General features: G+C 61.4%; 50 protein-coding genes (2 of these 50 only partly in view). 31 read left to right on the top strand and 19 right to left on the bottom strand.

All coding sequences use genetic code 11. The features are described from left to right. The 8 genes from HS122_10435 to HS122_10400 form a co-directional block, all read left to right on the top strand. Window positions 1–96, top strand: partial view of a glycosyltransferase gene (locus tag HS122_10435; GenBank protein MBE7538819.1) — the 3' end only. 1035 nt of this gene lie to the left of the window's left edge; only the last 96 of its 1131 coding nucleotides appear in the window; its start codon lies off the left edge, out of view; the stop codon is at window positions 94–96. Beyond that, window positions 93–1514 carry an O-antigen ligase family protein gene (locus HS122_10430; protein MBE7538818.1) on the top strand — a complete coding sequence of 474 codons (1422 nt, stop codon included), beginning with the start codon at window positions 93–95 and terminating at the stop codon, window positions 1512–1514. The genes HS122_10435 and HS122_10430 overlap by 4 nt, the downstream gene beginning before the upstream one ends. Next, entirely contained in the window at window positions 1514–2362 is an 849-nt protein-coding gene (locus tag HS122_10425; GenBank protein MBE7538817.1) for a glycosyltransferase family 2 protein, read from the top strand. Before HS122_10430 ends, HS122_10425 begins: the two co-directional genes overlap by 1 nt. Continuing rightward, window positions 2359–3726, top strand: a complete 1368-nt coding sequence (locus tag HS122_10420) for an exopolysaccharide biosynthesis polyprenyl glycosylphosphotransferase (protein MBE7538816.1) — start codon at window positions 2359–2361, stop codon at window positions 3724–3726. Before HS122_10425 ends, HS122_10420 begins: the two co-directional genes overlap by 4 nt. 56 nt (window positions 3727–3782) lie before the next feature. Then, window positions 3783–5177, top strand: a complete 1395-nt coding sequence (locus HS122_10415; protein ID MBE7538815.1) for an NAD(P)/FAD-dependent oxidoreductase — start codon at window positions 3783–3785, stop codon at window positions 5175–5177. Window positions 5178–5299: 122 nt separating this feature from the next. Then, window positions 5300–6064, top strand: a complete 765-nt coding sequence (locus HS122_10410) for an ABC transporter ATP-binding protein (GenBank protein ID MBE7538814.1) — start codon at window positions 5300–5302, stop codon at window positions 6062–6064. Between the two features lie 12 nt (window positions 6065–6076). Continuing rightward, window positions 6077–6868 carry an ABC transporter permease subunit gene (locus HS122_10405; GenBank protein ID MBE7538813.1) on the top strand — a complete coding sequence of 264 codons (792 nt, stop codon included), beginning with the start codon at window positions 6077–6079 and terminating at the stop codon, window positions 6866–6868. A gap of 4 nt (window positions 6869–6872) precedes the next feature. Beyond that, window positions 6873–7880: an ABC transporter substrate-binding protein gene (locus tag HS122_10400; protein ID MBE7538812.1), complete on the top strand. Its 1008-nt coding sequence runs from the start codon at window positions 6873–6875 to the stop codon at window positions 7878–7880. 51 nt (window positions 7881–7931) lie between these two features. Here the strand turns inward: HS122_10400 and HS122_10395 are convergent, their stop codons facing one another. The 4 genes from HS122_10395 to trpD all read right to left on the bottom strand — a co-directional run bounded on the left by HS122_10395 (window position 7932) and on the right by trpD (window position 12163). Continuing rightward, window positions 7932–8966, bottom strand: a complete 1035-nt coding sequence (locus HS122_10395; GenBank protein ID MBE7538811.1) for a beta-propeller fold lactonase family protein — start codon at window positions 8964–8966, stop codon at window positions 7932–7934. Window positions 8967–9068: 102 nt separating this feature from the next. Then, entirely contained in the window at window positions 9069–9734 is a 666-nt protein-coding gene (locus tag HS122_10390) for a phosphoribosylanthranilate isomerase (protein ID MBE7538810.1), read from the bottom strand. Between the two features lie 57 nt (window positions 9735–9791). Beyond that, entirely contained in the window at window positions 9792–11120 is a 1329-nt protein-coding gene (locus HS122_10385; protein MBE7538809.1) for a phosphoglucosamine mutase, read from the bottom strand. After that, window positions 11117–12163, bottom strand: coding sequence for an anthranilate phosphoribosyltransferase (gene trpD / locus HS122_10380; GenBank protein MBE7538808.1), 1047 nt, complete (start codon window positions 12161–12163; stop codon window positions 11117–11119). The genes HS122_10385 and trpD overlap by 4 nt, the downstream gene beginning before the upstream one ends. 177 nt (window positions 12164–12340) lie before the next feature. Between trpD and HS122_10375 the strand changes: the two genes are divergently transcribed. Next, window positions 12341–13288, top strand: coding sequence for an undecaprenyl-diphosphate phosphatase (locus HS122_10375; GenBank protein ID MBE7538807.1), 948 nt, complete (start codon window positions 12341–12343; stop codon window positions 13286–13288). 67 nt (window positions 13289–13355) lie between these two features. Here the strand turns inward: HS122_10375 and HS122_10370 are convergent, their stop codons facing one another. The 6 genes from HS122_10370 to lysS form a co-directional block, all read right to left on the bottom strand. Then, window positions 13356–14435 carry a transporter substrate-binding domain-containing protein gene (locus HS122_10370; protein ID MBE7538806.1) on the bottom strand — a complete coding sequence of 360 codons (1080 nt, stop codon included), beginning with the start codon at window positions 14433–14435 and terminating at the stop codon, window positions 13356–13358. 199 nt (window positions 14436–14634) lie between these two features. After that, window positions 14635–15717, bottom strand: a complete 1083-nt coding sequence (locus HS122_10365) for a lipid-A-disaccharide synthase (protein ID MBE7538805.1) — start codon at window positions 15715–15717, stop codon at window positions 14635–14637. A 128-nt stretch (window positions 15718–15845) separates the two neighbouring features. Then, window positions 15846–16835: a Gfo/Idh/MocA family oxidoreductase gene (locus HS122_10360; protein ID MBE7538804.1), complete on the bottom strand. Its 990-nt coding sequence runs from the start codon at window positions 16833–16835 to the stop codon at window positions 15846–15848. Beyond that, on the bottom strand, window positions 16828–17511 hold the full coding sequence (locus HS122_10355; protein ID MBE7538803.1) for an ABC transporter ATP-binding protein: 684 nt from the start codon (window positions 17509–17511) through the stop codon (window positions 16828–16830). The genes HS122_10360 and HS122_10355 overlap by 8 nt, the downstream gene beginning before the upstream one ends. Further along, entirely contained in the window at window positions 17504–18736 is a 1233-nt protein-coding gene (locus HS122_10350; protein MBE7538802.1) for an ABC transporter permease, read from the bottom strand. Before HS122_10350 ends, HS122_10355 begins: the two co-directional genes overlap by 8 nt. A gap of 83 nt (window positions 18737–18819) precedes the next feature. Further along, a complete protein-coding gene (lysS, locus tag HS122_10345) occupies window positions 18820–20319 on the bottom strand; it encodes a lysine--tRNA ligase (protein MBE7538801.1) in 1500 nt (499 codons plus the stop codon). A 188-nt stretch (window positions 20320–20507) separates the two neighbouring features. Between lysS and HS122_10340 the strand changes: the two genes are divergently transcribed. Further along, the gene (locus tag HS122_10340) at window positions 20508–21314 is read left to right on the top strand and encodes a tryptophan synthase subunit alpha (GenBank protein ID MBE7538800.1); all 807 of its coding nucleotides are present in this window, start codon (window positions 20508–20510) and stop codon (window positions 21312–21314) included. Here HS122_10340 and HS122_10335 read toward each other — a convergent pair whose 3' ends face one another. Next, the gene (locus tag HS122_10335) at window positions 21315–22202 is read right to left on the bottom strand and encodes a diacylglycerol kinase family lipid kinase (GenBank protein MBE7538799.1); all 888 of its coding nucleotides are present in this window, start codon (window positions 22200–22202) and stop codon (window positions 21315–21317) included. Between the two features lie 118 nt (window positions 22203–22320). Here HS122_10335 and HS122_10330 point away from each other — a divergent pair, with 118 nt between their 5' ends. Next, window positions 22321–23076: a DUF3445 domain-containing protein gene (locus HS122_10330; protein ID MBE7538798.1), complete on the top strand. Its 756-nt coding sequence runs from the start codon at window positions 22321–22323 to the stop codon at window positions 23074–23076. 61 nt (window positions 23077–23137) lie between these two features. Here the strand turns inward: HS122_10330 and HS122_10325 are convergent, their stop codons facing one another. Further along, window positions 23138–23494 (bottom strand): type II toxin-antitoxin system PemK/MazF family toxin, encoded by a 357-nt coding sequence (locus HS122_10325; protein ID MBE7538797.1) that lies wholly within the window; start codon window positions 23492–23494, stop codon window positions 23138–23140. Continuing rightward, a complete protein-coding gene (locus HS122_10320; GenBank protein ID MBE7538796.1) occupies window positions 23491–23724 on the bottom strand; it encodes a type II toxin-antitoxin system Phd/YefM family antitoxin in 234 nt (77 codons plus the stop codon). Before HS122_10320 ends, HS122_10325 begins: the two co-directional genes overlap by 4 nt. 629 nt (window positions 23725–24353) lie before the next feature. Here HS122_10320 and HS122_10315 point away from each other — a divergent pair. Continuing rightward, complete coding sequence (locus HS122_10315) at window positions 24354–24611, top strand: type II toxin-antitoxin system Phd/YefM family antitoxin (protein ID MBE7538795.1); 258 nt, start codon at window positions 24354–24356, stop codon at window positions 24609–24611. Continuing rightward, window positions 24599–24907: a type II toxin-antitoxin system RelE/ParE family toxin gene (locus HS122_10310; GenBank protein ID MBE7538794.1), complete on the top strand. Its 309-nt coding sequence runs from the start codon at window positions 24599–24601 to the stop codon at window positions 24905–24907. Before HS122_10315 ends, HS122_10310 begins: the two co-directional genes overlap by 13 nt. Window positions 24908–25060: 153 nt before the next feature. Here the strand turns inward: HS122_10310 and HS122_10305 are convergent, their stop codons facing one another. Next, window positions 25061–25303 (bottom strand): prolyl oligopeptidase family serine peptidase, encoded by a 243-nt coding sequence (locus HS122_10305; GenBank protein MBE7538793.1) that lies wholly within the window; start codon window positions 25301–25303, stop codon window positions 25061–25063. Between the two features lie 125 nt (window positions 25304–25428). Between HS122_10305 and HS122_10300 the strand changes: the two genes are divergently transcribed. Further along, complete coding sequence (locus HS122_10300; GenBank protein MBE7538792.1) at window positions 25429–26097, top strand: hypothetical protein; 669 nt, start codon at window positions 25429–25431, stop codon at window positions 26095–26097. A gap of 93 nt (window positions 26098–26190) precedes the next feature. Here the strand turns inward: HS122_10300 and HS122_10295 are convergent, their stop codons facing one another. From HS122_10295 to HS122_10285, 3 genes are read right to left on the bottom strand one after another with little or no spacing between them, the layout of a single operon-like run. Then, window positions 26191–27012 (bottom strand): TatD family hydrolase, encoded by an 822-nt coding sequence (locus tag HS122_10295; protein ID MBE7538791.1) that lies wholly within the window; start codon window positions 27010–27012, stop codon window positions 26191–26193. A 7-nt stretch (window positions 27013–27019) separates the two neighbouring features. Beyond that, window positions 27020–28531, bottom strand: coding sequence for a carboxypeptidase M32 (locus tag HS122_10290; GenBank protein ID MBE7538790.1), 1512 nt, complete (start codon window positions 28529–28531; stop codon window positions 27020–27022). A gap of 57 nt (window positions 28532–28588) precedes the next feature. Beyond that, window positions 28589–28819, bottom strand: a complete 231-nt coding sequence (locus HS122_10285) for a hypothetical protein (GenBank protein MBE7538789.1) — start codon at window positions 28817–28819, stop codon at window positions 28589–28591. Window positions 28820–28958: 139 nt separating this feature from the next. Here HS122_10285 and nadC point away from each other — a divergent pair, with 139 nt between their 5' ends. The 16 genes from nadC (at window position 28959) to HS122_10205 (ending at window position 54120) form a co-directional block, all read left to right on the top strand. Continuing rightward, the gene (gene nadC / locus HS122_10280; GenBank protein ID MBE7538788.1) at window positions 28959–29915 is read left to right on the top strand and encodes a carboxylating nicotinate-nucleotide diphosphorylase; all 957 of its coding nucleotides are present in this window, start codon (window positions 28959–28961) and stop codon (window positions 29913–29915) included. A 3-nt stretch (window positions 29916–29918) separates the two neighbouring features. Then, complete coding sequence (locus HS122_10275) at window positions 29919–30914, top strand: biotin--[acetyl-CoA-carboxylase] ligase (GenBank protein ID MBE7538787.1); 996 nt, start codon at window positions 29919–29921, stop codon at window positions 30912–30914. Window positions 30915–31026: 112 nt separating this feature from the next. Then, complete coding sequence (locus tag HS122_10270; protein ID MBE7538786.1) at window positions 31027–32049, top strand: ABC transporter ATP-binding protein; 1023 nt, start codon at window positions 31027–31029, stop codon at window positions 32047–32049. A gap of 35 nt (window positions 32050–32084) precedes the next feature. Next, on the top strand, window positions 32085–32843 hold the full coding sequence (locus tag HS122_10265; GenBank protein MBE7538785.1) for an ABC transporter permease subunit: 759 nt from the start codon (window positions 32085–32087) through the stop codon (window positions 32841–32843). Between the two features lie 5 nt (window positions 32844–32848). Next, the gene (locus HS122_10260; protein MBE7538784.1) at window positions 32849–34339 is read left to right on the top strand and encodes a GldG family protein; all 1491 of its coding nucleotides are present in this window, start codon (window positions 32849–32851) and stop codon (window positions 34337–34339) included. A gap of 14 nt (window positions 34340–34353) precedes the next feature. Continuing rightward, on the top strand, window positions 34354–36372 hold the full coding sequence (locus HS122_10255; protein ID MBE7538783.1) for a DUF4340 domain-containing protein: 2019 nt from the start codon (window positions 34354–34356) through the stop codon (window positions 36370–36372). Window positions 36373–36452: 80 nt separating this feature from the next. Next, window positions 36453–39245: an AsmA-like C-terminal region-containing protein gene (locus HS122_10250; GenBank protein MBE7538782.1), complete on the top strand. Its 2793-nt coding sequence runs from the start codon at window positions 36453–36455 to the stop codon at window positions 39243–39245. 237 nt (window positions 39246–39482) lie between these two features. Continuing rightward, on the top strand, window positions 39483–43418 hold the full coding sequence (locus HS122_10245) for a response regulator (protein ID MBE7538781.1): 3936 nt from the start codon (window positions 39483–39485) through the stop codon (window positions 43416–43418). Window positions 43419–43683: 265 nt separating this feature from the next. After that, a complete protein-coding gene (locus tag HS122_10240; protein ID MBE7538780.1) occupies window positions 43684–44802 on the top strand; it encodes a LacI family DNA-binding transcriptional regulator in 1119 nt (372 codons plus the stop codon). 254 nt (window positions 44803–45056) lie between these two features. Next, on the top strand, window positions 45057–47594 hold the full coding sequence (locus HS122_10235; protein ID MBE7538779.1) for a PIG-L family deacetylase: 2538 nt from the start codon (window positions 45057–45059) through the stop codon (window positions 47592–47594). A 165-nt stretch (window positions 47595–47759) separates the two neighbouring features. Continuing rightward, the gene (locus HS122_10230; protein ID MBE7538778.1) at window positions 47760–49475 is read left to right on the top strand and encodes a sodium:solute symporter; all 1716 of its coding nucleotides are present in this window, start codon (window positions 47760–47762) and stop codon (window positions 49473–49475) included. After that, on the top strand, window positions 49472–50248 hold the full coding sequence (locus HS122_10225; GenBank protein ID MBE7538777.1) for a hypothetical protein: 777 nt from the start codon (window positions 49472–49474) through the stop codon (window positions 50246–50248). Before HS122_10230 ends, HS122_10225 begins: the two co-directional genes overlap by 4 nt. Further along, on the top strand, window positions 50229–50957 hold the full coding sequence (locus HS122_10220) for a PIG-L family deacetylase (protein MBE7538776.1): 729 nt from the start codon (window positions 50229–50231) through the stop codon (window positions 50955–50957). The genes HS122_10225 and HS122_10220 overlap by 20 nt, the downstream gene beginning before the upstream one ends. Window positions 50958–50981: 24 nt before the next feature. Next, window positions 50982–52124, top strand: a complete 1143-nt coding sequence (bshA, locus tag HS122_10215; GenBank protein ID MBE7538775.1) for an N-acetyl-alpha-D-glucosaminyl L-malate synthase BshA — start codon at window positions 50982–50984, stop codon at window positions 52122–52124. 67 nt (window positions 52125–52191) lie between these two features. Next, window positions 52192–53310 (top strand): hypothetical protein, encoded by a 1119-nt coding sequence (locus HS122_10210; protein MBE7538774.1) that lies wholly within the window; start codon window positions 52192–52194, stop codon window positions 53308–53310. 21 nt (window positions 53311–53331) lie between these two features. Beyond that, window positions 53332–54120 carry a dienelactone hydrolase family protein gene (locus tag HS122_10205; GenBank protein MBE7538773.1) on the top strand — a complete coding sequence of 263 codons (789 nt, stop codon included), beginning with the start codon at window positions 53332–53334 and terminating at the stop codon, window positions 54118–54120. A gap of 28 nt (window positions 54121–54148) precedes the next feature. Here the strand turns inward: HS122_10205 and HS122_10200 are convergent, their stop codons facing one another. Continuing rightward, window positions 54149–54538, bottom strand: a complete 390-nt coding sequence (locus HS122_10200) for a hypothetical protein (protein ID MBE7538772.1) — start codon at window positions 54536–54538, stop codon at window positions 54149–54151. A gap of 319 nt (window positions 54539–54857) precedes the next feature. Here HS122_10200 and HS122_10195 point away from each other — a divergent pair, with 319 nt between their 5' ends. Further along, window positions 54858–55130, top strand: a complete 273-nt coding sequence (locus HS122_10195) for a hypothetical protein (GenBank protein MBE7538771.1) — start codon at window positions 54858–54860, stop codon at window positions 55128–55130. Here the strand turns inward: HS122_10195 and purL are convergent. After that, window positions 55103–57671: the 3' portion of a phosphoribosylformylglycinamidine synthase gene (gene purL, locus HS122_10190; GenBank protein ID MBE7538770.1), read on the bottom strand. It continues 1385 nt past the right edge of the window; only the last 2569 of its 3954 coding nucleotides appear in the window; its start codon lies off the right edge, out of view — the gene reads right to left on this strand; the stop codon is at window positions 55103–55105. The genes HS122_10195 and purL overlap by 28 nt on opposite strands.

Below are 57671 nucleotides of genomic sequence, written 5' to 3'. Positions count from 1 at the left end.
GCATGGGCGGCCCGCGCATTTTCATGGTCGGTTGGAGGCCGTCTGCTCGAGGCGTTCTATGCGGGCCTCCGGCACGCGCGCGAAACGGCGTCATGACATCCCGGGAGTTCCCGTCACCCCTCACTTCCACGCTCTTTCTGCGATCACGATGGGCGCTCGCCCACGCAGCGCTTGTCATAGTGGCCTCGGCCTGGATGTTCGGAGGGAAAATCTGGTGGTCGAAGCCGATCCTCTGCGTCCTGGTCTCTCCGGCCTTCGCGATCACAATCTGGGAATTCCTCGCGCGCGCACGGCGGAGGCAGCCCGGTCGATTCAGTCCGTTCCAGTGGCTCGTCCCCATGGCCATCCTTGCCGTCCTGATCATGGTCGCATCCCGAACACCCAACCTGTTTCCGCGCACCTTTGATGGCGAAACGCGCTGGTTCGTGCGCCCCATCCCGGCGCTCTGGCCAAGCAGCGCGGACGGCGCCAGATCCCTCCGCGAACTCTGGCTGCTCTCCGGATGCTTCCTCACCGGATTCAACCTGTTTCTCTGCGTCCGCTCCCGGCACGCCCTGCGCCTGCTGCTTCGCGTGCTGGCTGCAAACGCATTCGTCCTGGCAGTCTTCGGCACGCTTCAGAAACTGATGGCGCAGGACATCTTTTTCGGCCTGCAGCATGCCCCCACCGGCGCCTTCTTCGCGACCTTTGTTTACCACAATCATTGGGGCGCATTCTCAATTCTCATGGCTTCCGCATGCCTTGGGCTCGTGTTCCATCACGCATTCCACCGCGAGAGCCGGTACATCCTCGACTCGCCGGCGCTGATGTGGGGAATCGCACTGCTCTTCATCGCGGCAACCATACCCCTGAGCACATCCCGCTCATCCACGGTGCTCATCGCCGTCCTGCTCACAATCGCTCTCGTCCATGGCGTGTTCCAGCTCACACGTCACCGGCACCGTGACGAACGCAGGGCCTGGCCGGTTGTTTCACTCACCCTCATCCTTGCGGGCACCGGCGCACTGGCGGTCTACAAGCTGGGAGAGCCCGCAATCCTGGACCGGCTTCAGACGACACGTCAGCAGCTGGCCGACATCGGCGCCGACATTCCGGGGCCAAAACGCTCCGCTCTCTACCGCGACACCCTGCAGATGGCCATGGACAAGCCGTGGTTCGGCTGGGGGCTCGAGAGCTATGAGCGGATCTTTCCCGCGTACAACTCAACACCGGTCGGGCCAGCCGACGGCCTTCCGATCTACTACCAGGAGGCCCACTCCGACTGGCTGCAGTCGCTCGCCGAAATCGGCATCGTGGGCACCCTGCTGCTGGCGGCATCCGCGGTCTGGCCGCTCTGGGTGCTGAGACGTCACATCGCCGGTCATCCGGTTGCCATGTACCTTCTTTTGGGGAGCGCGCTGGTTTCACTCTATGCGGCCCTCGAGTTTCCCTTCGCGAATCCCGCCGTCGTGGCTTCATGGTGGGTTCTCTTTTTCGCAGGACTGCGGTATGCCGCCCTGTCGGAGGCCCGCTGATGTTCTCTGTCATCGTTCTCACGCTCAATGCGGAGAAGACCCTGCCCGCCTGCCTGGCGTCGATTCGCGGGTGCGATGACATGTTGGTGCTGGATTCGGGCTCCATGGACGCCACGGCCGCGATCGCCCGGCAGGCCGGGGCCCGCTTTCTCACGCACGCTTTTGAATCCTTCGCCCAGCAGCGCACCTTTGCCGACAAGCACGGCGGCTGCCGGCACCCGTGGGCGTTTCATCTGGATGCCGATGAGGAGTTCACGCCGGAACTCTTTCAGGAATGCCTGGCCTGGGGAGATCCGGGGCGATGCGACGGGGCGTGGGCGGCGCCGCGCATGATTTATCGCGAAAAGTGGCTGCGTCACAGCACCGACTATCCCACACTTCAGGCGCGCTTCGTTCACCGCGGGAGGTTTCGCTGGATTCAGTCGGGCCACGGTCAACGCGAGGCTCCCGACATGCGGATGACACGTCTTCACTCCGACTATCTGCATCACTTCATGGCCTGCGGCGAGGCAGCCTGGCTCGACAAGCACCGCATCTATGCGCGGCTTGAGGCGGAGCAGCACTTGTCAACCAGGCCGCCGATCCATTGGAGGGGATTTCTCTCGGGAGATTCCACCCTTCGTCGGCGCTCATTGAAATCCCTTAGCTACCATCTTCCCTGCAGGCCGGCGCTTCGTTTTCTCCACCAGTTTGTGATTCGCGGCGGCCTGCTCGACGGAGCGCCCGGGCTGCACTACTGCCGGCTCCTGGCCAGATATGAGGCGTTCGCGCGCGACGCTCTCCGGGAACTGTCCGCGAGCGGGCTCAAGTCCCCTTCAATCGGGTCGCTGAAACAATCGAACCGATGAACTCCTCCCGCCGGCACGCCATTCTGCTGTTCCTGCTCGACGCGGTCTCGCTCGTGCTGGCGTTCAACGCGCTCGCCTGGCTGCGCGGCATCCAGCCGGTGGGCCACTGGCTGCTGCTTCCCCTCGCGGGGCCGCTGGCTTTTCTGGCCATCGCCCTATACCTGGTCGACGGATACGAGGAGCGCACGGACATGCTCAGCCTCGATTACACGAGCCAGCACACGATCGCCGTCGCCGCGTCGACAGTTGCAACCCTTCTTGTCACGTTTGCCGTCATTGCCGCGAGCTATCCGCTGCAGGGCAGCCGTCTCGTCATCCTCTCGGGATTCGCCGTGATGCTTCCGCTCTCGCTGGGCTATCGTCGTTTCTTCCACCTGCGCTGGCTGCGGCGCCACCGGCTGCGCCACCTGCTCTACATTGGCACGCAGGCCAGTTGTGAGGCGTTCCGCAACGAGTGCTCCCACCACGCATTCGATCGCAGGATCATCTTTGCGGTGCCGGACGGTTCCGGGGGGGCGCAGTTGCTTCCCGACAGCCTTCACGTGCGACCCATCGGCGAGTGCCTGGAGGCCATTCGCAGGGGTGGCATCACCGTCGAAGCGATCGTCGTTCCCGACGCGTCCTTCGATCTGCCCGCCGTCGTTTCGGACACGCTGGTCGAACTCTACTTCAGCGGCGTTCCCACCTACACCCTCGAGCTCTTTCACCAGATCTACTGGCGAAAAATTCCTCTCATCCAGCTCGATCAAACCTGGCTTTTCCGGGAAGGCTTCCAGATGGCGCGCGAACCGGTCTTTGTCCGCCTGAAGCGTCTGTGCGACATCATCATCGCGCTTGCGGGACTCGTTGTTTTCGCTCCGGTCATCCTGCTCTGCGCGCTGCTTGTGCGCTTGAGCGACGGAAGCCCGGCCTTTTTCCATCAGCAGCGCGTGGGTTTGAACCGAAAGCGCTTTTCGCTGGTCAAGCTGCGCACCATGCGGAACCCGCACATCGGCACCCTCCCCCTGAGTGACGAGGAGCGCATCACTCCGCTCGGGCGGCTGCTCCGCGCAACCCGGCTCGATGAACTTCCCCAGCTCTGGAACGTGCTTCGGGGTGAAATGAGCCTCATCGGGCCGCGTGCGGAGTGGGAGAATCTTGTCGATGACTATGAGCGCCGGATTCCGTGCTATCACTTCCGCCACCTGGTCAAACCGGGCATCACCGGCTGGGCCCAGGTCAATCATCCGTACGGTGCGACACTCGAGAACACCATGCGCAAGCTCGAATACGATCTCTACTACATCCGCCATTTTTCCTTCGTCCTCGACGCATCCATCCTGCTGAAGACGGTTCACATCATGCTGTTCGGCAAAGGGCGTTGAAGCACCCGCCTGCGCACAGGCATTGCGCTTCCCGGGAGCCAGCGTAACATTCTGCCATGCGCAATCATTTCGACTTTCTTGTCATCGGCGGAGGCTCCGCCGGCTTCAACGCGGCTCGTGCGGCCGCTGACATGGGCAGGCGCGTGGCCATAGCCGACTCTGGAGCCGAACTCGGGGGACTCTGCATCCTGCGCGGATGCATGCCGTCGAAAACGCTCCTCTACTCGACCGACATTCTCCATCTCGCGAGGAATTCCAAAGTGCTCGGCTTGAAGGTTCCGTCGGCCACGGTCGACATGAAGGCGCTTCACGCACGCAAGCGACGCATCATCGGCGAATTTGCCGACTACCGCGTCAAGGCGTTGAAGTCGGGCCGTTACACGCTCTTCCGGAAAGCCGCCCGTTTCCTGGATGCGAATACGGTCGAACTCGCTGGAGGGAGGAGGATCACCGCCGATCGTTTCATGATCGCCACAGGCTCGAGGATCCTCGTGCCCGATGTTCCGGGTCTGAAGGAAGCGACCACATGGACAAGTGACGACGTGCTCGATCTGGATTTTGTTCCTGGGAGCGTGATTGTTCTCGGCGGCGGGATCGTGGCGTGCGAACTCGCCCAGTTTCTTCGCCGGATCGGTTCGCGCGTGGTCCAGATTCAACGCAGTCCCCATGTGCTGAGAGCCCATTCATCCGAAGCGAGCGAGGTGGTGCAGCAGGCCTTTCGCGATGAGGGCATTGAGCTCTTCACCGGCACCAGGCTCCTGCGCGTCAGCGAAAGCGACGGCCGTGTGAGTGTCACCTTCACGCATGAAGGAAGGTCCGTCACGCGGCGCGCGCAGCATCTCTTCAATGCACTGGGGCGCGGACCGCTCACGGATGGCCTCAACCTCGCTGCCGCCGGAGTGACACTCGGCGATGGGGGGAGAATCCAGGTGAATCGATGGCAGCAGACAAGCCGGCCGCACATCTATGCCGGCGGCGACGTCACGGGACCGCACGACATCGTTCATCTGGCCGTGGCACAGGGCGAACTCGCCGCGCGCCACGCATTCGGCGCGAAGGGCCTCAAACCCATCGACCCGCGTCTCCTGCTCAATGTTGTTTTCACCGATCCCGCGATCGCCACGCTGGGGCATTCTGACGCCGCGCTGATCGAGCAGGGACGGCCATTTGTCAGCGCAAGCTACCCGTTCGACGATCACGGCAAGTCGATCCTCATGGAGGCTAAGCGCGGATATGTCAAAATCACCGCCGAGCCGCGGACGGGCCGCATCCTTGGCGTTGAGGTGGTTGGACGTGATGCGGGTGAATTGATCCACTGTTTCACCGGTCCGGTCGCAATGAATGCAAGCGTCTTCGATCTGCTCAAGGCACCCTGGTATCATCCCACTTTGGCGGAAATCTTCACCTACCCGCTCGAAGAGATTGCCGACAAAATCCTGCAAAAGCGATGACGCTTGTCTCATGGCACCCCGGCCGGGTCGCATGTCCGGGGTGTGCCGCGCCCGGGAGAAAATGCCGCAGGCGGGGACGCAGTTGATTTTGCCGGAGCAACCCGCCTAGCTAACCCTTCCGCATGGGAGCATTGGTTGAGTTCAGCAATGTGGTCAAACGATACGGCGAAGGTCCATTGGTCCTCGACCGGATTTCGCTCCGCGCCGGGCAGGGTGAATTCGTCTCGATCATCGGCCCCAGTGGGTGCGGAAAAACGACCCTTCTCCGACTCATCGCCGGACTGAGCCCTGTTTCCAGCGGCACGCTGTCAATCGAGTGCGATGCCAGAACGAATGCCTCCAGCAGGATCGCCTACGTGTTCCAGGATCCAACCCTGCTCCCGTGGCTCACCGTCAGGAAGAATGTTGAGATGCCGCTCCGCCTTCAGGGCATGCCGGTCGATCAACGGCGGGCGACGGTCGAGAGATCGATCGCCATGGTCGGATTGTCCGCGCGCGCCGACTTTTACCCACGGCAATTGTCAGGCGGGCAGCGCATGCGCGTGTCCATTGCGCGCGCTCTTTCGCTCTTTCCGAGGATTCTGCTGCTCGACGAGCCGTTCGGTGCGCTCGATGAAATGACACGCGAACACCTCAACGAGGAACTGCTCGCGATCCGTCAGCAGGAGGCATGGACCGCATTCTTTGTCACGCACTCCGTCTCGGAGGCGGTTTTCCTGTCCAACCGTGTTCTTGTCATGGGTCCGGGCCCGGGTCGCATCGTTCGCGAAGTCGCCGTTGACCTCCCGTATCCGCGCACCGAGACAACGCGCGAGTCCGCGGCCTACCAAAGATTGGTCGGCGAGGTATCTGGCGTTCTTCGGACGTCGCATCTGAGGTTTCCTTGATTCAAGGCGCCAATGAAACGAAGGAACCTGACGTTCATGCTGCCCGTCGCTGCCGGCGCCCTTTTCCTCGCTGCCTGGTACGGCGTGCGCGCCATGCTGACCGGGGATCAGGAGTTTCTGCTCCCGTCGCCTGATCAGATCCTTTCAGCTTTCGTCGAGCATCGCGGCGCCCTTCTGAATGCCGCGATGAACACCCTGCAGGGCGCCGTCATTGGATTCATCGGTGCCATTCTGGTCAGTCTGGCCCTCTCCATCGTGCTCTCCTTGTCACCTCTGGTGCGGGCCAGCCTCTATCCCTACCTGATGCTGCTTCAGATGACACCGGTGATCGTGCTCGCGCCCATCATCCTGCAATGGGCGAAGCCGGGCCTTCCCAGCGTGTCGGTCATTACATTCCTGATCTGTTTCTTCCCGCTGGTCGTCAACACCACTCAGGGCCTGATATCCGTCGACCGCAATCTCGTCGATCTCTTCCATTTGTACGGCGCCGGCAGGCGCCAGGAAATGCTCCTCCTTCGTCTTCCCGCAGCATTGCCGTACTTTTTCACCGGACTGCGCATCGCGGCCACACTCGGTCCGATTGGCGCAATCATGGGGGATTTCACGGCCGGCAGTTCCGCGGGCGACGGTGGCGGGCTCGGCTTCCTGGCGATCGTATTCAGTTCGCAGCTCAAGATGTCCGCCCTCTTCGCCACGGCGCTGACCGGCTGCCTGCTCGGCTTCATCTTTGTCGCCACAGCCGTCCTGCTCGCCTGGCTGGCCATGCACCGCTGGCACGACTCCTACAGCCGGCGTGATTCGTAGTCGAATGACCTTCAACAGAACACTCATCCTCACATCCGTTTTCGTCCTCGCGCTTCTCGCGGGATGCCGCAGGCCGGAGCGCCCGCATGGTTCCACGCACTCGCCGGAATCACCGGTGAAAATCCGCTTTCAGACGGATTGGTACCCCCAGGCGGAGCACGGCGGCTTCTATCAGGCGCTGGCCAAGGGCTACTATCGGGACGCGGGGCTCGATGTGGACATCATCAGCGGCGGGCCTGGTGTGACGGTTGCGCAGAGAATGATCGCCGGCACCGCGGACGTGGGCATGAGTCGCAGCGACGATGTCGCCCTTTTCATCGAGGATGGAAAGCCCTTCGTGATGATCGGTGTCACCTTTCAACACGATCCCCAGGCGATCCTCATGCATGAGAAAAATCCCGCCTCCAAATTCGAGGATCTCAATGGGAAAACCATCATGGCGGTTCCCGGTTCGGCATGGATCGCCTTCCTCAAGGCGCGCTACCGGATCGATTTTTCCATCATCCCCTCGAACTTCGGCATTGCGCGATTCATGGCCGACCCGGATTTCATCCAGCAGTGCTTCATCACGAATGAGCCGTACTATGCGAGCAGGCATGGCGCCGCATCCCGGACTCTGCTGATCTCGGATTCGGGCTTCGATCCCTACCGGGTGTACATGACCACGCGGCGCTTCGCCCGGGAAAATGCGGCTGCGCTCAGGGTCTTCGTTGCGGCTTCCAATCGCGGCTGGACTGACTTCATCAGCGGCGACCCCACTCCGGCGTTCGATCTCATCACATCACGCAACACGCAAATGCCGCGCGACTTTCTTGTCTTTGGCCGGGATTCGCTCCGGGAACATCACCTTGTCGCCGGCCATTCCGAGCGCGGCGAGGCGGTCGGTCAGCTCAGCCGCAGGCGCATGCGGGAGCAAATCGACCTGCTCGTCGACCTGAAGATTCTTCCAAAGCCAGTGCCCATTGAAGGACTGGCGGACGCGTCGATCCTGGGAGATTCGCTGGTGGACTGACCGGATGCATTCGCGATGGCTGCGTGCGGCCAGCGCCGACCGGAAGCACAGTCACGGGACAGGCGTGACCGCCCAGGCCAGACCGTCCGCACCGGCGCCGACGGGTATCAACTTTTCAACGACACGCCGCGCCACATCGACGACCGCTATCTGGGCGCTGGAGTCGCACGACACGAACGCCCGCGCATCCCCGGGTTCAAGCAGGACGCTCTGAGGCGCCTTGGGAACGTCGACCGTCGCAACGACACGCCGGTTCGCCCAGTCGATGAAGCCAAGCTGTTTCAGCGACGGGAGGGCAACCAGAAGCCACCGGCCATCGCGGGTGAACGCCGTGCCGTACCCCAGGCCTGGCAGCGGGATCGATGCGCTGACGGCGCTGGTCTTTGCGTCAATGACAACGAGCCTGAGCTTGGTCTGGTCCGCCGTCACGACCCACCGGTCATCCGGTGAAACAGTCACCCGCTGAACACGGGCTGCTGCCTGAATCGTCGTGACAAGCGAGCGCTTCTCAAGATCGAGGACCGAAATCGTTCCGGACCCCACGTTCGCCGTGTAGCCACGCCTCCCGTCATGCGAGATCGCCAGCATGTGCGATTCGGGATGGCCCGTGGGGATGGATCCGATGATTTCAAGCGACTTCGGATCGATGAGGGTGACGGAGTTTTCAATCTCGGTGGTCACATAGAGCAGCCCCGTCTTCGGATGAATCTGCGCGCAATGCGGACGAACACCGCGCCCAAAGTCGATCGTCGCCGCGATCTCGTTTCGAGTCAGGTCCATCACGCGGATCAACTGACCGTCCGTCCCCGGCTTGCCCACGCCGGAATTGCCAAAGATCGGAACATAAGCGAATCGCCCGTCCGGTGAAGCTATCACTTCATGCCCGGTCACGGCGTCCTCCGCAATTGCGGCGATCTGTCCGCCCTTCGCAACATCAACCACCGAAAGACTCCGAGTGCCCTTGTTTGCGACAAGCAGTGTTCCGCTTGTGGAAGTCGCCCTGGCGGCGCCCTGCCCGGCCGCTGTCGCAACCATGCACAAGACAAGCAGCAGACGACGCCAATGGCCAGGTGGGGATCGCAACATGCGTGCAGCGTCAGTTCGGCAGCCTGCCATTGTCAATCTCCACCCCGCTCACGCCGCCGCCCTGCCAGTTTCGCAGCATCAGTCTCGGACCACCCGCCGAACCTACCTTGTTTTGGAACGGCGCGCGCTCCGGATGGCCAGCGCCGCACGGTCGATCTTTGCGTGATCCTTGATTCCGGGGGAGACCTCCACCCCGCTGTTCATGTCGACCACCCGTGCGCCAGACGCCTCGAGCGCGGCGGCCACATTCCCCGGACCGATGCCTCCGGCGAGGATCCACGTCTTCTGACCGTGGCGCATCTGATGCCGTCGAAACTTCGCCCAGTCTCCCGCCCTTCCAGATCCTCCAAACTGGCTCTCGTCATAGGAATCGAGGAGAAACGTGTCGGCAAGCGGCAGCCAGGCGTCCGCAACATCAATCGCCGGAGGGAGTTTGGGAGCCAGCCACAACCTTTCCGGTCCGACCCGCCCGCTCCAGGCTTCAAGGCGATCAAGGGGATGATCGGCGCGAAAGTGGATTTGAACGCGATCGAATCCCTCCGCCATGGCCGAGGCCAGATCCGCATCCGCCGGCTCAACCATCACCGCCACTGTTCGCCGGCCGTCCGGCAACCGCCCCCTCATTGCGGCAAACTGGGGCAGCGACACGCAGCGCGGTGACTTGGGATAGAGAATGAATCCGAGATAGTCCGCGCCCGCATGATCGGCATGGCAGGCGTCCACGAGCGAGGTGAGACCGCAAATCTTGAGTTGTATGCCCTCGATCATGTTTCGTGACAGCGTACACGGCGGCCATGCGCGCGCAACCGAGCGCACGCAGATCGGCTAAATGACTTTCAGGTCATGACGCGCCGCCGCTTCGAGCCGGTCCAGCCCCTTTGTTACCACGGAGTCATCCGACGCCTCGACCAGAAGGCGGAGCTTGGGTTCGGTGCCCGAATAGCGCACCAGCACCCGGCCGCTTTCTCCAAGCTCGGACTCCAGTTGTGCCGCTGCGGAGGAAAGCGTGGGACATGTTTCCAAGGGCCGCTTTTCCGCAACAACAAGATTGCGCGTGCCCTGCGGAAACTTCTTGAGAACCCTGCGAAGCTCCGAGAGCGGCCGCCCCGTGTCACGCATCACCGCGAGCACACGCATGGCGGCGACAAGGCCGTCGCCTGATGGGGAGACATCGGCGCACACGACATGGCCGCTGGACTCACCCCCAAGCAGCGCACCGTCCGCCAGCATGCGCTCCACGACATAGCGATCGCCCACGCTTGTCCGGGCCACTTTGCCGCCAGCTGCACGGATCGCGGCATCAACGCCCATGTTGCTCTGCACGGTGATCACCATTTCGCAGTTCGGCAGGGCTCCCTTCGACAGCGCGTGCGTCGCCAGAATCGTGAGCAGTTCGTCGCCGTCGAGCACATCGCCCGTTTCGTCGCAGACCACGCAACGGTCCCCATCGCCGTCATGCGCGATGCCAAGCCAGGCGCCACACGACTTCACAGCCTGGACAAGCGCGCCCGGATGCTCGCTGCCAACGCCGGCGTTGATGTTCGAGCCATCGGGAGCATTGCCGATCCCAACGACTTCCGCTCCCAGAGCGCGCAGTACTACGGGACTCGTCGAAACCGTGGAGCCGTTCGCAGTATCAAGCACGATCCTCCATCCTGCGAGCGAACCAGCCGGCAGCATCGCTGTCACCGCGGTGATGTAGTCCGCGACTCCATCGCTCGACGGCAGAAGTCCGTTGTCCGAAACCGCCCGGCCCTCCGGCGGGAGGTGCTCCTCAATCAACGCCTCATCGGCATCGGACAGCTTGATTCCCCTGCGACCGAAAAACTTGATGCCATTGTCGCCGGCGGGATTGTGCGACGCCGTGATCATCACACCCAGAACCCCGTCATGATCGCGCACGCGTCTCGCCACCCCCGGGGTCGGCAGCACTCCCAATGAGATCACGTCGAGTCCGGATGCCCGCAGGCCGCGCGCCACGGCCTCCACGAGCGAGGCACCGGAGGCCCGGGTGTCGCGACCGACATACGCGGTTCCCACGCCACCCGCCCAACGGCCAGCCGCAATGCCGAGCCTCGTGGCGAACGCCTCATTGATGACCGGCCCCCCATAGGGTCCACGCACTCCGTCCGTGCCAAAATAGATGCGCTTCATGAAGACTGATAAAATTCACGGGTCGCGGAGATCTTCCGCCTCACATCTCCACCCAGCAGCAGGTCACGCGCAATGGCCGTGCCGTCACGAATCGACGGCACCCGGCCGACAATCCACAGCGCGGTGGCGGCGTTGAGCACGATGGTGTCCACCAGCGCCGCAGGTCCCCTCCCGGCGAGGATTGAATCGATGATGCCAAGATTCTCGGTTACATCCCCGCCGCGAAGTCCGTCGAACTCCGATCGTGCGAACCCCAGTTCATCCGGCTGCCACCAACCGTCGATGGAACGAAGCCGCCCCACGCCGCGAACGCGGTTGGAACTTGCGGTGGTGAGCTCGTCTATCCCCCTCCCCTCACCGAGGACACCGTGGACGGCGAGCCCCGCCTCCGTGCCAAGGATCTCCAGCACATCGGCAAGGGTGGACACCCAGGCCTCCGAGAACACCCCAAGCAGAATGTGCGCCGGCCGCCCCGGATTCAGCAGGGGGCCGAGTATGTTGAAGACGCTTCTCAGTCCCCGCGCGGCCAGCGTCTGGCGCACCGGTGCGATGTGTTTGAACGCGGGATGATAGCCGGGCGCAAAAAAGAAGACATACCCAAGCTCATCGAGCGCGCGGCGCAGGGTCTCGGGCGACGCATCCAGCCTGACTCCCAGGCCGGAAAGCAAGTCGGCGCTTCCGCATTTCGAGGTGATGCCGCGATTGCCGTGCTTCATGACGACCACTCCGGCCGAAGCCAGGACCAGCACAACCATGCTGGAGATATTGAAGCCGCCCGCGTGATCGCCGCCCGTTCCCACAATATCGATCGCCCCGCCAGCCCACGCCGCCACGCCCGGATCGATGGCACGAGCGCGAAAATTGCGCGCAAACGCCGCCACCTCCGCAGCCGTTTCACCTTTCCGGGAAAGCGCCGCGAGAAACTCCACCTTGTCCGCTTCCGGAACGACATCCTCCGTCAATGACGCCGCAGCCAGATCCACCTCCGCCGGCAACAGTTCATTTCCGGCAACAAGTTTGCGAGTGAGGACTTCGAGCGCCATGTGCAGCGAGAGAGTCGACGAGGAACCCGCTCGGCAAATAAATTTGCTACCTCCGCCCAAAGCTGAAAACCAAGCCAGGTGCGCATTCTCCCAGCCGCCCTCGTTTCCTGTGTCCTAGGTGTGTCAATCTGGGCGCAGGGCCCCGAGCCGGTGATCCCCGTCATTCCCACGGATTCCATGGAGCGAGCCGCCTCCCCCTTGGCCGCGCCCAAGGACACGCATCTCCGCGCCCGCGATGCCGTGATTTTGGGCCTGGTGGAAGGCATGACCGAATTTCTCCCCATCTCATCGACGGGACATCTCATCATCGCCAACCACTGCCTTGGACTTGAGGGGCAGGAGCCTCTGAGGGACGCCAGCGGCGGGATTCGATGGTACAAGCGTCCTTCGTCGAAAAACCCATCGGGGGAGCCTCTGACCCAGAAGCTCGCCGCCGACACTTTCATCGTTGTGATTCAGGTCGGAGCGATCGCTGCGGTGGTTCTGCTCTATTGGGAAAAAATCCTCGGCATGCTGTTCGGCATGCTCGGGCGGAATGGCCCGGGCATCCGCCTGCTTCGCAATGTGATCCTCGCGTTCGCGCCCGTGGCCGCCGCGGGTTTCTATCTCGGAAGTTGGATCGACCGGCACCTTTTTTCCATCGGCGCCGTTGTGGCGGCGTTGATCAGCGGTGCGGTCCTGATGTTTTTCGCCGAACGCTGGCGCCGCTCGTCCGCACACGCCACAGACAGCCGAAAGGAGCCTCACGATCTCACCAGCCTTGAGGCCCTCGGCATCGGCCTGATGCAATGCCTGGCGCTCTGGCCGGGCACGAGCCGTTCAATGGTCACAATGGTGGGTGGATACTTCTGCGGACTCACCCCGGCGCGGGCCGCCGAATTCAGTTTCCTGGTGGGCCTTCCTACGCTTGCAGGTGCAGCCGTCTACAAGGGTTTTCAGGCCGGTCCCGCCATGGTCGAGGTCTTTGGCTGGCCACCGCTCGTCCTGGGCACCGCTGTTGCAACAGCATCCTCCGCGCTCGCCGTGCGTTTTCTCGTGCGCTACCTGGCCCGCCATGGCCTCGCCCTTTTTGCTGTCTATCGCCTGATCCTGGCCGCTGTGCTCGCGGGATGGTTCCTGACTTGACCGGCCCACGCCCCGTCGCGTCGCTGATCGTTGCGCAGCTCCAAGCCTCCAGCGGACTCTCCAGCCATCACAGCGGCGTGCCAAGCGTCCGCTTCAAACGCGCCTTCCATGCCGCGCCCTGTATCACTTCAAGCAAGGCGATATCGATGCGCTTCCGCAAGGGACTCTGCTGTGGCAGCGCGATCGCATAACCGCGATGTTCGAACGTTCCTGGGAGCAATTGCAGCGAGGGATGGCTGAGCAGCAGATACTGCAGGATGGGCGCATCATAGACGCCGGCCTGGGCGGTTCCCTCCGAAATCGCGGCAAGCATGCGCTCGACACTGCTCGCGTCAACCGTGCGCACGTGGTTTTCGTTGAGGTACTCGTTCGCCGCCGACTCCCCGACCGTCGCCACAACGATGCGCGGCAGATCGGCCGGACCGTGCACTGCGCTGGAAAGCCGGTTCAGGGTCAGCGACGACGTGATCTGCGCCGTGAATGTCGAGATGATGATCACGCTCGTAAACATCCAGACGAGCGCGATCAAGCGGCCGCCAAGCGTTCGCGGGGCCTTGTCGCCGTAACCCACGGTCGTCATCGTCACGGCGGCCCACCAGAAGGCGGAGCCCAGCCCCTGCGCGGCCGTTCCCCCAAAGTCTCCCGAGTTTCGGCGACGCTCAAAAATCCAGACGCCAAATCCGGCCCCGAGCAGCACCAGCGTCAGAGCACCGACAACCTTCAGGAAACTCAGCGAGAGGAATGCGCGCGCCGTCCCGAGCCAGCCGCTCTCACGCTTGGCAGGCACGACAATGCCCAGACCGGCATTGAAATACGGCTGGGTGAAATCGACTTTCTCCGCGCGCTCCGCCGTCACTGTGATCGCCGCCACGGAGGCGTCGACCCTGCCGGCCTCCACTTCACCCACCAGCGCCTCGGGGTCCTCCAGCTCCCGCCATTCGTAGTCGAGGCCGAGTTTCGCCGCCACCTCCTGCCACAGCTCAATGCTGAGGCCGCTCCACCTGCCGTCGCCAGACTTCATTGCAAACGGAGGCGCCTCATGCGTCCCAATGACCAGCTTTCTCCCAGCTTCCGGGGAAGCGGCGTTCAGCGATGGCGCCAGGATTGCCAGCAGCAGAAGTGAAATCAAGCGCAAGACGGGATTCATCAGTGGCGATCCTTCCATGCCACCACGAACAGGCTCAATGATTTCAAGTGAAGATTGGTGCGGCTGCCGCGACGTCGCGCGGCCACCCGGATTCACATGAGGATCCCGCGGGCAATTCAGGAATCTCCAGGGTTCACGGGCTTCCGTGGAGAACGGGCGCGACAGGTTGGTCATACGGCAGGATGATCCGACACTCGTCCTACCCAAGATGTTTCAACACCCAGCCCGGTGCGGTGATTCCAGCCGGGTGCGTCAGGATTTTCCTCAACGCGGCCGCCTGTTCCTGGGTATCTGCTCGGCGCTGCGGATCCTCACACGCGGACATCAATTCCCTCGCAAGCACATCGCTTCTCGCGGCGCCCTGAATGTATTCGGGATACATGGGCTCCCCAAGGAGGAGATTGGCGATCCCAAGGTACTTCACCTGAAGCAGCATTTTCCCCATCACGTAGGTGAGTGGGTTCGCGCGATAGGCGATCGCCCCCGGAATCCCAGCAAGTGCGCACTGCAGGGACATCGTTCCGCTGGATGTCAGCACGGCAGACGCCGCCACCGGACTCCCCGCCTCCACCAGCGAGATCTCCTGCGGCAGCGGCGTGCTTCGCACAATGTCAGCGATCAGCTCGCTTGGGTGCACAACAACCGCAGGCCGCTTCCGATAAGCGCGGTACCCGGCAAGCAGCACGGGGAAGATCCGCGAGACCGCCTGCCGGCGACTCCCGGGAAGCAGCAGTATCGGGCCATTCTTCCCATAGCTGACCGAAGCCCGGTGGTCCGGTTCGAGGAAGGGATGACCCACAAACGCGACCGGAAGCGAGGTGTCCGCATAGCATTTCACCTCAAATGGAAATATCACCGCGAGCGCATCCAGGTCCCGGGCCATCGTGAACCGTCGTTTCGCCTTCCAAGCCCAAATCTGCGGAGAGATGTAGAAAAGCGTCCTGACCCGCCCGCCGCCCTTCACGCTGATGCCGCGTTCGCGCAAGGCCGCCGCGAGCCTGAGATTGAAGCCGGGATAGTCGACAAAAAGGACCGCCCGGGGTTGGTGCTCCGTTATCCACGCCAGCGTCGCATCGAACAGGCGCCTGAAGAAGGAATAGTTTTTCAGCACCTCCACGAGCCCGACGACCGAAGACGCCGTGAGATCGTGAAGCAACTGGGCCCCCGCATCGGCCATCTCCGGCCCGCCCAGTGCGGCGATCCTCAGCCCGGGAGACGAAACCCCAAGGGAGCGAATCAATCGCGCCGCATGTTCGTCTCCGGAGTGCTCGCCGGCAATCATCAGCAGATCGGCGCCGCCTCCGAACGGCGGAGGCAGAAACACCTCTCCGGGAACCGCGCGGCGCGCGGGCGGAAAACCCAGTTCGTGAAGATGCGAACGGACAGTCGTCACGCCATCCTCCTTCGATCCTAGCGCCTTCCTCCGGCGGCTCGAATCTGGCCGGTGATCGCGATCGCCAGTTCAAGCGCCGACTTTCCCAGGACAGCGTCCACCTTCGGCCTCCGCGCACGGGCCACACTGTCGACAAAATGCGCAAGCTCCCGGGCCAGCGGCTCCCCTTTCTCGATCGGCACCGACTCAAGCGGAACGGCCGAGAGGTCCCCCGGCTTCACCTCACCCGACATGATGCGAGCCGCGTAGTCCAGCATGCCGGAGCGCTTCACCAGATGGCCGGATTGATTCATGAAATCGAACGAAAGATAGGCGCTCGACTGAAAGATGCGGATCTCGCGCACCTTCTTCAGGCTCATGCGGCTGGCGTTCAGATTGGCCACGCATCCATTGGCAAACTGGATGCGCGCATTTGCAATGTCCTCCGATTTCGACAGCACGCTCAGGCCGACGCTGTCGATCTTCTCGACCGGCGACCTCACCAGTTCAAGCACGATGCCGATGTCGTGTATCATCAAGTCCAATACAACGCCGACCTCAGTCCCCCTCGGCGTGAACGGAGCCAGCCGCTCCGTGGTGATGAAGCGTGCGTCGCTGACCTCCTTTTCAAGAAAGGCCATCACGGGATTGAAGTGCTCGATGTGCCCGACCTGCACCAGGACACCGGCCGCCTTTGCAGCCGCAAGAACCTCCTCCGCCTCCGGCAGCGTCGCTGTCAGCGGCTTTTCAATCAGGAGATGGCAGCCCGCCGCCAGAAGCGGGATCGCCACCGCGGCATGGCGGTCGGTTGGAACCGCCACGGAAACCGCGTCACAGGCATCGCCCAGCGCCGAAAGACTGGCAAACCGCTCGCCGCCAAACCTGCCCTGGATTTCCGCGGCGCGGACATCATTGGTTTCGAAGAATCCAACATAACGCGCACCCGGGAGCGTGCCGTAAATGCGGGCATGGTGCTGCCCGAGTGAACCGACACCTGCGACGCCGCAGCGAATGAGTGAATCAGTCATGATGAAGCTGTCCGCCGCGAAGCAGGAGGGTCCGACCCGTCTTGCTGGCGTGCGCGGCATTGTGGGTGACGAGGACAAGCGCGGTGGCTGTCGAGGCGCAGAGTCCAAGAAGGGCGTCGATCACGGCCACACCCGTCCTTTCATCGAGATTCCCGGTCGGCTCGTCCGCAAGAAGCAAAGGGGGCTCATTGATCAGCGCACGCGCAACCGCGACACGCTGGCGCTCGCCGCCGGACAACTGCGACGGCAGGTGATGGGATCTTTCGGAGAGTCCGACCCGTTCGAGAAGGTCCGAGGCGCGCCGGCGGGCGGATGCGTTCAACACACCCCCAATGCGGCAGGGCATGAGTACATTGTCCCACGCTGTCATTTCGGGTATGAGGTGGAACGCCTGGAAAACCATTCCGAGATAGGCGTTGCGCCGAACCGTCGCCGAACGCGGCGTGATCAGATCGGCGCCCCAGAACAACCGCCCCGCGTCGCTCGCATCAAGCCCCGCGAGAATGTTCAGAAGGGTCGATTTTCCCGCGCCCGACTCACCCCGGATCGCCACGCTTTCGCCCGCCCTGAGCGATAGGTCCGCACCGTTCAGCACATCTATGCGGCGATCGCCGCTGGGGAACGACTTGCGGATCCCCTCGGCGCGCAGGACTTCAACGGGGCCGTGCTCACTCATTGCGAAAGGCCTCAACCGGCCTCAGTCTCGCGGCACGCCAGGCGGGAATCAGCCCGGCGAGAAACGAGATGAAAATCGTGAGCACGATGATCGTCACCACATCCGACACCGCGGTATGCGACGGAAGGTTGGAAAACTGGTAAAAACGCCGCAATGCCTCGTCCCGCTGGGTGAGACGGGCCAGCGTCATCACGACGTCGTTTCGAAGGGCCAGTGCAAGAAAGCCCAGGCCGATGCCCAATACGGTTCCGATGACGCCAATCAGGAGCCCCTGCGAGCAGAAGCAGGCTGCTATGGAAACTGGCCGCGCTCCGAGCGCTCCGAGAAGACCGATCTCCCGGGTCTTTCTGACAACGGAAATGAGGAGCGAGCTGGTGACGGAAAACGCAGCCACGATGACGATGAACAGCAGCAGAAAGAAGATCATGCTCTTCTCAAGATTGAGCACCCACAGGAACGCCTCAAAGCTGTCCATCCATGAGAACGCCCGTATGCCCTGCGGCAGTCCGGCCGCATTGATGCGGGCTGCAAGTTCATCCTCCCCAACCCCGCTTTTCGCCCGCACATTGATGCCATGCACCGACGAGGAGAGTCCGTAAAGGTCCTGCGCCAGCCTCAGCGTGCAGTAGACGGTGCTGCTGTCCAACTGCTGGTGGCCGATCTCCAGAATGCCGACCACCTTGACCTCACGCGGCAGGAATACCTCATCGCTTCGCAGCCGCTCCACCATGAGCGGCGAATATATTTCAAGGCTTTCCCCCACAACGATGTCCATCGAACGCGCGAGTTCGGAGCTCAGTATCACCGAATCGTCATCAAGGTCGTCGAGTGATCCCACGCGCACATAGTGCGCCAGATTCACGACCCGCTCAACAGAGGCCAGATCCAGTCCGCGCAGCATGGGATACGCGGGCCTTCCTTCGTGCAGCACCATGACCGCTCCCGACGCATAGGGAGTCGCCGCAGCGACACCCGGAATCCGTTCGATTTTCCCTACAAGTTCCCTCCAGTTCTGGATCGGCTGCGAACTCTTGATCTGAACTTCCCCCTCGGTTTCGACGATCATCCGCCGGATCTCGAAGCCGAATCCACCCATGACACTCATGACCACCAGCAGCAGGGTCACTCCAAGCGCCACACCGAGAATCGAGATAGCCGTGAAGAACGGGAACCGGCGTCCCGCAGGGAAGAGCTGCCGAAGAGCCAGATAAAGGTACCAGGGCATCGGTGGGTGAAATGCGCCCGCTTTCAGCGGCGGCCGGTCGGGCCATCGGTGGCGCGGCAGTCGATGCCCGTTGGATTCATGCTTCAGGATGTCGCCGCTCCGGGCTGGGAGCGAAGCTGCGGAAAAAACATGACGTCGCGAATGCTCTCCGCTCCCGACAGAAGAATGCAGAGCCGGTCGATGCCGATTCCCATGCCGCCGGCGGGTGGCATGCCATGTTCAAGCGCAAGGAGGAAGTCATGATCGATGTTCTGCCGCTCCTCCCCGGCCTGCGCCTCGAACATGCGGCGCTGCTCAACGGGGTCGTTCTGCTCGCTGTAGGCCGGCGCGATTTCCATGCCCCCAATGATGAGCTCAAACACGTCAAGAACCCCCGGATCCTGCTGGTTCAGCTTCGCCAGCGGACAAAGTTCCTTCGGCAGGTGCGTCACGAACGTTGGCTGTATCAGCGTGGGCTCGATCTTCTTTGAGAAAATCTCGTTCGTGATCTCAAACTCCTCCCATTTTGGATCGACCTTGAGCCCAAGCGCCTCCGCCCCCTCGACCTTCCGCTCCTTCGAGCGTGCGAACCACTCTGCGTCACCTGTCGCCTCACGAATGAGCTGCTTGTAGGAAATCTCCCGCCACTCGCCCGAGAAGTCGATCTCCTGTCCGCTTGCCGCGTGCCTGATCCTGGAAGTCCCAAGCACCTCCGTGCAGATCGACTGAAGCAGCGCCCTCACCAGCTCCATCATCCCGCGAAAATCGCTGTAGGCCTGGTAGACCTCGAGCATGGTGAACTCCGGATTGTGACGCCGCGAAATCCCTTCATTGCGGAAATTCCGACCGATCTCGAAGACTCGATCAATGCCGCCGACCAGCAGCCGCTTCAGGTAAAGCTCGAGTGAGATTCGCAGGAAAAAGTCCATGCCCAGCGCATTGTGGTGCGTGGTGAAGGGCCGCGCCGCCGCGCCGCCCGCGACGTTCTGGAGGACGGGCGTCTCCACCTCAATGAAATGACGCGACTCCAAGAATCGCCGGATGTGCGACACGATGCGGGATCGCAGGAGCAGCCGCTCGCGGGACTCCCTGTTCACGATCAGGTCAAGGTATCGCTGGCGATAAACCTGCTCCGGGTCGCTCAATCCGTGCCACTTTTCCGGCAGCGGCCGCAGGGCTTTGGCAAGCAGCACATATCGATCGACCCGCACCGTGATCTCCCCGGTCTTCGTCTTGAAGAGCGTGCCTTCCGCACCGATGATGTCCCCGAGGTCCAGCTTCTTGAAGGCGGCGTACGCGGCTTCCCCCACGACGTCCTTCCTGACGTAGATCTGGATTGGTCCCGCCTCGGAGCCGCTTTGCTGATCGAACAATTTCACGAACTGGCTCTTTCCCATGTCGCGCATGACCACGATGCGGCCGGCCACCGAGACTGAGACCGCGTTGTCCTGGCCGTCCACGTGCAGCTTTCGGGCATCCTCGGAGAAATGGCTCACTGCGAACCGGGCGCGAAAGGGATCGTTGCCCGCGGCACGCAGCTCATCGAGCTTCGCCAGCCGGACGGCGTGCTGGTCGTGGGTGTTGTCGATCAAAGGGTCTGTCATGGAATCCGTCACGATGGGTTCGCGACGCGGGACGGGCAATTGCATTCTCAAGGCCCCGCATGCGGCTTCTCGTTTGCGGAGCCAATCCTTGTCATCTGTGCGCGTCCCCAAACGCGCATCCGGCTTGGCCCGATACTTTTTGATGTCTTTTTCCGGGATTTTGCTGCCAACTGACACCTCGACCAACCATGGACCGCATCGCTTCCACGTTTGCCCGTACACACAGTGAGAATCGTGCCGCACTTGTAGCCTACCTCTGCGCGGGCGACCCCGACCTGGAAACCTCGCTCGCCGTCTGCCGAACCGTGCTGGCGAACGGTGTCGACATTCTCGAACTCGGCGTGCCGTTTTCCGATCCTCTCGCGGACGGGCAGACCAACCAGCTTGCCGCACAGCGGGCCCTCGCGTCGGGCATGACCTCCGAGCACGTCTTTGAGCTGGTGCGCCGCCTGCGCGCCGAGTTTCCCCGCGTTCCGATAGCCTTCTACACGTATTACAACCTCATCTTTTCAAACGGCAGCGAAGCCTATCTCGCCTCCGCGAAGCAGGCGGGAGTGGACGCCATTCTCACGCTCGACCTGCCTCCTGAGGAAGCCGGAGAACTGTCCGATCTCGCGAGGAAACACGGCATCAGGACGGTTTTCATAGTTGCTCCGACGACACCCGCATCCCGCATCCCGATCATCACGCAGGCGGCCACTGGATTCATTTACTACGTTTCCCGTGAAGGTGTCACCGGAGTGCGCGAGGCTGTCGCCGACAACATCGCGACTGCAGTCAGCCAGATCAAGGCGTGCACATCGCTTCCGGTCGTCGTCGGTTTCGGCATATCCCGCAGGGAGCATGTCAGGACGGTGGGCCAGACTGCGGATGGCGTCGTCGTGGGCTCCGTCCTCGTCAATTGCATCCGCGACAATCTTGGCAACACCGGCCGGATTCTTGAAACGATCGGTGGAGTGACACGCGATCTAGCCGCCGGCCTGGGCCGCGCCTGATCAACGGTTCCAGTCCGAAGGCACCATCACTCGCAGGCTCGCCGGGCGAACCGCAATGTCGAGGCGGCGTCCCATGTGGTGCACCTCGCCGTCGGTGTGGATGACACCGTCCTCCATCCTTTCGATCACAAAAGCCGCCGCGCGACTTCGGACGACCAGCGGGCTCCGATCGAGCGTCCTGGTGAAGAGCCGCATGCCCAGCCCCGGCGCCCGCAGCCAGCCCACTTCGCGAATCAGCGTGAGGTCAAGCAGGCCGTCATCCAGACGCGCGCCCGGCGCAATGATGCAGTCATTTCCATACTGATCGGAGTTGGCGACCGCCACCAGGAATGCGTTTTCGCTGAAACCCTCCCCCTCCGCCCGCACCGTGCAGCCCACCGCCTTTCGCGAAAGAAAGAGTCGAACCGCCGTCGACAGGTAGGAGACGAATCCACGTTTTGTCAGCGCGTTGAAACGCTGGCTCACCTCCGCATCGAAACCAATCCCCATTGCATTGATGAAAGGGACCCCATTGACCACGCCCGTATCAATCGCAAGGATCCGGCCCGACTGCAGCACGTCAAACGCATGGCTGTCGCCGTGACGAATTCCCAGATGCCGCCCCAGCCCGTTGCCCGAGCCGCGCGGCACGAGCCCCATCGCGACGGGTGTGCCGATGAGAACGGACGCCACTTCATTCATCGTTCCATCACCCCCCACGGCGACCACCCGGTCGAAGCCTTCCCCTACGGCGCTCCGGGCGAGTTCGCGTGCGTGCGCCGGACGCTCGGTCATCATGACGCGCCCCTCATTTCCCTGAACGGAAAGGAATGCCTCCGCCCGCTTCATGACATCCGTTCGATTCCGGTGCCTTCCGGCGCGGGGATTGATGATGAAACAGGTCTTCACGTCCGATCGATGCGTGATATCTCCAATCATTGCAGGCGGCGCGCGCGAGTTCAAACGGACGGCGCAATCGCCACAATTTCATCGCCGATGCCCGCGCGGATCGCTTGGCTGAACCGCGGTGACCGCCCTCGCCGACCTGTTTCCCAACCAGGATTTCCGCCACAGACTCACCCTCAAACGCGGCGGCACCCGCTCCTTTTTCCAGGTGCGGAACCGCGAGGCGCTGATGGAGAGGCGTCGGTGGCTCGACGCCGACCCCACGCCGTATGTCGCCGCAATTGATGAAGCAGAGCCGCTTGTGGCGCAGCTTGAATCTCTTGCCAGCGAATGGAATGAACCTTCGTTTCGTCCATCCACAAGCGGCAGTGCCCCGGCCAGACTCATCACTCTTGGAAAGGCATTCGAATCGGATCTTCTCCTGCTTCGACCAGACTCCGCGAATCGGTTTGTCCTCATGGCGGGAGTCGTCTGTTTCCCTTCCTCATGGGCCCTGGCCGAAAAGATCGGCCATCCCCTCGATTTCATTCACGCAGTCGTGCCCGGCCTGAATTCCTCGATTGGATCAATCATCGACACCTTTCTGTCGAGACTCGAACCGGGAATCGCCTATGAGCGATCCAACTGGGGAATAGCTGCGACGCCCGAACTGAATCTTCATCCCTCCCTCAATCGCCCGCGTCTCAAAGCGCCTCTGCCCCCGGACCGGACATGGATTCGCGTGGAAGACCAGATTCTAAACACAGGGGTAATCCGAGAGGGTCAGTCCTTACTACTAAACCTGATTGACGCCGCACTTGTTAGCCTGGCGGCGCAGGATTGGATTGCGCACTCCGCACGTCCACGACCTGTCGGTTCACGGATGAACTTGAATTGAAGCCTGACCGCCACAATCATTCGGGTTGCCCCTCTGGAAATCCTCCCTTGATCGCGACGCTTCACTGAAGCCGGCAGGCCGCGATGATCGTCCGCTTCAGCGCTCGTCGCCTTTCAATTCCCACTGTGCCGATGGATTGGGTGATCGCATCCTTCTTCACCGTGTAAAAATAGCTGCAGTCCACCGCGGTCAGAAAATCGAGCCCCTCAGCGGAATTGACCAATGCCTGGTGCGGCCGGGGTGGATTGCCGGGTGAGGTCTTTGTTCCGTAAAGAACATTGAGTCGCGCGAGCCGGGAGTCCCCGCAATGCTCATCGTTGGAAACCACAATGGCGGGATGCTCGTCGCGGTCGTTTGGCCGGAAGCGGACCTTCACCACCTCCCATTGTCGCAGGGTGACGCCGTGCTTGTTCTTCATTCGTTGCGAACTGGACGGGAGTCAGTGGGAGCGGCGTTTATCATCGCCACCACCTCCTCCGTGTGGCGAAAGGAGCCGACAGGGTACACCGGTGCTGGATCCGAGACCGCGCAGGGGACCAACTGCATGTAGTCGTCGCCATTCTGGAGTATGACCGTCTCACCACGCTTCGCGCGGGCGAAGATGCGGGTGAAATTGCGCTTGGCCTCGGAAATCCTGATTGTCTTCATGAGACTCAATCGAGCCTCCATCGAGGCCAAGTCAATCTTCCGGTTCTCACCTGAAAGCGTGTCAAACGGGTCCGGCGGGGCCCCGTCTGTATCGACTGCAAGCAACAACGGGGGTCCTGTTGGGAGTTCCAGATTCCATCGGATACGTCGCAGCAACAAGGTCACGGCTGAAGCCACCTTCACTGTCGCGCGTATCAAAGCGCTCCATGATCGCTTGATCGATTGCGAAACTGACAGTATGGACATGTCCCAAGGTTCGACCGGAGGTGGCTCGCCAGGCAGTTGACAGGAATTGAATGAGTTTCTCGCGACGAATATATTGAGGTCGTTGCCTCAGTCCGACGCGCAAGAGGAATTTCGCAGGGTCAGGAAGTCTCAGGCCCTGAGGCCGGCAAGAGATCGGTCCTCGCTGGACAACGACAAACTCACTTCCCGTGCCGCAATAGCGAATTCCGCCGCATGGCAGGTCTTTGCCAGACTTTTGGTTGAGTAACGTCCCTCGAACCTTGGTATTTCCCCCAAGCCGCCAGAGCCATCGCCGGGATCTGTCACGCCGTCGTTGCGGCCGGTCTTTGACATCAGGCAATCTGCATCTTGACACACAGGCAAGTGCTACTTAAGTAGCACTCGTGAAGACTGAACTTGTTACGACCCTCAAGCGACGTGCAACCACAATCATTGCGGAGCTTCAGGAGGCACGAGATCCAGTCCTGATTACCCAGCATGGTCGACCAGCGGCCTATTTGGTCGATGTTGGAACCTACGACGAAATGAATCGCAGGTTGTCGGTTCTGGAAGGAATCGCTCTTGGAGAGCAAGCGATGCGTGAAGGACGGACCGCGTCGCAAGCCGAAGCCAGGAAGCGCCTCCGCAAATGGCTGAAGTAATCTGGTCTGATCCGGCGCTGGTTCAGCTCGATTCGATTGCTGAATACATTGCGCTCGACAAGCCAGAAGCGGCCAAGTCCGTTGTTCAGCAGGTCCTCGCAATCACCGACCACCTGCAACGTTTTCGATTCATGGGCAGACCAGTGCCGGAGTTCCCGCATCCCCTGTATCGTCAAGTATGGATTCGCCCGTGCTGGATCTACTACAGAATGGATGGAGCCGATGTCCGCATTCTCCATGTGCGCCGGGCTGAACAGCAGTCCAGTGTAGAAGACCTCCGTCATGGCGAACCATAGGATCAACGCCGGCTGTCTGATCTCAGACGTGGCTTCATGATCGTCGCCACTCTTCGGATCGTGCTGAGAAAGATGCGGCGGCCCATCTTGGGAAGAGTGGAATGGATCCCTGCTTTTTTGCATTGCTGTGATCTGCTGCCTCGGCAGCCGGGATCAACCGCCTGATTTCGGAGCGAGATTCGTCGCCAGGAATTGCCCGATCTCCGCGAACAGCTTCGCGCGGTCCTTTTCCCTGGAGAAACTGTGGCCTTCGCCTGAGAAATAGATCGCCTGCGGCTGGCGGCCGGCCTTCTCCAGCGCGTCGACCAGCTTTCGCGCCTGCTTCGGCGGCACGGTGCGATCGTCCTTGCCCTGCACAATCAGCACCGGCGCGGCGATCTTTTCCGCAAAGTTCACCGGCGAGATGCTCGCAAGAGAATCCAGTTTCGGGTCACCGATCCATTCGCTGAACTGCCGGTAGGCGTAGCCGCGGTTTGCAAGAAGCTACACCAGCGGATTGCACTGCCAACTGTCGCGGACGAATGGCCCGCCGCGCGGCTGGCGATGAGATTGGCCGTGCCCATCAGAACGCGATCCAGCATCTTCTGCAACGCCTTGAAGCCCGGATCGAGCCAGAGCATGCGCGGACCGCTGTCGATATACCGGATCCCGACCGGTTATTGCGCCCTCAACGAGATTGCAGAGCAAGAACCAACCCTCCACGCTCCCCTCCCGCCTTGCCAAAGAATATTATCGCCCCAATTCCGAAGATCCTGCCGTCAACGATTCCCGTCACACTTGAACGGGGCATCCCGGGCTACGCCGCATTGGAATTGATAGCGAACAATGAAAAGAGAATCCCGGAAACCGACATCAGGCACATCCTGATCGCGAGCACCTTTGTCGGGGCACTCGTGGCAATCACAGATCTGGGATTTGATTTTGATGAGACTCAGGCTGCTCTGAAGGCGTCGCTCCAGAACATCCCGATAATCAGCAGTCTTGACAGTCAGCGCGCTCTGGAGCTCGTGGATGCATTTCACGGATTTCATATCTTTCGTGCAGAGCACCCGCTTGACGACTGGGTAACGGAAAGCTGGTGGGCATTATTTCAAGATGCCCCCTATGCCTACCCGTCATCCATGTCTGACGTCGTCCTGTATGGATTGGACATCATATCGGTCCTTGAAAAGTGCCAGGTCACCAAATGAGCCGGATGACCAGCCCCGGGCGGCGAAGTTTACGTGCGTAAGTCTGGCCAGATTGATTGCGGACGGACTTTCGTCACGGCGACGCACGCTGCTTCAAGGGATGGACTTCATGGCCTGAATCCCGAAAAATTCCCTCGCGGTTTGCGTGCTTTGGCGGGCCAGGTCCTCAGGCGACACCCCAAGCACCTCCGCTGCAATGGCGGCGGTGTGCGCGAGGAGGGCTGGTTCATTGCCTTTTCCGCGATGGGGCACCGGAGCGAGATAGGGGGCGTCCGTTTCCAACATGAGCCGTTGAAGACCCTGCCGCTTGAGCGCAGCGCGAACGTTCTCCGCATTCTTGTAGGTCAGCACTCCGGTGAAGGAGCCTCGCCCTCCGCGCTCGTTCAATGCCTCGATTTCGGCAGGCCCCTCGACAAAGCAATGAAACACGACGCGCGACCAGTCGACACCGCTGGCGTCGACCATCTCCATGCACTCCTGGAAGGCTCCGCGCGAATGCACAACCACGCGGGTCGCGAGCTTCCGGGCGATTCGAAGACTCTCGGCGAACACATCCCGCTGGCGGGAAAACACCCTGTCAGCCTCAGCCCGATCCGTGGGGAGATGAAATCGATCGAGACCGGTTTCCCCCAGGGCGACCGGGCGCGGCGATGCGGTTTCCGCCCAGTAGAACTCGATGCGGGCCAGCTGCGCCGGCCAGTCCTCTCCAACCGAACACGGATGAAGCCCCACCGTGCAGTCCACGAATCCCGGGTTTGCTTGCGCGATGCCGCGATACAAGTCCCAGTCGTCCACAGAAGTGCCGATGGTGATGACTCCCTCGAGTCCGGCGATCCTAGCGCGTTCCAAAACGGCATTGAGCTCCCCTCTCCGCGCGAAAGTCTCCAGGTGAGCGTGCGTGTCGACCAGGCCCATGGCGATTCTATGAGAGGTAGAGTGCCGAGTAGCGCTCGCGCAGGTACCGAAGCAGATACTTCGGCGAGAGTTCACTCCCGGTGACGTGCTTCACGATGCCAAGCGTGTCGAAACGACGGCCTTGCTCATGGATTGAATGTCTCAACCAGGTCAGCAGGCGGTCGAATCGTCCGGCTTCGAAGTCTGAATCAAGATTGGGCAGATCCTCCCAGGCCTTGTACCACAACTGTGCGGCGATCATGTTGCCCAGGCAGTAGCTCGGGAAGTATCCGAACGCACCTCCGCTCCAATGGACGTCCTGCAGCACTCCCTTGCTGTCACTCGGCGGCGTCATTCCAAGCAACTGGCCGGACAGCCGGTTCCATTCACCAGGAATCTCCCTGACAGCCAGCTTTCCGGAGAATAGCTGCTGTTCGATTTCGAACCGGAGCAGGATGTGAAGGTTGTAGGTGACTTCGTCCGCATCGACCCGGATCAGCGTTGGCTCAACGGCGTTGATCGCCCGATGGAGCTCTTCGCTCGAAAGGGACCGTGTCTGGCTTGGAAAGCGCGCGCGAAATCGCGGTTCAAAAAACCTCCAGAACGCGCGGCTGCGCGACACCTGGTTTTCCCAGAGGCGGCTTTGCGATTCATGCACCGCCATGCCGATCGCCTGCCCCAGCGGAGTTCCCTGATCCTCGAGCGGCAATCCCTGCTCGTAAAGTCCGTGCCCGGTTTCGTGGATTGAACTGAATAGCGAATCCAGCGGCTCGTCCTCATTGTAGCGCGTCGTCATTCGGACGTCCGCTCCGGCGCCTTCGCAAAAGGGATGAAGCGAAACATCAAGACGTCCGCGGCGATAATTGAAGCCGATGCGTTCGGTCACTTCGTGAAGAAACTCCCTCTGATCCGCAACCGGAAACCCGCGTAACAAACCGGCGGTCGGTTTGCGCGGGGCCGCGAGTAGATCCGCCACCAGAGGGAGGAGCCCTTCCTTCAATTCCGCAAAGAGTCCGGCAATGACCTCCGTCGTCATCCCAGGGTCATGCTTGTCCAAGGCGTAGTCGTAGGGTCGGTCGCCCCACCCCAGGAATTCCGCCTCGCGACGTGCAAACTCGAGATGTCTCTCCAGAAAAGGCGCGTAGCCGGGAAAGTCGTTCGCCGCCCTCGCCTTTGCCCAGGCATGGTAGGCATTGCTGTTCAGGCGGGCGCGCTCGGCGACAAAATCGGAGGGGAGGCGGGTTACGCGATCATAGTCGCGCCGCGCATGCCGGACCACCGTTTTCTGGTCCTCGCTGAGGGAGACCGGGGCGGTCTCGAGGTTCTGAAGCAGGCTTCCGATTTCGGGATCCGCAGCGGTCGAATGCCCGATTTCAGCGAGCAGGGCCATCTGCTCGGCGCGCTGGTCGGCGCTGTCAGGCGGCAGGTTGACCTGCTCGTCCCAGCCCAGAAGACCGGAAATGGTCCCGACGAGATGGCTGCGTTTGAGCTTGGTTATAAGGTGAGAATAGGACGCGATGGAAGGCGCGGATTCCGGCATGGGCCCACTTAAGAAGGATACAACGCGACTGCGCAAGGACGGGAGGCTGAGCGCGGATCACACCTTTGCGCTGTTGTCGCATTTGAAATGCACTCGCGACCGGCGAAGTGCATGGGTGCGCATCGCCGCCTCCTTTTCGCCCTCGCGGCGCTGCAATCCAAATACAGGAGATTGAGCGCCGCTTGCGGCGGGTGACGTCGCCGCTGAATCCGCCAGACACAGCAGAGTCACCGCCCGCGCAGGCAGCCTCACAAAAGGAAATCCGGCGTGGTCTGACAACCATCGCATCAACACGGGCGATGGATTTATTCTGGCGTGCTCGTTCGTCACCCCGAAAGACTTGGCCCGGCAGCCCGCGACGTCAAACTTGCGATCCATCCGGGATGACTGGCTTGAAAAAGCGGGGTCGGCGCGTTGGGCTGGCGTCATGGCTGCAGTAGCTGAGCACCTGATTCGACGAATCTCGTGGGATGACCTCGACAAGGCCTACCTGCGCAGGCTTGTGGAGATAGCGCGGGACGAGGACCTGAAGGGTCTGGGACTCTTCCCTCCTCCAGTCCGCCAAGGCGATGCCTCCACCGCCTGCATCAACGGATCACCCGCGGCGGCGGAAGCGCACATTGTTGCGCGCCGGAGCATGACGACCTGCGGGCTTCCCCTTGTTCCCCTTATACTTTCCATATACGGCGGACGGGCGACGGTGCAAATGCGCGTGAAGGACGGCGCCTCGGTGGATGCAGGACAGACGCTCGCAACGCTGGCCGGGGATCCGCGCATACTGCTGTCCGCGGAACGGGTCATCCTGAACTTCCTCCAGCGACTCTCCGGTGTCGCCACGCAGACGCGCAGATATTCAGACGCGCTGGGCCGCGGTCGTACCCGGCTTCTGGATACACGCAAGACAACACCGGCGTTCCGCATGCTTGAAAAATATGCGGTTGCCTGCGGCGGTGGATGGAACCACAGGCTCGGTCTTTTTGATCGTGTGATGCTGAAGGACAATCACCTTGCCCTGCTGGGCTTCCACGGCGATGCCGATCCTGGATACGGCGCGACCCGCGTCGGCCGGAGTCTCGCTGCGGCCGTCGCTCGTGCAAAAAGCGCGTCGCCGGAACTCCCCGTGGAAGTGGAGGTCGACACACTCGAACAGATTCCGCCGGTGATCGACGCCGGCGCCGACGTGATTCTCCTCGATAATTTCACTCTCCCTCGCATCAGGAAGGCCCTGAAGATGATTCGCGGTCGCACGTTCACCGAAGCGAGCGGCGGCATCACGCTGAAGGGCCTGCCCCGTCTCGCCGGTCTTGGCCTCGATTTCGTGTCCACGGGGGCGCTCGTGCATCAAAGCGCCTGGATGGACATCGGCCTCGATTGGAGAACCTGATCCATGGATTCGACCGAATCCCACATTCTCCGGGAGCTGCTGGCTTCCGACGGTGAATATGTTTCCGGAGCCGCGCTGGCGAGGAAGCTTGGCATCAGCCGCGTGGCCATCTGGCAGCACATGGAGAACCTGCGGTCCCACGGATTCACCTTTCAAGCGGTGCGCGCGCGAGGCTACCGGCTCATCTCCAAGCCCGATGGAATGGACGCCTCGCTCGTGCGCGCATACCTTCCGCTGCGGAATCGAAGGCTGACCCTGACTCTGCTCGACACCGTCGACTCCACCAATGATGAGGCGACCCGCGAGCTTGCCAATGGAAGAGCAGCCCCCTTCGTCATTCTTTCGCGGGAGCAAAGCCAGGGGCGGGGCCGGCTAGGGCGCCGGTGGCTCTCCCAGTCGAACGGAAACCTGTACATGTCCTTCGCATTCCGTCCGCACGTGGCGCCGGCGCGAATGCCCATATTCACCCTCTGGATGGGGGCGAATCTCTGTGAATTGATCGCCAATTTCTGTCGCGCATCACCCGAGCTGAAGTGGCCGAACGACATCCTGTTTGGCGGCCTCAAGGCGGGCGGCATGCTCACGGAGGCGAGAATCGACGCCGACGAGATTCGCGATCTGGTCTTCGGGCTTGGGTTGAATCTGCACAAGCCTGAAGCGGGCTGGCCGAGCGAGTTGCGCACACGTGCCACGTCGCTTGATGCGCATGCGGCAGCACCCATTGACGTCAACAAGTTCGCCGCCGCCGTGATTGGCAGGGTGCTTCTGGCATACGAGAGATTCGTCGAGGGACTGCCAGCCGGTGAACTGGCCGATATCTGGAATCGCCACGATGCTCTTCGAGGAAAACAAATTGCCGCCTCAACAGGCACCAGCACGATTTCAGGGAAGGCGGCGGGCATCGATGAGGAAGGCGCGCTTCTGGTGCGGACCGACAGCGGCCGCATCGAGCGCCTGAGGGCCGGGGAGGTCACGCTGACGATTGGAGCCGCCTCGTGAGCTGCCGCTTCACGGCCTTTCATGAGGAAGGTGGAGCCGCAAGGCGAGACTTGCGTCCATCGGGCTGCGCATGAACGATCCCTCTCCCGCCGCAAGAACAAGCCCGCAATTCATGCAAGAAGCTCTCCCTGAACCGGCCATCGAGGTCTCGCAACTGGTCAAATCCTACCGCGGCCTGCATGCGGTCAACAGGATCAGTTTCACGGTCGGCCGCGGGGAAATAGTGGGATTTCTGGGTCCCAACGGCGCAGGCAAATCAACAACGATGCGGATTTTGACCGGTTACGTGCCCGCGACGTCGGGCATTGTTCGAGTGTGCGGCATCCCGGTCGCGACGCGCGCGGAGGAGGTGAAGCGCATCATCGGTTACATGCCCGAAAACAACCCGCTCCCGGAGGACATGCGGGTCTCCGAGTACCTCTACTATCGCGGCAGGTTGAAGGAGATACCCAGAAGCCGCCTGGGGCCGCGGCTCGACGAGGTCCTTGAGCGCTGCGATCTGACGCGGGTTCGCCATCGCATCCTCGGTCAGCTCTCCAAGGGCAACCGCCAGCGGGTGGGAATAGCGGAGGCGATTCTTGCCGAACCTCCGGTCATCATCATGGACGAGCCCACGATCGGGCTGGATCCGCATCAGATCCTGATCGTTCGAGACCTGATAGCCAGCCTGCGCGGACGAATGACTGTCATCATTTCATCGCACATCCTCCCCGAGATAGAGATGACCTGCGACCGCGTGCTGATCATCAACCGCGGGCAGCTTGTGGCGCAGGGCACGCCGTCCGACCTGCGCCGCGAGTTCATGGGCGGCGCCCGCTACCAGGTGGAGTTTGCCGGCGACGGCGCCACCCTTGCCGAAATGCTTCGGCAGTTCGATCCCACGTTTGTGGTCGAGTTCACCCCGGGAGATTCGATGCCCGCCAGTGCCTCGGACCCGTCAGCGGCGGAATGCCACCGGGCATTCGTGACGGCGCAGCATGAAGGAGACCAGGCGGAGTCCCTGCTTCGTGCGCTCGCCACCGATCCCCGCATCCGGCTTAGATCGTTCACTCACTCGCATCCGAGTCTTGAGGATGTTTTCCTGGCGGCCACGAGGCGCAGCTGGGACATCGTCGACTCTCCCAGCCACAAATGAACCTTGGAGCCGACCGCCACTGACTCCCGTCGCCGATGCGCCACTACCTCACGATCCTCAACCACGAAATCCGGATGCTTCTTGTCAATCCGGGCACCTATATCGCCGCTGTTCTCTTTCTCGCGGTGATGGGGTTCTTTTTCACGGGAATGCTTGAAGGATACAGTGGCGCAGGCCAGGAGCAGTCACCCGCCACGATATTCTTCCGGTTCTTCTTCATCCCGGTTTTCTTCATGGTGCCGCTTCTGACCATGAAGTGCCTTGCGGAGGAGAGAAGGCTCGGCACGCTCGAAACACTGCTCACGACCCCCGTCACCACGACTGAAGTGGTGCTTGCGAAGTTCGGCTCCGCCTACGTGCTTTATCTCGCGCTCTGGGCATCAACGGGGGGGTTCTTCTACGTGCTTCACCGCTTTGCGGGAGACCGGTTCATTGATCCGGGCCCGCTGGTCGGAGGATACCTGTTCATTGCGGTTTCCGGACTCCTGTTTGTCGCAATCGGCGTTTTCGCGAGCTCGCTCTCCCGCAATGTGGCTGTCGCGGGAATACTCTCGTTCACCCTGCTTTTCGGACTGATCGTCGGGCTGAATTTTCTGGAGACAATGGCGGTGATCGACCTTGAGTTCATGCGCCCGGTCAAGGCCGCGGTGCACTACGCGCAGGTGTTCGAGCACCTCGATGACTTCAGTCGCGGCGTGGTGGATACGCGCCAGATCATATTTTACCTGAGCGGAACGATCCTCACGCTCATCTTCAGCATCCTCGGAGTTGAGGCCAAGCTGCTTCAGGGTTGAGAGCCATGAGTTTTGCCGACAGTTTTCGTGCCGCCCGCTGGATGCGCCTCACCAACCTGGTGCTTCAGGCCGTGCTCTTCACCACACTATTTGCCGGACTGAACTATGTCGCCCCGCACTACTTCCGGCGCTATGATCTGACCCGTTTTCGCACGCACTCCCTCTCGCCGGAAACCATTTCATACCTCACCAGCCTGCGCGCCCCTGTCGAAATCATCGTCACCCTTTCGGAGGACGACGAAAATGGGGAGATTGCCCAGGCCGCGCGCGACCTGGCTGGAATCCTGAAGGAATACGTCTATCAAACCGAGGGCAACGTCGACGCAGCCCGCGCCCATGACGGGCGCATAACCGTGAAGTTCCTCGATGTCTATCAGCGCCGGCGCGACGCTGAGCAACTGGAGGTCGGACCCAATTCAGTGCTCGTGCGAAGCGGCGACCGGCGGCGCCTCGTCGGCCTGGAGGAGCTTTACAGGATCGAGAACAGGAAAAAGACGGCGTTTCAGGCCGAACAGGCATTGACCGCGGCCATACTCAGCGTGGCCAATCCCGAGCGGAAGAAGATCGTGTTTCTCCTCGGTCACGGCGAGATGCATCCGGACGATGTCGAGCGCAGCCGGGGACTCTCCGTTCTTCGCGACAGCCTGAGGCTCCGCAACTTCGACCTCGAGGGCATGGATCTGGCGCAGATCAGGGAGATTCCCAAGGACGCGCTTGTCATCATTCCGGGGCCCATCGCGCGGTACGGCGCACCCGAGGTGAATCTGCTGCGGACCTGGATGCTCACAGAGGCGGGGCGCCTGATCCTGCTGCTCGGACCTGGCGCGAATCACGGGCTGGATCTCCTCCTCGACGAATGGGGCCTGCTTGTGGATGATGCGAGGATCTTCGACAACGGGCCCGATGGCCAGAATGAGGAGGGCGATCTGATCATGCGCAGTCTGAACAAGGACAGCCCAATCACCGCGTCCCTGCATTCCAATGGCCTGCCCGTGCGTTTCGGAACCGCGCGGCCCGCCCGCCCCGATCCCGCGCGCCGCCCCGATGCCGGGCTTCAGGTGCTGCCTCTGATCCAGACCGCAGGCACCGCCTGGGGCGAACGGAGCTACCGACTGCACATGGCGCCGAAGTATGATCCCGGCGTGGATATTCCCGGTCCGGTTGTGGTCGCATCGTCCTCGGAGCGCGTCACTCCCCCGAAGGAATCGAATCTTCCGTTCAGTGTCAGGGGGGGAAGAATCGTGGTTTTTGGAAGCGCCGATTTCATTGCCAATGATCGCATTGAGGCCCAGGGGAATCTGACCGTGCTGCTCAACGCGATCAACTGGTGCGTCGACCGCGACGCCCAGCTCAACGTTCCCGCGCAACCCATAACGCGCCTGCAGCTTTCGCTCAGCCAAAACGAGCTTTCCCGGCTTCGCTACAGCCTGCTTCTGGGCGTCCCCGGTGCCGCTGCACTGCTGGGCCTGATTGTCTTTTGGACACGCCGCCGCTAGCTTGAATTCCTCCCATGCGCACAAAGGTCACGCTCGTTCTGGTCTTTCTGAACGTCGCACTTTTCTTCTTCATCTTCTACATTCTGCGTCCATCGATCAGCGAGGCGACGCGGGACCAGTCCCGGCGCCTGGTGCTCGGGTCGAAGGCATCCAACGTTCAAAAGCTCGAGATCCTCGGCAATGCCGAACCCGTCCGCATGGAACTGCGCGGCGATGGATGGTACCTGACTTCGCCCATCGAGTGGCCGGTGGCCGAACATGCCATCCGGACAATTCTCAACGAGCTCCAGTTGCTTGAGCGCGAGGCGAGCTTCAGCAAGGAGGATCTGGAGAAGAGCGGCATGACCCTCGCCGATTATGGCCTGGACAAGCCCGCGCTGACCCTGACCCTGACGCCGGGAAATCCCACCGGAGCCTCCGGGCCGGGATCAGGCCCGCCGATCGTGCTCAAGGTTGGCGCCGAGACCAAGGGAGGAAACCGCCTCTACATCCTTTCTCCCGATGGCGACCGCGTGCTGGTGGTGAAACGAACGCTGCTCGACAGCCTGCGCATTCCCGTTGACCAGTTGCGACGGGACAAGCTCTTCGCCATCCCTCACTATGAGGTGCGTTCGCTGAGCCTTCAGGTGGTCGCCGCCACCACGCTCCGGGTCCGCCTCAGGCAGGAGGGAAACCGCTGGCTGTTCGAAACTCCGATTCGCACGCGCGCCAGCAAGGATCGCACCGAGCTGGCGATCAGCCAGCTCAGCGGACTGACGGCCTCCTCGTTCCCTCCTCAGTCGGCAACGGATCCCGCGCGCACCGGACTGGCCAATCCGGCCTTCCGGGTCACCCTGGAGGGAATCAATCGGAGAGAGACGCTCAACCTGGGTCTGGCCGTGCCGACTGAAGGCAACGGTTCGTCCAGCGCGGGGGACTCCGATTTCATCCTGATGTTCGCAAAACTTGAAGACAGGGCGGCGGTTTTCACAACCGCGGTGCCCAGGACCCTGCTCTCGACAATCCGGGATTCCCAGGAGGAACTGCGTGAACGAAAGATACTCGATCTCGATGGACGCACCGTTACAGCCATCACTCTTCGCGCGGGAAACCTTCCCGAGCTCACGCTTCAGCGCCTGGATACGAACCCTTCGGCACAGGCAGCCGGAGATGCTCCCGGAATGTGGCAGATTGTGCGACCGCTATCCTCCGGAACAGGGGTGCAGACGCTCCCTGCGGACACCGCCACCGTGGACCGGCTTCTGCAGCAGCTCGCCTTTCTGGAGGCGAAACGTTTCTTCAGCGACGCGCCGAGTGCCGCAGACCTTGAAAACTGGGGTTTCAGCCGACCCTTGCGGGAGATCACCGTGACACTTGCGCAACCGGCGACACCGCCCGTTGACGCCCTTCGCGGATCCCTCCCCATTGTTCTGCAGATCGGGATCGAGAGCCCGACGGCGGGCCTCTATTACGCAAGACTGGACAAGGATGACTACATCTACCTGGTGGACGGAAGCATCCTGAGCCAGACGCCCGTCGAGGCGCGGATTTTCCGGGAAAAGAGGCTTCGGGATCTTCCTGCGGGAGCCTCGATTGCCGGCCTTTCACTCAGCAGGCTGGATGGTTCGATCATCTTCTCCCGGAAGCTTGCTCCTGAGGAGACGTGGGCTGCCGCGCTCGCTGATTTTTCGCCGGACAAGCGTGCCGCGGTCGAATCTCTTCTCGAACATCTGCGCACGCTTCGCGCAAAGAGCATCGTAGTCGATGCCTTTCAACCCACGATCCAGCTTGATGGTATCGAAAAGCCATGGAGCTACCGCCTGGACATGACTCTCTCCTACAGCGGTGCTGGTGCCAAGGCGGAGGAGTCCACCATCTTCCTCAGTGAACGGACAGGGGGGGGCACACAGCTCGCCGGCACCTCTGATTTCGGAGGCGTTGTCTTCGAGGTCGAACAGGCTGTGCTGGACGCGCTTTGGACGCTCACCTACGGCCCCCGCGATCCAGGCCCGCTTCCGATTGTTCCGCCGGCAACCAAGGCTGGAGCGCCCTGAGGGCTCTCCCGGTTTCCACCTGCGGAACGTGAAAACCGGATCCATGCGCCAGCCTGCAATCGAGTGCTGACTCCCTTGTCATGACGGGCATCTTGAAATTGCTCGGGACCTCGATCCGGCATTGCTGGCGCTTCACCGGCACGCTGCTGCTTTGGACTGGCTGGCTGGCGCTCGGCATTCTCCTTGCCGTCCAGATCACGATCGCAACAAGCAGGGAACTCGCCCTTCCCTTCTGGGCCCGCCCGCACGTCGAGAAACGACTCGCCGAACTTGGCATTCGCGGGACCTTCGGGCCGACGATGATCGACACCGGCGGAAGCATGTTCATCCAGGATTTCCGGATTTTTCATCCAACCGTCGATGAACCACTCCTGACCGCGGATTCAGTTTTTGTCAGATTCGATCCCCGGTGGCTGGCCGTCGGCCGCATTGTGCCGCTTGATCTGGAAATCGAAGGCGGAACATTGTGGCTGCCCCCGATGTATTCCCCCACCGGCCGGAAGGAGGCGGCACTCAGTGAAATTTCCGTTCAACTCGCGGTGGACGGATCGGATCTGCTGGTCTCCGGATTGTCAGCAAGGTTGGGCGCACTTGGCATACGCTCCCACGGGCGAATGAAACTCCCCCCCCAGCCCGGAAGATTGAGGCGGATGAGTCTTCACGAGATGTGGGCCGAAGGTGTTCATGCCTATCTGCGATTGATGAGGCAGCTGCAGGGACCGCTCGAGTGGATCAATCGCCTCGAAGGGGCAACCTTGCTGGTGAATCTGAGTGAGAGTGCGGACAAGAAAGCCATGGCAATGGCGGATCTCGATCTTATTGCCCGGCGTTTCAGGCTGCCTGGAAACTCGGTCCGCGGACTGGCGGAACCTCTCATCCTTGATGGCATCCTCCTCAAGACGACGTTTCCGATCGGAGGAGGCAGGCCTTCGGATCTGCAGCTTCGGTGCGAGGTGGCGCACATCGAGGCACCGGAGGAACGAAAGGTCGACGATGTTGATTGCGTGGTCGGAGTCACACTGGACCCCGCATCGTTTCGGCTGGCGCCAAAGTCCCTGAAATCCCGAATCGGCACCGTTGTGGCCGCCCCCTGGTCCGCCCGGGCAATCACCATGGAGACAAGCCTCCCCCGGGTCGCACCCTCCCTCAGCGCGCTTTTCGCAGGAAAGCTCTGGAGCCTCAGTTTTGACTCCTTGAATCTCCAAACCGGCGCCTCCCGGCTGAGCGTCCGCGGGGACATATCGACCCAGTTTATTCATTGGGTCGGCAACGCAGTTGGACACCCCCTTGAAAAGGAGATCAGCCTCCGGTCGGACCCGCACCTGCGTGCTGAAGTCGACCTGGCTGCAGGTTGGAGGCCCGAGCGTTTCAGCGGACACGTCGCGGTCGATGCGGTGGTCGCGCACACGGTTGCGCTCGATGGTGCGAGCGCGGAGTTTGAGTGTGCAGGCCACACGCTCCGCTTCAAAGACATCACGCTGGAACAGGGGCCGAGCATCGCCCGTGGTAGTTATTGGATGGATACGCAGTCGCATGACTTTCGCTTCCTGCTGGACGGCAGGCTTGAGCCTTCCGGAATAGGCGGCTGGTTTCATGAATGGTGGCCGGATTTCTGGCTAAATTTCGACTTCTCGCGCTCCGTTCCATCCGCGTCGGTTGACGTCCGGGGTCAATGGGGGCGCAATTCGGACCTGTCGGTGTTCGTGGCCGCGGAAAACGGCCGGACTGCAATCCGCGGCGTCCAGTTTGACCATGTGCGCACACGACTGTTTGTCCGTCCGCACTTTTATGACGCGCTTTTCTTCCGCGCGGACCAGGGACCGCGATTCGCCCACGGAACGTTTGCGCGGACGGTGAACTGGGAAAGCAGGTCCTGGTCCCGGCTGGAATTCGACGCGACCTCGACGATGGATTTGAACGAGGCGGCCCGCGTCATTGGAATCGAGGGCCTCGGAATCGTGGAGCCATTCAAGTTTTCTCAGCCGCCCCAGCTCCGGCTTTCCGGGCAGATCGACGGCCCGGGCTCGTCCAAGGGCGGGCATCGGAGGGTGAATCTTGCCTTCTATGCGGCGGGACCCGGCTCGTACCACGACTTTCCGCTGAAGGACATTTCAGTGAACGGCACAATCAACGACGACGACATAGTGCTTGATCCGATTGCCACGGGGTTCGCGCAGGGGACCGCGGAGGGACGCGTTCACCTGAGCGGCGAGGACCCATCGCGACGACTCGGATTTGATCTGCGACTGAAGAATGCCGCGCTTGGCGAGGGCATACGGATCCTGGAGGATTTCGCGGCAAAGCGCGCGGGACGCGAACCTCCGAAGCAGAGCAGGCTGCAGGAGCAGATTGCCGCCGGCCGGATTGATCTGGCGATGTCGGCGGACGGGATGTTTGAGGACCTGTTGAGTTACCAAGGTCAGGGCAACGCGGAATTGACCGGAGCGGACCTGGCCGAGATTCATCTGTTCGGCGTTCTCTCCCAGGTGCTGAGACGCACCTTGTTCAACTTCAGCACCCTCAAGCTGGATGCAATGCAGGCCAACTTTTCGATTCATGGGCCCAAAATCCATTTTCCGCAGATTCGCGTGACGGGGCCGCGTGCGGCAATAGACGCCAAGGGTGACTATCTGCTCGACAGGAAGATGCTGGACGCAACCGCAAAACTCTATCCGTTCGAGCAAAGCAGCTTCATACTCAGCAATGCTCTCGGATTCGTGCTTACGCCGCTTTCCGAGGCTCTTGAGTTCAAGCTCACCGGTCCGCTTGACAATCCCAACTGGAGCTTCGTGTACGGACCGTCAAATTTCCTGCGCGCGCTGCGCGGTGGCAATGGGAGCCCCGTGGAGCCGGTCAATCCCTCCGGAAAATGATGCCTTCAATGCGTCAGGATCCCCGATAGTTCGAGGAGGGGCACCTCAATTGATTGGGGGGTTGGCACCTTCAGAGAATTGGAAATCATGATGTGGTTCATATGATGCAATCCAGCAGCAGTTGCACCGGCGGTTTCGACCCTTTCAAACCAGAGATCGCAACCGCCGGCTCGCACCCCACAATTTCTCAGCAAAGGATCTGATGTGACGCTAATAGTGATTTAGGACGATCCACTGATGGCATCTCTCCCGACACTGCCCCAGATCCAATGGCTGCGACGTCTGTCCGCACTGTCTGCGGTTGCGTTGGTGGGCCTGGGTGTGGCGATCCTTTCAGGCTGGTTGTCGATGCCGGAGCTGATCGCGGCGGTTCAAGACACCCAGTTTTCGGTAAGGATGAAGTCCGGAGCCGGTTTGATATTTTTCGGTGTCGCCCTGCTGGGCTGCCATCTGGACCTTCGTCGGGCGGCGTGGCTCGCGCTGGCTCCGGCAATTCTCGGTGGGGTGGCGGTTTGGGAATTTCTCTCCTATCACGCGGGTATGCTCGGAGGCGAGATCCAGAACAGGTCGATGCATCTTCCGAGCGCCGCATCCCGGCAGATTCCATTGATGGTGGCATCTGCCTTCCTTTGCGGTGGACTGGTTGTTGCATGGCTTGGCCAGCGCAAGCGCCCCCGCTTTCGAACGCTCGCGCTTGCGATGCTGGGTTCCATGGCGCTTGCCGTGGGATTCGCCACGACGATCGGCTACATTCTCAAGCTCCCCACCATCTACAGTTGGGGCTCTTCCTCCGAGTCGGCCCCGATCAGCGCAGCAACCCTGGTCGGTCTTGGGTGCGCCGGAATGATGTTTGCCTGGAGGGAGAGCGCCAAGGTCCGCCCCGGCGCCCCGCCGTGGATCCCGCTTCCGGTCATCGTGGGATCGCTGGCGCTGACTCTGATTTTCTCCGCGGGTCTGAGAACCCGTGAGCTGGAGTTTGGACGCACCAACACGGAATATCAATTGAACAGCTTTGCGAGTGCGATGGATCTCGAACTCGACCGTCAGTTGGGCGCTTTTGCGCGACTCGGCAGGCGTTGGGGGGAGAACGCGGATCCCGCACCCTCGGTGCGCGAGGCTGACGCCGCAGCGTACCTTGCGGATTCACCCGGGGCACACGCCATACTTCTGCTTGATGCAGCACGGAATCCCATCCACGTCTATCCTCTGCGCGGAAACGAGGGCTCGCTCGGTGTGTCGTTCGACAAGGAAACGGTTCGACGTGAGACACTGGACATAGCTCAAAAGACGCTGGGATCCGCGCTTTCCGGCACCATTGTCATTCCTGGCATGGGGCCCGGATTTGCCATCTTTGCCCCGTTGCTCAACGGAAATCGCGTGGTTGGTTATGTGGGTGGCGAGTTCACCTACAGACGCTTTTTCGGTGCAATCGACATGAAGGCAAAACTGGCGGGGCGCTATCATTGCACAGTGTCGATTGATGGCGTCAGGGTCTATCCGCCGATGGATGATGCTCCAGGTGTTCCTGAGGAGGCCATTATCAAAGCCTTCACCGTGCATGACCGGCGCGTGCACATTGAGCTCTCTCCGACAGAGGCGCTTCTGGCTTCAAACCGGCGGTATCTGCCGGAACTCGCGCTGATTGCGGGAATCGGCATCACACTCCTGCTAGGGCTTTCCGTGCATCTTGCCCGGGCTGCCAGGTCGGGGCTGAGGGCAGCCGAACAATCGAACAGGCGCCTGCTTGCCGAGAACGACGAGAGACGGAGGGTGGAAGGCATGCTGAAGGTTTCGGATGAGCGGCTTAGGCTGGCCCTCGACTCCACCCTGCTGGGCATCTTCGAGTGGCAGCTCGCGACGAATCGAGTCTACTACAGTCCCGGCATCTGGTCCATTGTCGGCCACGATCCGGCGTCCACTCCCCTCACCTTTGAGGTATGGGAGACGTTTGTGCATCCCGATGATCTCGAGCGATACCGTGAAGCCTGGAACCTCCAGCTCTGCGGTGAGCGCAATCTGATCGATCCAGAATACAGGATTCGCGTTGCGGACGGCTCCTGGCGCTGGGTCTATGCGCGATCGCGGGCGTTTACCGCCAACGATCAGCCGGGTGTGCCCGTCCGCATCATCGGCACCATCCAGGATGTCACGTCTCGAAAGGCTGCGGAGCACGCGCTTCGTGAAAGTCAGTCCGCCGCACGCAAGCTTTCGCTGGTTGCCTCGCGGACCGACAACATGGTCATAATCGCCAAGCCGGACGGCACCATCGAATGGGTCAACGAATCCTTCCTCCGGATAATGGAATACTCACTCGCCGAGGTGGTCGGACGTGGCCCCCAGTTTTTCATGACCGGGCCTGAGAGCGACCCCCGCATTGTCCGGCGCGTCAAGTCGGCGATGGAGCGCGGTGAAGGCATTTCAACCGATCTCGTCAATTACTCGAAGACAGGAAGAAAGTACCATGTCCATCTCGAGATCCAGCCTGTCCGCAATGAACAGGGAGTGCTGGAGAACTTCATTGCCATTGAAGCCGACATAACGGGCCGCGTGGCCACTGAAACCGCGCTGCGCCGGGCCAAGGCGGAAGCCGACGACGCCTCCCGCGCGAAGAGCGAATTCCTGGCCTCCATGTCCCATGAGATCCGGACTCCGATGAACGGGGTGATCGGCATGACCAGCCTTCTGCTTGAAACGCCGCTCTCACCCGAGCAGTCGGACTACGTTGCGACCATACGCACTTCCGGCGAGGCGTTGCTGACGATCATCAACGACATCCTGGATTTTTCAAAGATTGAATCGGGCAAGATGGAGCTCGAACAGCAGCCCGTTGATCTGCAGGCCTGTGTCGAGGAGGCCTTCGACCTTTTCGCCATGGCCGCCGCGGCAAAAGGAGTCGAGCTGACCTACTACATCCATGAGGGCGTCCCGGATTGGATCACGGGTGACGCCACCCGCCTGCGGCAGGTCCTTGTCAATCTTGTGAACAACGCGGTGAAATTCACCCCCCAGGGCAGTGTGGCGGTCGAGGTGTCCCGGGCGGATCCACCGGAAGGCGCGCCTGAAAACCAGAATCGGATCTGGGCATGCTTTGCGGTGCACGACACCGGCATCGGCATTCCGCCGGAACGCGTCAACCGGCTCTTCAAGCCCTTCAGCCAGGTCGATTCGTCAACCACGAGAAAGTACGGCGGCACGGGACTCGGGCTTGCCATCTGCCAGCGTCTCACAGCCCTCATGGGTGGAGAAATTCGAGTGGAGAGCGCAATCAACCAAGGCTCAGTCTTCTCCTTCACCATCCCCATCGAGCCGGTGCCTGCGCCGGACGGCATCGCACCGATTCCTCTACCGCGCGAACTTCAGTACCAGAGCGTGCTCTGTGCGGGCAATGAGACTCGAACGCTCCGGCGACTCGCTCGAATCCTGCGCACGGGCGACGTGGTCGCTGAACCCGCCGAGTCCGCTGGTGAGGCATTGAGGCTGCTCACGACGGGAAAGCCCTTTGCCGCCATAGTCGACCAGGGGATCCTCGCATCCGAGGCGGGTGAAATCCTCTCCGCACGCCTGGCTTCGCTCCGTCTGCCAACCGTCGTGCTTGTGCCGGTTGGCGCGCAATCCGGGCAGGTCGGAGAGCGGAGTTCGCTCGCAACCGCGGCAAAACCCCTGAAGACGCAGTCGCTCATCCGCGCACTGGCCAGCGTGATGGCGGCAAGTCGGACGGATGCCCCCAGTCCAGCCGTGCCGCCAGCCCAAGCCCAGATCCTTGCCGGCGAGGTCCCCATCAGCGTGCTCGTTGTGGAGGACAATCCGGTGAATCAGAAGGTTGCCCTTCGATTTCTGGAGCGACTCGGCTATCGCGCAGCAACCGCGGGCAACGGGCTGGAGGCGCTGACTGCACTCACCCAGCATCCGCACGATCTTGTGTTCATGGACCTCCAGATGCCGGAGATGGATGGATTTGAGGCCTCCAGAAAAATACGTGAAATCTTCCCCAAGTCGCGGCAGCCGGTGATAGTCGCACTCACCGCCAACGCGCTGCAGGGTGACCGCGAGGCGTGCATGGCCGCCGGTATGGATGACTACGTGACCAAGCCCGTGAAAATCAATGAGATTGCGGAGATCATCAGGAAGCATTTTGCGGATCATGGCGGAGGTGTCGCTCTCCGCTCATCCTGAATCCAGCGCTTGACGTTAAGCAAAGGTTTGCGCTCAACGCAGGTTTGAGATTCATGTCTGTGCGAATTGATTCCGCGCGGCCAGCGCCCGCTGGATCCATCCATGAACAACGATTTCCACCCTGATGGCCCTTGCGCGGCTCATTCTCTTCCGGTCCGAAACATCCGCCCTGCCGCTGGATCAGATGGTTCAGGCATCTCCCATTCCGCACCGACAGGGAGCACCGGAACGCGGTAATTCAACCTGTTGAACAGGGGTTCCTCCCATGCGAAGCCACGCATCCGGTCCTTCACTTCGTTCAATCGCGCAGCGTGCGGGTGTCTCCGTCGCCGCCGTTTCAATGGCTCTTCGAAATCACCCACGCATTCCCGCAGCCACCCGGACGCGACTGCAGCAACTTGCACTCGACCTGGGTTGGAAGCCGAATCCGCTCCTTGCCGAGGCGATGAGCGCGATTCGCTCCGGCCAGCCGGTGACTGAACGGGTGACGCTCGCATGGGTCACCGCACATCCCCGCAGGGATGGCTGGAAAAGATTCCCCTTTTTTCGTCGCGTCCATGAAGGCGCGGTTGCGCGTGCGATGGCGGCGGGGTATCACCTTGAGCATTTCTGGCTCGGTGATGCCGACGGGCATGCCGCCCGGCTCAGCGACATCATCGCCACCCGCGGCATCACCGGAGTCATGATCGCGCCGCTTCCGGCACCGGACGCAATGGCGCTCGACTGGAGCCAGTTCTCCGCTGTTGCGATCGCATACACGCTGACCGCACCTCGACTTCATCGCGCGAGCGACAATCATGTCGCTTCCGCTCGCACGGCAGTGCGGGCGCTTGCCGCCGGCGGACACCGCAGAATCGGACTTGCGCTTTCGCGAGAGCATGATCGCCGTGTGATGGGCCTGTGGACCGCCGGATACCTGCTGCAAATGTTTGATGATGGCCGGTCGGATGCTGCAAGCATCCACAAGCCTGCCAGACTTGAAGAGACGGCATTCCTCGACTGGTTTGGCCGCAACAAGCTTGATGCGGTTGTCGGGGCGGATGCATGCATCCTCAACTGGCTTCGCGCGAGCGGACGAAGGGTGCCGAAAGACGCCTCCTATGCTGATCTTGATGTCGACAAGCCTGATGGAACAATCGCCGGAATTGTTCAGGATGCCGAGGGAATAGGGTCGGCGGCGCTCGACATGCTTGCGGGTCAACTGCTGCGTCACGAAAGGGGCATTCCAGACAGGCCCAAGTTGATCCTGATCGAGAGCAAATGGTGCAATGGTGCAAGTGCCCGGCCTGTCACCGCCCAGGAGATCGGTTGCGCCGTGATCGGCAGCGCGGGGAGAATCGAGGATTCCCCTCCGTCAGTCGTGCATCCGGCTGCTTTCGATTGACGGCATGCCCTGGGGCGCACGGGTCCATTGGGTTGTATCCCGCCCTCCCCGGGAGCCAGGGTCCGGCAGAGCGCGCAGACGCCGCATTGTCACACCTGGTTACAGAAATCATTCAGAAAATCTCCCCGCAAGGGCGATTCCTTCCTCGTCTTATTCCAGCAGGCATCTTGGATGATTTTCCGCTCTGACTGCGACGTGATGATACCCGCCGGCTTCTGGACTCACGTTGCGCTGTGCCGCAAACTTTCAAGCCAATGTCCTCCCACAAGGTTCTGACCGCATCCGTGGCCTTCGCCGTGATCACGCTTTCCCAATCAATGGCCGCGGACTCCAGTCCGTACCGCGCGCAGGTTTCGGCGATGCCAATGGACACGGGTGCCATCCTGCAGGACCTCAATTCGTTTCTTCAGCTTGGACGCGTGCTCTATGTCGCCGCGCATCCTGACGACGAGAACACGCGGCTCCTCTCCTACCTTGCCCGCGGCCGTGGGTATGCGACCGGATATCTTTCGCTTACCCGAGGGGACGGCGGACAGAATCTGGTGGGTCCGGAACTGCGCGACCAACTCGGCGTCATCCGCACGCAGGAGCTTCTCGCGGCGCGCAGAATAGACGGTGCGGAGCAGTTCTTCACGCGGGCAAACGATTTTGGATTCTCCAAGACGCCGGAGGAAACCCTGCACATTTGGGACCGGACGGCGGTGCTTTCGGATGTCGTGCGAGTGATCCGGAGATTTCAACCCGATGTGATCATAACGCGCTTTTCAGCGGGAGCAGGCACGACCCATGGGCATCACACCGCTTCCGCGATACTTGCCGGCGAGGCGTTCAAAATGGCCGGGGAACCCGATGCCTTCCCGGAGCAGATTGCGCTGGACGGCCTGCAGGTCTGGAAGCCGACCCGGCTGCTTTGGAATTCCTTTTCCGCGGGAATGCGGGGTGGAAACCGTGAATCTCCGGTCATTGCGCTCCAGGTGGATTCCGGCGTCTACAATCCGCTCCTGGGAGAATCGTTCGGCGAGATTGCCGCCCGCAGCAGAAGCCAGCACAAGAGCCAGGGATTCGGCTCCGTTGCCAACCGCGCTTCAGGATCCGATGTGTTCACGCTGATCGCCGGAAAACCTGCGGAGCGCGACATTCTTGATGGGATTGAGACATCCTGGGCCCGCATTCCCGGAGGCGCGGGAATCGGGGAATCCATGCAGCGGGTCATGAAGACATTTCTACCGGGAAATCCGGCGGCCAGCATTCCCGGCCTGCTTGATGTGCGTGAGCAACTCATCAAACTGGCATACCCCGAAAGCCCGGCGATGCTGGCGGACAAGCGGGCCCAACTCGACAGGATCATACTCGCCTGTCTTGGGTTGTTTGTTGAAGCGACAACACCTCGTGCCGAAGTCCTGGCTGGAGAAAGCGTGCCTGTGAAGCTCCGGGTCCTCGTGCGCAGTCTGTCTCAGGGAGTGCACGTGCGCTGGGTTCGGAGTCGCCTCCTGCAAAGCGGTGAGGCAGTCAAGGCGGATCAAACGCTGGCCCTTGGGCGCTTTGCAGAGCAGTCGGCTTCGCCAGCAATCGCGGCGGATGCGCCGCCCAGCACACCGTATTGGCTGCGGGAGCGGGGCGACGAAGGCACTTTCCGGGTGGACGACGCCCGCCTGATAGGCACTCCTGAAAACAGCCCGGTGATGCCGGTGGCGCATGACCTGGAAATCAACGGGAAACTCATGTCGGTGCCAGACTCCGTAGTGGAGGTGATCGACGATCCCATACGAGGGGAAATTCGTCGCCAGGTCCAAGTTGTTCCACCTGTCACGCTTCATTTCCCCCAGGACCTGGAGCTCCTCTCTCCTGGTGCATCCAAGGTGGTGATGGTTGAAGTGTCCGCCACGCGCGCCCGAGCAAACGGCCGCCTGCTCCTGGATGCGCCCGACGGGTGGACGGTGCAGCCGCTGTCGCAGCCCTTCGATCTCAAGGATCGGGGTGCGCGCGCACGGATGTCCTTCACCCTCACGGCTCCCGATCGACCGGCGACAGGAACACTGGGCGCTCGCGCGATCCTCGACGGAGCGGTCGTTCGCACGAGTCGGATCGACATCCGCCATGATCATATTCCCGCACAGCTTCTGCAGCCTCCTGCCGAGGCGCGTCTCGTCTGCCTGAAGCTGGCCATCAAGGGAAAGTCAGTTGGCTATCTTCCCGGAGCTGGTGATCTCGTCGCCGATGGCATCCGGCGAATGGGTTATGATGTCACGATGCTCGAAACCTCGGGATTCACTGTCGAACAACTCCGTGCGTTCGACAGCGTGGTGCTGGGTGTGCGCGCATTCAATACGCGGGCTGACATTGAGCAGATTCTCCCCGCATTGTTTGAGTATGCGCGCAACGGGGGGACCGTGATCGTGCAGTACAATACGACAGCGGAACTCAAGTCCTCCCGTTTTGCGCCGTACGATCTGACCCTGTCACGTGAGCGCGTGGTCGATGAATCGGCTGCAGTCACGGTGCTCGCGAAGGATCATCCGGCGATGACACAACCAAACCTCATCTCTGACGCGGACTTCGATCATTGGGTGCAGGAGCGCGGCCTCTACTTTCCGAGTCGATGGGACAGCCATTTCACGCCGATTCTTTCCTGTGCCGACGCCGGGGAGCCGCAGCTTCAGGGCGCGCTGCTGGTGGCACGGCACGGCAAGGGGTATTTCGTCTACACCGGACTCTCATTCTTTCGCGAACTGCCCGCAGGGGTTCCGGGTGCCTACCGGCTGTTTGCCAATTTGCTTTCGCTCGGCAAGTAACCAGCCCAAGACCCCTTGAACCATGGTGGAACCGAAGTCATCTGAAATGCCCGACGAACAACCCGGAGTGCCGGGCTTTCGCTCCTGGGGCGCAGTCTATCTGTTTGTCGCCGGCATGTTCCTTCTTTTCGTCGCCATCCTGAGCATTCTGCCGTATCTAGCTGAATGAGGCCGCTCGATTATCTTGTGCTCGTGGCCTCGATGGTGGGCATCGCCGCGTATGGAGTCTGGCGCTCGCGCAATCGCGCGACACTCGAGGGCTACTTGAGCGGGCAAAAGGACGTCGGCTGGGGAACCATCGGGCTGTCTGTAATGGCAACTCAGGCGAGCGCAGTGACGTTTCTGTCCACGCCTGGCCAGGGCTTCGAAAGCGGAATGGGATTTGTTCAGAACTATTTTGGTCTGCCCTTCGCACTGATCATCGTGGCGGCCGTCTTTCTGCCGTTGTACCGCCGCAGCGGCGTATTCACCGCCTATGAGTATCTGGGCAGGCGCTTTGACGGAAAGACGCGACTGCTCGGTGCCGCGCTCTTCCTTCTTCAGCGCGGATTTGCATCGGGAATCACGATCTATGCCCCGGCAATCGTGCTCTCCACCGTCATGGGCTGGGATCTGGACCTGACGATCCTTGGGACCGGGATCCTGACCATCGTCTACACCGCTGTCGGAGGAAACGATGCGGTCAACATCACACAAAAATACCAGATGGCTGTCATCTTTGTCGGCATGGCCACGGCGTTTGCCGTGCTCCTCCTGAAGCTTCCGGCGGAGGTCTCGGTGCGGGAGGCCTTTGCCGTGGCTGCAGGCTTCGACAAGCTGAACGCGGTCGTCTACTCGCTCGATCTGAATCAGCGCTACACGATCTGGTCGGGCGTGTTCGGGGGCATTTTTCTCTCCCTTTCCTATTTCGGAACGGACCAGTCCCAGGTTCAGCGATACCTTTCAGGAACCTCGGTGCGCGAAAGCCGCCTCGGGCTCATGTTCAACGCTGTCATGAAGATTCCGATGCAGTTCTTCATTCTCCTGCTCGGCGTCATGCTCTTCGTGTTCTATCAGTTCGCACCCTCCCCCGTCTTTTTCGATCAGACCACGTGGAAGCATCACGTGAATGCGCAGGGCGGAGAGGTCCTGAAGGCCTACGAGACCAGCTATTCCGACCGCATGGAGACAAAGCGCGCCGCGCTGCGCGCGTGGCTCGACGCCCGATCCCACGGAGATGCCAGCGCCACAGAAAAGGCGCTTGCCGCGGTTCGTTCCGCCCACGCCGCCGCCCAGGCGGTTCGCGCGGAAGCCAAGGCCACCCTGCTCGCCAGGGATCCGGCCGTGAAGACAAAGGACTCCGACTACGTTTTCATCACGTTCATCCTTGAACAACTTCCCGTGGGGCTGGTCGGCCTCCTCATCGCCGTGATATTTGCCGCGGCTCTTTCCTCGCTTTCCGCCGAAATGAGCGCACTCGGCACGACGACATCAATCGACATCTACCACCACGTCATCAATCCAAGGGGCTCGGACAACCAGTCATTGCTTGTGTCCAAGATCGCCACTGCTGGCTGGGGTGTTGTCGGCATCCTGTTTGCCCTCTTTGCAAACGTCGTCGAGAACCTCGTCGAGGCGATCAACATTCTCGGATCGCTATTTTACGGCGTCATTCTCGGCCTTTTCCTCGTCGCATTCGTCCTCCGCCGGGTTCAGGGGCATGCCGCGTTCTGGGGGGCGATCCTGGCTCAGACTGGCGTCCTTGTCTGTTTCGCCAATCTCAAGATCAGCTATCTGTGGTACAATCTGATCGGCTGCTTTGCATGCATGGTGTTCAGCGCCCTGATCCAGGCGTTTTTGCGCACTCCGCCCGCCGGGCGGCCAGTCACTGCCACCGCATGAGCTCCGATCCCGTAATTGCCTTCGGTCAGCAGCCCTGCGGGATCTTCCCCCGCCGGTTCCTTCAGGCCAAGATCATCACTGCACGACGCCTGAGAGGGGAGATAGGCGGTCGCATTGTCTTTTTCTATCATGACAGCGACCACGATCCGCGGGAAACCCAGACCGGACTGCGGCACAGGAAGACAGGTGAGCTGCACTGGCTGAACTTCGCGTTCGAGAACAAGATTCAGAGGAAGTTCTCCCCGCTCTACCTGAAGCGGATTCCCGAGGCTTGGAAGCATCAGACAACCCGGCAGCTTCCTGCCTATGTATCGGAAGCGGCGGTGCAGGCGTTTCGCCGAAACAGCGCCGCGACAATCGCTGATTTCTGCTTGGAACAGATGCGGTCCCAAGGCCTCCTCGATGACATCGAAATCGTCCGTTCCAGTGATCCCGCCGTTCGCGAGTCGGCATGCGGGATCGACGACTGCTACGTTGACGTCCCCCTGTCGGGTGAAATCGTGCGGGCACGTTTCCGAAATGGATCTCTTGCCTTGCACGAGGGAGGCGATTCGTATCTTGAGCTCCCCTTCACCCCATGGTCAAAGCGTCAGATTTCCCCCACCCGCGACTCGAGGCTTCGATGGATGCAGTCCGTCCTGCATTGCACGCACTACATAACGGGTGCGGGTGAACAGGCCTATCTCAACAAGGCGGACGCCCCCGGGATCATCTACGTGACGCGAGATTCCATAGATCGTTCCGATGAAGCCTATGTCGACTACCCCTTCTGACACCCGCCGGCTGCTCGTCTTCGGCGCTCATCCCGATGACATCGAATTCGGAGTCGGCGGAATCATCGCCAGTGAAGCCCGCGCGGGAACCTCGGTTCAATTTGTCGTCTGCTCCGAAGGCGAGTCCGCCACGAGCGGCACGCCTCTCCGGCGCCGCGAGGAGGCAATCAGGGCGGCATCGATTCTGGGGGTGGGCATCGAATTCATCAACATCGGCGGCGATGCTCATTTTGAGCGATCGGTCCGGGGCTCACTCACGGTCGCCGAAGTCATCCGACGCACGACCCCGCACTGGGTGCTCTGCCCGACCCCCAGGACGAACCAGCATCCTGACCACGCGGTGCTGGGGTCCCTCGTGCAGGACGGCGCCCGCCTCGCGCGCTACGGAGGCGTCGCCGAGTTGAGGGAATTCCCGCCACACAGCATCGAGCAGCTCCTCTACTACGCGGTCGGGCCCGAAGGGGAACAGCCCGAAGCGGGCGCGGTCTGGTATGATGTCTCTGACCCCGCAATCGTCGAACTCTGGAAGAACGCCATGGCAGCCCATGAAACGCAGTCGCGCACCCGCCGGTATGTCGAACTTCAACTGACGCGCGCCCGTCTGCTCGGACTTCGGGCCGGCGTGGAATATGCCCAGGCGCTCTACCCCGCGGATCCCACGCTGATTGCCAGGCTGGGCCAGCTTGGTCGCGGCGCCCGCCATTTCTAGCACGCCCCGCCGTTCGCATCCCGCATGCAATCAAGACTGCGCATCGGCATTGCCTGCTTCCCATCAGTGGGTGGCAGCGGCATCCTGGCGACATCGCTCGGCATCGATCTCGCACGACGGGGACATGTGGTTCACTTCTTCAGCTACGAACGCCCCGTGCGCCTGCCCCTGCAGGATGCCGGCGTGTTTTTCCATCAGGTTCCGATGCATGGCTACGGGATCTTCAATCTTTCGGACTACACCCTTCCCCTCGCGGTGAAGATGGCGGCGGTCTGCCAGTCGGACGGTCTGGACATCCTGCATGCCCACTACGCCGTGCCGCATGCAACCGCGGCGGTTCTCGCGCGCGAGTTTCTTCCAGAAAAGATCAGGCCCCGGGTGGTGGCCACACTTCACGGCACCGACACAATGCTGCTCGGGCGGGATGCCTCCTACAAGCCCGTCATTCGGCATGCGTTGGTGCACTCGGATGCCATCACCACCGTCTCACGCTTTCTCAAGGATGAGACCGCACGGCTTGTCGAACCGGGGCACGACATCACGGTGGTTCCAAACTTCTTCGCGCCTGGCATTCCAACGCGCCCCCGCGCACAGGTTCGCCGGGATCTGGGCGTGTCCGACGACGACACCTTGCTGATCCACGTTTCCAATCTGCGCAGGGTCAAGCGCATCGACCTGCTCCTGGAAACGGCCTCGCTCATCCGCCCAAGGAAATCCTTCAAGCTGCTCATCATTGCCGGTGGGGATTTCAAGCCATACCAGGAGACGGTCGAACGGCTTCAATTGCGGGAAAACGTCATCGTGCTGGAGAGTGTGACGTCGGTCGAAGAGTATTTCGCCGCCGCTGACCTTGGGCTGATCACCTCGGAATATGAAAGCTTCTGTCTCAGCATCCTCGAAGGGATGACGTTCGGCTGCCCGACGGTCAGCACGGAGGTCGGGGGCATCCCGGAAGTGATCGAGGACGGCGTCTCCGGGATCCTTCGGCCGTTCGGCGATGCCGCGGCGCTTGCACGGGCGACTGAAGCGCTGATTGCCAACCCAAATGAGCTGCGGCGCCTCGGGATCAATGCCAGGAAGCGGGCAGCCTCGGAATTTTCGGCAGAACGCATCGTGCCGGCGTATTTTGAGGTCTACCAGCGAGCGATGCAGGCGCCACCGAACTGAAATCCAAAAACCCGGCTGCATTCATGATGGTGCCGTCCCGCGATCCATTCATGATTGTTGTTTCACCGTGAATCCGCGATCCATTCTCTCCGTTCCAGGATTCCGTGGCACGCTTTGCGCCTTCGTTTTCAGCCGGCTGCTGATCCTGGCCATCGGTTATCTGAGCACGGGCATCATTCTCGTTGCGCCGGAGCAGGCAAAGCACGGGTTCATCGCACCCTTTCTTCGCTGGGATTCAAACTGGTACCTTGAGCTGGCACGCCACGGCTACGAGTTCATCCCGAATGACCAGAGCAACGTCGTGTTCTTTCCGCTCTATCCGCTTCTGATGCATGTCGGCTCGCTGGGAGTCCTGTCGCTCACCCACGGCGGCCTCCTGGTTTCCAATCTTTGCACATTTGGCGCGGCGATGCTGATCTGGCACCTGGCCCGGATTGATCACACCGAGCGAACGGCTGACATGGCCGTTCGTTTTTTCCTGTTCGGACCCGTGAGTTTTTTCTTTTCCACGATTTATTCCGAAGGGACTTTTGTCCTTTTCGTGGCCGCCAGCCTCTTTGGAGCGCGCACGCGCCGCTGGTGGCTGGCGGGCGCGGCGGGATATGCGGCTGCGCTGACGCGAAGCGTGGGCCTGCTGATGGTCATCCCGCTTGCGATGGAGTTTCTGGCGCAGGAGCGAAAGGATTTCTCGTGGCGGAACCTGGGCTGCTGGATCCGCCTCGCCTGCACAGGCCTGCCTGCTGCGGGAACGCTCACGTACATGGCCTACATGGCGATGAAATTCGGCGATCCCCTGGTCTACCGCAAGGCGGAGATCTTTTGGGGGCGCAAACTGATGCCGTTCTGGGAAACTTTCCTTCATCCCAATGTCGCCTCCCTGCCTGATGTCTACAAGGCCTGGTTCATTGGAGCCCTGATACTGGCGGCCGTGCTTATTGGCGCCGGCCTTCTCCTGAGGATTCGCGGAGCCTATCTCGCCATGGCGGCAGCCTATGTCGTGCTGTACACCTCGACCGGGGTGCTCGAGGCGATTCCCAGATACATGAGTGTCATAGTCCCATTCTACATCATTCTCGGCGCATGGGTTGAGCGCCGTCCGTTTCTTGAGCTTCCCTTCACCATCCTATCCACCGCTCTGCTCGCATTTTCCACGGTCGCTTTCTCGACCGGATACTGGTTCACTTGAACCAGATCTTTTTCAATTCACATGACCATCACCGAGCCCGTCACCGTTGACATCCCCTCTGGCACAGGCGCTATGCGCACCTACCTCTACATGCCCACCGCCCCGGGGCGCTATCCGGGGATCGTGCTTTTTTCCGAGATTTTCCAGGTTACAGCGCCCATCCGGCGCACCGCCGCCTTTCTGGCCGGGCACGGATTCATCGTCGCGGTCCCCGAAATCTACCATGAATTCCTGCCGGCGGGCACCGTGCTGGCTTACGATCAGGCCGGAGCGGACAAGGGCAACGCCCTCAAGACAACGAAGGAACTCTCCAGCTATGACGACGACGCCCGCGCAGCCATCCGCTATCTGAAATCGCATGACCGCGGAACCGGAAAGGTCGGATCGATTGGCATCTGCATTGGCGGACACCTCTCCTTTCGGGCCGCCATGAATCCGGAGGTCAGCGCAGCAGTCTGCTTTTATGCCACGGACATCCACAAGCGGGGACTCGGAAAGGGCATGAACGACAACTCCCTCGACAGGATTGGCGAGATCAAGGGCGAGCTGCTCATGATTTTCGGACGGCAGGATCCACACGTGCCCGCCGAGGGTCGATCACGCATACAGGCGGCCCTTGCCGCCGCCAATGCCAACTTCACCTGGCATGAATTCAATGGAGCCCACGCATTCCTGAGGGATGAGGGCTATCGCTACGATCCGGAACTCGCCCACCTGACAATGGGAATGGCGGTCTCATTCTTCCGCCGCAAGCTGGGGGAAGGTGACTTGCGGCCTGCAACACAAGGCGCCACAGAGTCACGTCACTGACGGTAGCGCGGCCGTGCCGCACCAGCCGTCAACCCGAATAACCGCGGTTGCGAAGGCGGTCAGCGAGCATCTGTTCATGCTGCGCCTCCTCCACCCCCTCAATCGCAAGCCGCTCGATGGTTTCCTGCTCGTCATCGTCTGAAAGCAGCGGCACCTGATGACCGTGCACGGACACGGGATCACCCGGGTCCCGATTGATGGAGGTGGTGCTCAGCCCCTCGTCCTCTGAAACGCCCAGGAGGCCTGATCCTCTCAGTTCGTCCCTGGCCATGCGGCGAACATCCGCGGAGGCCCCATCCAGTTTCCCCTCAATGACTGCGATCTCCTCGGCACGTCGTTCGATTTCGTCCGACGAAATCCCTCCAGATCCCTTCCCATGGGTCAGAATTTTTCCGTGGTGCGTATTCTCAACATTCATGATGACTTTTTCTGTTTTTGGGTTCTTGAACGATGGACGGAAACTGACGGAATGCGTGTTTCCTGGAAGGTGGAGCCGTGCTTCCAGGAATCGGAACCGCACCATGGGACACACGTGGGTGGGTGGCGTGCATCCGGCGCGGGCCCGAGCTCACGGGCATGAGCGGACACGTTTGATTTTCTGCGAACAGGATAGGAGCCGGAAACGCAACCGCAATCGTTCGTTTCAGAATTTGAAAGATTCCCGTGGCGCGCGTGTGATCACTTGAACCTGCATCGCCTGTGCGCAACCTTCCCTGTTTTTCGGTGTCCTACTGTCCATGCGCTTCCTGCAATTGCTCATTGCCGTCGTAGTCGGGCTTTTTGCCCTCGCCGCTGCGTTGATCGGCGCGATCGCGCTCGCCATCATGGCACTGATCGGTTCGTTCAAAAAGCGACTGGGCCGTTCCGGGCGCAGCCGGAGCGGACAGTACCCGGTCACTCATGAATCGGGTGATGTCATCGATGTTGTCGCCCGTGAGGTGGAGGTCAATGCCGAGCTCAAGGGACCGGTGAACCGTCCGGTTCAGCCCACCCACGCACGGGCGTTGTAGAAGAGTTTCATCCAGGGACTGTCGTCCTCCCAGTCAACGGGATGCCAGCTCATCGCTGACGTCCGGTGCACGCGCTCGGGGTGCGGCATCATGATGGTCACGCGTCCATCCGTGTTCGTAAGCGCCGTGATGCCATGGGGTGAACCGTTGGGGTTCAACGGGTAGGAGCTGGTCACTCGGTGATGATTGTCGACATAGCGCGCCGCAACATAACCCGATCGACTGCAGGCGTCCGCGGCGGCGACATCGACGAATTCGGCGCAGCCCTCTCCATGCGACGCCACAACCGGCAGGACCGAACCCTCCATCCCGCGAAAAAGAAGGCTCGGACTTGGATCGATCCTGAGTGATACAAACCTCGCCTCAAAACGTTCAGACAGGTTCTGCACAAACCGGGGCCAGTGTCCGGAACCGGGAATGATGTCGCGCAGATTGCTCATCATCTGACAGCCATTGCAGACACCGAGGGCGAATGTGTCCGCGCGTGCAAAGAAGCCTTCAAACTCCTCCCGTGCGCGCGCATTGAACAGTATGCTTTTCGCCCAGCCCTGGCCCGCGCCCAGCACATCGCCGTAACTGAAGCCGCCGCAGGCAGCCAGGCCGCGGAATTCGCGGAGCGACCTGCGTCCACTCAGGATGTCGGTCATGTGAACATCGACAGCGTCAAAACCAGCGCGATCAAACGCGGCAGCCATCTCCACCTGGCCATTGACTCCCTGCTCCCGAAGAATGGCAATCGACGGACGTGCCTTCACCGGGTTTCGAGAGGATTGCGACGGAGGAAACGGATAGGGAAACGTTAGTCTCGGCTTGATTCCTGGATCGTCATGGGCAAGGCGTCCCTGGTGCTCAGCCCGAGCGCAGTCCGGATTGTCGCGCAATGCCGCCATGCGGTGCGTCACATCCGACCACTGGTCGCGCAGGCTCGAAAGACTCTGCTCCAGCAGCACGGTTTCACCGTCCATGACTCGCAGGGCATGGGTCGGGTTGAGCCTTCCTATGATCCGAGAGCAGTCGCCGAGTCCCTCCTCGCTGAGCACTGACATCACAGCTTCAATCTCCCTGTTCCTTACCTGGACAACCGCGCCGATTTCCTCGGAAAAGAGTGTGGAGAACAATGCCGGGAGATCGCCGCTGGCATTTGGAAGATCCAGATCCACGCCAACGTGTCCGGCAAAGGCCATTTCCATGAGCGTCACAACCAGGCCGCCGTCCGAGCGGTCGTGATAGGCGAGGATCCTGCCCGAGGCGTTTAGGGCCTGGATGGCATTCCAGAACGCCTTGAGATCCGCTGGCGAGTCAACATCGGGCGGAGCCTCGCCGAGCTGTGACTGCACCTGGGCGAATATGGATCCACCGAGGCGGTTCCTGCCTCGACCGAGGTCAATCAACACCAGTGTCGATTCACCCACCAAGCCGCCGTCTGAATCACGATCACCCGGCTTGCGCAGCTGTGGGGTAAGGGTGCGTCGGATATCGAGGCAGGGGGCAAATGCGGAGATGATCAGCGACACCGGCGCCGTCATCTGCTTCTCGATGCCGCGATCATGCCAGATCGTGCTCATGCTCATGGAGTCCTTGCCCACGGGAATCGTGATTCCCAGCGCCGGACAGAGCTCCATGCCAACCGCCCGCACCGCTTCATAGAGCGCCGCACCCTCTCCTGCCTGTGCGGGAGCCGCCATCCAGTTCGCCGATAGATTGACCTTTCCGATCCCGCCGATCATCGCAGCCACCAGATTGGTCAGCGCCTCGGCAACGGCGAGCCGGGCGGACGCCGCCGCGTTATTGAGCGCCACCGGGGTGCGCTCTCCCACTGCCATCGCCTCTCCGGCAAAGGAGTCGAACGTCGCCGCCGTCACCCCGCAGTCGGCGACCGGCACTTGCCACGGACCCACCATCTGGTCGCGGGCGACAAGTCCGGTGACGGAACGGTCGCCAATTGAAATCAGGAAGGTCTTGTCGGCCACAGCCGGATGCATGACGACCCTCCTCAAAGCTTCGGAGAGGGAAATGCCGGTCGGATTGAGCGGCTGAAGCACCGCCGCCCGCGAGGCGTCCCGCCGATGCATGCGCGGTGGCTTGCCCAGAAGAACCTCGAGCGGAAGGTCAATCGGCGTGTTCTTGAAATGGGAGTCCTCAAGGACAAGCCGCTTCTTCTCCGTCGCGTGCCCGACAACGGCGAACGGGCAGCGCTCCCGCCGGCACAGCTCCTCGAACGCATCGAGACGGTCGACGGGGACGGCCAGCACGTACCGCTCCTGCGCCTCGTTGCACCAGATCTCGAGCGGACTCATTCCGGGCTCGTCATTGGGGACGCTGCGAAGCTGGAAGCTCCCGCCTCGTCCGCCGTCATTCACCAATTCGGGCAGCGCGTTGGAGATCCCGCCCGCACCGACGTCGTGGATGAAGGATATCGGATTCCTCTCACCCAGCGCCCAGCATCGATCAATCACCTCCTGGCACCGTCGCTGCATCTCGGCGTTGTCGCGTTGAACACTCGCGAAATCGAGGTCCTCCTGGCCGGAACCGCTCGCGAGA

This window comes from Opitutaceae bacterium, assembly GCA_015075305.1.
Classification (GTDB): Bacteria; Verrucomicrobiota; Verrucomicrobiia; order Opitutales; family Opitutaceae; genus UBA6669.
This window is presented reverse-complemented; position numbering and strand designations above follow the sequence as displayed.

Coding starts and splice junctions, on each gene's coding strand:
- HS122_10430 (MBE7538818.1), top strand. CDS start 93: ATGACATCCCGGGAGTTCCCGTCACCCCTCACTTCCACGCTCTTTCTG.
- HS122_10425 (MBE7538817.1), top strand. CDS start 1,514: ATGTTCTCTGTCATCGTTCTCACGCTCAATGCGGAGAAGACCCTGCCC.
- HS122_10420 (MBE7538816.1), top strand. CDS start 2,359: ATGAACTCCTCCCGCCGGCACGCCATTCTGCTGTTCCTGCTCGACGCG.
- HS122_10415 (MBE7538815.1), top strand. CDS start 3,783: ATGCGCAATCATTTCGACTTTCTTGTCATCGGCGGAGGCTCCGCCGGC.
- HS122_10410 (MBE7538814.1), top strand. CDS start 5,300: ATGGGAGCATTGGTTGAGTTCAGCAATGTGGTCAAACGATACGGCGAA.
- HS122_10405 (MBE7538813.1), top strand. CDS start 6,077: ATGAAACGAAGGAACCTGACGTTCATGCTGCCCGTCGCTGCCGGCGCC.
- HS122_10400 (MBE7538812.1), top strand. CDS start 6,873: ATGACCTTCAACAGAACACTCATCCTCACATCCGTTTTCGTCCTCGCG.
- HS122_10395 (MBE7538811.1), bottom strand. CDS start 8,966: ATGTTGCGATCCCCACCTGGCCATTGGCGTCGTCTGCTGCTTGTCTTG.
- HS122_10390 (MBE7538810.1), bottom strand. CDS start 9,734: ATGATCGAGGGCATACAACTCAAGATTTGCGGTCTCACCTCGCTCGTG.
- HS122_10385 (MBE7538809.1), bottom strand. CDS start 11,120: ATGAAGCGCATCTATTTTGGCACGGACGGAGTGCGTGGACCCTATGGG.
- trpD (MBE7538808.1), bottom strand. CDS start 12,163: ATGGCGCTCGAAGTCCTCACTCGCAAACTTGTTGCCGGAAATGAACTG.
- HS122_10375 (MBE7538807.1), top strand. CDS start 12,341: ATGGAGCGAGCCGCCTCCCCCTTGGCCGCGCCCAAGGACACGCATCTC.
- HS122_10370 (MBE7538806.1), bottom strand. CDS start 14,435: ATGAATCCCGTCTTGCGCTTGATTTCACTTCTGCTGCTGGCAATCCTG.
- HS122_10365 (MBE7538805.1), bottom strand. CDS start 15,717: ATGATTGCCGGCGAGCACTCCGGAGACGAACATGCGGCGCGATTGATT.
- HS122_10360 (MBE7538804.1), bottom strand. CDS start 16,835: ATGACTGATTCACTCATTCGCTGCGGCGTCGCAGGTGTCGGTTCACTC.
- HS122_10355 (MBE7538803.1), bottom strand. CDS start 17,511: ATGAGTGAGCACGGCCCCGTTGAAGTCCTGCGCGCCGAGGGGATCCGC.
- HS122_10350 (MBE7538802.1), bottom strand. CDS start 18,736: ATGCCCTGGTACCTTTATCTGGCTCTTCGGCAGCTCTTCCCTGCGGGA.
- lysS (MBE7538801.1), bottom strand. CDS start 20,319: ATGACAGACCCTTTGATCGACAACACCCACGACCAGCACGCCGTCCGG.
- HS122_10340 (MBE7538800.1), top strand. CDS start 20,508: ATGGACCGCATCGCTTCCACGTTTGCCCGTACACACAGTGAGAATCGT.
- HS122_10325 (MBE7538797.1), bottom strand. CDS start 23,494: ATGAAGAACAAGCACGGCGTCACCCTGCGACAATGGGAGGTGGTGAAG.
- HS122_10320 (MBE7538796.1), bottom strand. CDS start 23,724: ATGAAGACAATCAGGATTTCCGAGGCCAAGCGCAATTTCACCCGCATC.
- HS122_10310 (MBE7538794.1), top strand. CDS start 24,599: ATGGCTGAAGTAATCTGGTCTGATCCGGCGCTGGTTCAGCTCGATTCG.
- HS122_10300 (MBE7538792.1), top strand. CDS start 25,429: ATGGCCCGCCGCGCGGCTGGCGATGAGATTGGCCGTGCCCATCAGAAC.
- HS122_10295 (MBE7538791.1), bottom strand. CDS start 27,012: ATGGGCCTGGTCGACACGCACGCTCACCTGGAGACTTTCGCGCGGAGA.
- HS122_10290 (MBE7538790.1), bottom strand. CDS start 28,531: ATGCCGGAATCCGCGCCTTCCATCGCGTCCTATTCTCACCTTATAACC.
- HS122_10285 (MBE7538789.1), bottom strand. CDS start 28,819: ATGCGATGGTTGTCAGACCACGCCGGATTTCCTTTTGTGAGGCTGCCT.
- nadC (MBE7538788.1), top strand. CDS start 28,959: ATGGCTGCAGTAGCTGAGCACCTGATTCGACGAATCTCGTGGGATGAC.
- HS122_10275 (MBE7538787.1), top strand. CDS start 29,919: ATGGATTCGACCGAATCCCACATTCTCCGGGAGCTGCTGGCTTCCGAC.
- HS122_10270 (MBE7538786.1), top strand. CDS start 31,027: ATGCAAGAAGCTCTCCCTGAACCGGCCATCGAGGTCTCGCAACTGGTC.
- HS122_10265 (MBE7538785.1), top strand. CDS start 32,085: ATGCGCCACTACCTCACGATCCTCAACCACGAAATCCGGATGCTTCTT.
- HS122_10260 (MBE7538784.1), top strand. CDS start 32,849: ATGAGTTTTGCCGACAGTTTTCGTGCCGCCCGCTGGATGCGCCTCACC.
- HS122_10255 (MBE7538783.1), top strand. CDS start 34,354: ATGCGCACAAAGGTCACGCTCGTTCTGGTCTTTCTGAACGTCGCACTT.
- HS122_10250 (MBE7538782.1), top strand. CDS start 36,453: ATGACGGGCATCTTGAAATTGCTCGGGACCTCGATCCGGCATTGCTGG.
- HS122_10245 (MBE7538781.1), top strand. CDS start 39,483: ATGGCATCTCTCCCGACACTGCCCCAGATCCAATGGCTGCGACGTCTG.
- HS122_10240 (MBE7538780.1), top strand. CDS start 43,684: ATGCGAAGCCACGCATCCGGTCCTTCACTTCGTTCAATCGCGCAGCGT.
- HS122_10235 (MBE7538779.1), top strand. CDS start 45,057: ATGTCCTCCCACAAGGTTCTGACCGCATCCGTGGCCTTCGCCGTGATC.
- HS122_10230 (MBE7538778.1), top strand. CDS start 47,760: ATGAGGCCGCTCGATTATCTTGTGCTCGTGGCCTCGATGGTGGGCATC.
- HS122_10225 (MBE7538777.1), top strand. CDS start 49,472: ATGAGCTCCGATCCCGTAATTGCCTTCGGTCAGCAGCCCTGCGGGATC.
- HS122_10220 (MBE7538776.1), top strand. CDS start 50,229: ATGTCGACTACCCCTTCTGACACCCGCCGGCTGCTCGTCTTCGGCGCT.
- bshA (MBE7538775.1), top strand. CDS start 50,982: ATGCAATCAAGACTGCGCATCGGCATTGCCTGCTTCCCATCAGTGGGT.
- HS122_10205 (MBE7538773.1), top strand. CDS start 53,332: ATGACCATCACCGAGCCCGTCACCGTTGACATCCCCTCTGGCACAGGC.
- HS122_10200 (MBE7538772.1), bottom strand. CDS start 54,538: ATGAATGTTGAGAATACGCACCACGGAAAAATTCTGACCCATGGGAAG.
- HS122_10195 (MBE7538771.1), top strand. CDS start 54,858: ATGCGCTTCCTGCAATTGCTCATTGCCGTCGTAGTCGGGCTTTTTGCC.